The organism is Pseudomonas sp. SWRI92, from assembly GCF_014268685.1.
GTDB lineage: Bacteria > Pseudomonadota > Gammaproteobacteria > Pseudomonadales > Pseudomonadaceae > Aquipseudomonas > Aquipseudomonas marvdashtae.
Genome location: NZ_JABWQY010000021.1, coordinates 1 through 57,671, shown reverse-complemented (window position 1 = coordinate 57,671; position 57,671 = coordinate 1). Strand labels below are relative to the sequence as shown.

47 protein-coding genes and 1 tRNA gene (1 of these 48 running past the window's edge) are annotated in these 57,671 nt (G+C 60.7%); 33 read left to right on the top strand and 15 right to left on the bottom strand.

Annotation, left to right across the window (positions count from 1 at the left end; translation table 11 throughout):
* The 10 genes from surA to HU762_RS24095 all read left to right on the top strand — a co-directional run.
* Window positions 1–749: the 3' portion of a peptidylprolyl isomerase SurA gene (gene surA, locus HU762_RS24140; RefSeq protein WP_186614319.1), read on the top strand. It extends 568 nt beyond the left edge of the window; 749 of the gene's 1,317 nt are visible here — the last part of the coding sequence; its start codon lies off the left edge, out of view; the stop codon is at window positions 747–749.
* Complete coding sequence (pdxA, locus tag HU762_RS24135) at window positions 746–1,735, top strand: 4-hydroxythreonine-4-phosphate dehydrogenase PdxA (protein ID WP_186641170.1); 990 nt, start codon at window positions 746–748, stop codon at window positions 1,733–1,735. The genes surA and pdxA overlap by 4 nt, the downstream gene beginning before the upstream one ends.
* Window positions 1,732–2,550, top strand: a complete 819-nt coding sequence (gene rsmA, locus HU762_RS24130; RefSeq protein ID WP_186641169.1) for a 16S rRNA (adenine(1518)-N(6)/adenine(1519)-N(6))-dimethyltransferase RsmA — start codon at window positions 1,732–1,734, stop codon at window positions 2,548–2,550. The genes pdxA and rsmA overlap by 4 nt, the downstream gene beginning before the upstream one ends.
* A 108-nt stretch (window positions 2,551–2,658) precedes the next feature.
* The gene (apaG, locus tag HU762_RS24125; protein WP_186641168.1) at window positions 2,659–3,039 is read left to right on the top strand and encodes a Co2+/Mg2+ efflux protein ApaG; all 381 of its coding nucleotides are present in this window, start codon (window positions 2,659–2,661) and stop codon (window positions 3,037–3,039) included.
* Window positions 3,039–3,914 (top strand): symmetrical bis(5'-nucleosyl)-tetraphosphatase, encoded by an 876-nt coding sequence (locus HU762_RS24120; protein ID WP_186641166.1) that lies wholly within the window; start codon window positions 3,039–3,041, stop codon window positions 3,912–3,914. The genes apaG and HU762_RS24120 overlap by 1 nt, the downstream gene beginning before the upstream one ends.
* A 34-nt stretch (window positions 3,915–3,948) precedes the next feature.
* Window positions 3,949–4,278 (top strand): thiosulfate sulfurtransferase GlpE, encoded by a 330-nt coding sequence (glpE, locus tag HU762_RS24115; RefSeq protein ID WP_186641164.1) that lies wholly within the window; start codon window positions 3,949–3,951, stop codon window positions 4,276–4,278.
* A 299-nt stretch (window positions 4,279–4,577) separates the two neighbouring features.
* Window positions 4,578–6,500: a PrkA family serine protein kinase gene (locus HU762_RS24110; RefSeq protein WP_186641162.1), complete on the top strand. Its 1,923-nt coding sequence runs from the start codon at window positions 4,578–4,580 to the stop codon at window positions 6,498–6,500.
* Window positions 6,501–6,614: 114 nt separating this feature from the next.
* Window positions 6,615–7,886, top strand: coding sequence for a YeaH/YhbH family protein (locus tag HU762_RS24105; protein ID WP_186614303.1), 1,272 nt, complete (start codon window positions 6,615–6,617; stop codon window positions 7,884–7,886).
* Window positions 7,883–9,448, top strand: coding sequence for a SpoVR family protein (locus HU762_RS24100; protein ID WP_186641160.1), 1,566 nt, complete (start codon window positions 7,883–7,885; stop codon window positions 9,446–9,448). The genes HU762_RS24105 and HU762_RS24100 overlap by 4 nt, the downstream gene beginning before the upstream one ends.
* 65 nt (window positions 9,449–9,513) lie before the next feature.
* The gene (locus HU762_RS24095; protein WP_186641158.1) at window positions 9,514–10,740 is read left to right on the top strand and encodes a multifunctional CCA addition/repair protein; all 1,227 of its coding nucleotides are present in this window, start codon (window positions 9,514–9,516) and stop codon (window positions 10,738–10,740) included.
* A gap of 42 nt (window positions 10,741–10,782) precedes the next feature.
* Here HU762_RS24095 and folK read toward each other — a convergent pair whose 3' ends face one another.
* Both folK and folB read right to left on the bottom strand, forming a co-directional pair.
* Window positions 10,783–11,301, bottom strand: coding sequence for a 2-amino-4-hydroxy-6-hydroxymethyldihydropteridine diphosphokinase (gene folK, locus HU762_RS24090; RefSeq protein ID WP_186641157.1), 519 nt, complete (start codon window positions 11,299–11,301; stop codon window positions 10,783–10,785).
* Window positions 11,292–11,645: a dihydroneopterin aldolase gene (folB, locus tag HU762_RS24085; protein ID WP_186614295.1), complete on the bottom strand. Its 354-nt coding sequence runs from the start codon at window positions 11,643–11,645 to the stop codon at window positions 11,292–11,294. Before folB ends, folK begins: the two co-directional genes overlap by 10 nt.
* 74 nt (window positions 11,646–11,719) lie before the next feature.
* Between folB and plsY the strand changes: the two genes are divergently transcribed.
* Complete coding sequence (gene plsY / locus HU762_RS24080) at window positions 11,720–12,289, top strand: glycerol-3-phosphate 1-O-acyltransferase PlsY (protein WP_186614293.1); 570 nt, start codon at window positions 11,720–11,722, stop codon at window positions 12,287–12,289.
* Between the two features lie 8 nt (window positions 12,290–12,297).
* On the opposite strand, the gene tsaD is transcribed toward plsY, so the two are convergent.
* On the bottom strand, window positions 12,298–13,323 hold the full coding sequence (tsaD, locus tag HU762_RS24075; protein ID WP_186641155.1) for a tRNA (adenosine(37)-N6)-threonylcarbamoyltransferase complex transferase subunit TsaD: 1,026 nt from the start codon (window positions 13,321–13,323) through the stop codon (window positions 12,298–12,300).
* 199 nt (window positions 13,324–13,522) lie between these two features.
* On the opposite strand from tsaD, the gene rpsU reads away from it, so the two are divergent.
* The 16 genes from rpsU (at window position 13,523) to HU762_RS23995 (ending at window position 35,467) form a co-directional block, all read left to right on the top strand.
* Window positions 13,523–13,738 (top strand): 30S ribosomal protein S21, encoded by a 216-nt coding sequence (rpsU, locus tag HU762_RS24070; protein ID WP_002551877.1) that lies wholly within the window; start codon window positions 13,523–13,525, stop codon window positions 13,736–13,738.
* A 479-nt stretch (window positions 13,739–14,217) separates the two neighbouring features.
* Window positions 14,218–16,176, top strand: a complete 1,959-nt coding sequence (gene dnaG, locus HU762_RS24065) for a DNA primase (RefSeq protein ID WP_186641153.1) — start codon at window positions 14,218–14,220, stop codon at window positions 16,174–16,176.
* Window positions 16,177–16,243: 67 nt separating this feature from the next.
* Complete coding sequence (gene rpoD, locus HU762_RS24060; protein WP_186641151.1) at window positions 16,244–18,091, top strand: RNA polymerase sigma factor RpoD; 1,848 nt, start codon at window positions 16,244–16,246, stop codon at window positions 18,089–18,091.
* A 124-nt stretch (window positions 18,092–18,215) separates the two neighbouring features.
* Entirely contained in the window at window positions 18,216–21,959 is a 3,744-nt protein-coding gene (locus HU762_RS24055) for an EAL domain-containing protein (RefSeq protein ID WP_186641149.1), read from the top strand.
* 15 nt (window positions 21,960–21,974) lie between these two features.
* Window positions 21,975–22,051: transfer RNA gene (locus tag HU762_RS24050), tRNA-Ile, on the top strand.
* 257 nt (window positions 22,052–22,308) lie between these two features.
* Window positions 22,309–24,609, top strand: coding sequence for a hypothetical protein (locus HU762_RS24045; RefSeq protein WP_238340434.1), 2,301 nt, complete (start codon window positions 22,309–22,311; stop codon window positions 24,607–24,609).
* Between the two features lie 35 nt (window positions 24,610–24,644).
* A complete protein-coding gene (locus tag HU762_RS24040) occupies window positions 24,645–25,106 on the top strand; it encodes an Lrp/AsnC family transcriptional regulator (protein WP_186614284.1) in 462 nt (153 codons plus the stop codon).
* A gap of 176 nt (window positions 25,107–25,282) precedes the next feature.
* Entirely contained in the window at window positions 25,283–26,965 is a 1,683-nt protein-coding gene (locus HU762_RS24035) for an NAD(P)/FAD-dependent oxidoreductase (protein WP_186641147.1), read from the top strand.
* Window positions 26,966–26,977: 12 nt separating this feature from the next.
* Window positions 26,978–27,772, top strand: a complete 795-nt coding sequence (locus HU762_RS24030) for a carbon-nitrogen hydrolase family protein (RefSeq protein ID WP_186614280.1) — start codon at window positions 26,978–26,980, stop codon at window positions 27,770–27,772.
* A gap of 48 nt (window positions 27,773–27,820) precedes the next feature.
* Window positions 27,821–30,262 carry a pyrroloquinoline quinone biosynthesis protein PqqF gene (pqqF, locus tag HU762_RS24025; protein WP_186641145.1) on the top strand — a complete coding sequence of 814 codons (2,442 nt, stop codon included), beginning with the start codon at window positions 27,821–27,823 and terminating at the stop codon, window positions 30,260–30,262.
* Between the two features lie 170 nt (window positions 30,263–30,432).
* Complete coding sequence (pqqA, locus tag HU762_RS24020) at window positions 30,433–30,507, top strand: pyrroloquinoline quinone precursor peptide PqqA (protein ID WP_003177660.1); 75 nt, start codon at window positions 30,433–30,435, stop codon at window positions 30,505–30,507.
* Window positions 30,508–30,586: 79 nt separating this feature from the next.
* A complete protein-coding gene (pqqB, locus tag HU762_RS24015; protein ID WP_186641144.1) occupies window positions 30,587–31,498 on the top strand; it encodes a pyrroloquinoline quinone biosynthesis protein PqqB in 912 nt (303 codons plus the stop codon).
* An 11-nt stretch (window positions 31,499–31,509) separates the two neighbouring features.
* Complete coding sequence (pqqC, locus tag HU762_RS24010; protein ID WP_186641142.1) at window positions 31,510–32,262, top strand: pyrroloquinoline-quinone synthase PqqC; 753 nt, start codon at window positions 31,510–31,512, stop codon at window positions 32,260–32,262.
* Complete coding sequence (pqqD, locus tag HU762_RS24005) at window positions 32,259–32,534, top strand: pyrroloquinoline quinone biosynthesis peptide chaperone PqqD (protein WP_186641140.1); 276 nt, start codon at window positions 32,259–32,261, stop codon at window positions 32,532–32,534. Before pqqC ends, pqqD begins: the two co-directional genes overlap by 4 nt.
* A gap of 1 nt (window position 32,535) precedes the next feature.
* Window positions 32,536–33,675, top strand: a complete 1,140-nt coding sequence (pqqE, locus tag HU762_RS24000) for a pyrroloquinoline quinone biosynthesis protein PqqE (RefSeq protein ID WP_186641215.1) — start codon at window positions 32,536–32,538, stop codon at window positions 33,673–33,675.
* Window positions 33,641–35,467: a S9 family peptidase gene (locus HU762_RS23995; RefSeq protein WP_186641138.1), complete on the top strand. Its 1,827-nt coding sequence runs from the start codon at window positions 33,641–33,643 to the stop codon at window positions 35,465–35,467. Before pqqE ends, HU762_RS23995 begins: the two co-directional genes overlap by 35 nt.
* 111 nt (window positions 35,468–35,578) lie before the next feature.
* Here HU762_RS23995 and HU762_RS23990 read toward each other — a convergent pair whose 3' ends face one another.
* From HU762_RS23990 to bioB, 11 genes are all read right to left on the bottom strand, one after another.
* Window positions 35,579–35,737 carry a YqaE/Pmp3 family membrane protein gene (locus HU762_RS23990; protein ID WP_186614268.1) on the bottom strand — a complete coding sequence of 53 codons (159 nt, stop codon included), beginning with the start codon at window positions 35,735–35,737 and terminating at the stop codon, window positions 35,579–35,581.
* A gap of 338 nt (window positions 35,738–36,075) precedes the next feature.
* Window positions 36,076–37,854 carry an acyl-CoA dehydrogenase C-terminal domain-containing protein gene (locus HU762_RS23985; protein ID WP_186641136.1) on the bottom strand — a complete coding sequence of 593 codons (1,779 nt, stop codon included), beginning with the start codon at window positions 37,852–37,854 and terminating at the stop codon, window positions 36,076–36,078.
* A 189-nt stretch (window positions 37,855–38,043) separates the two neighbouring features.
* Window positions 38,044–39,840 (bottom strand): acyl-CoA dehydrogenase C-terminal domain-containing protein, encoded by a 1,797-nt coding sequence (locus HU762_RS23980; RefSeq protein WP_186641134.1) that lies wholly within the window; start codon window positions 39,838–39,840, stop codon window positions 38,044–38,046.
* 91 nt (window positions 39,841–39,931) lie between these two features.
* Window positions 39,932–41,221, bottom strand: coding sequence for a GGDEF domain-containing protein (locus tag HU762_RS23975; RefSeq protein WP_186641132.1), 1,290 nt, complete (start codon window positions 41,219–41,221; stop codon window positions 39,932–39,934).
* Between the two features lie 255 nt (window positions 41,222–41,476).
* A complete protein-coding gene (locus tag HU762_RS23970) occupies window positions 41,477–43,282 on the bottom strand; it encodes a phenylacyl-CoA dehydrogenase (RefSeq protein WP_186612834.1) in 1,806 nt (601 codons plus the stop codon).
* 274 nt (window positions 43,283–43,556) lie between these two features.
* Complete coding sequence (locus HU762_RS23965; RefSeq protein WP_186641130.1) at window positions 43,557–43,853, bottom strand: pyrroloquinoline quinone biosynthesis protein PqqE; 297 nt, start codon at window positions 43,851–43,853, stop codon at window positions 43,557–43,559.
* Window positions 43,854–43,971: 118 nt separating this feature from the next.
* A complete protein-coding gene (gene bioD, locus HU762_RS23960; RefSeq protein ID WP_186612837.1) occupies window positions 43,972–44,652 on the bottom strand; it encodes a dethiobiotin synthase in 681 nt (226 codons plus the stop codon).
* On the bottom strand, window positions 44,649–45,461 hold the full coding sequence (bioC, locus tag HU762_RS23955; protein ID WP_186641128.1) for a malonyl-ACP O-methyltransferase BioC: 813 nt from the start codon (window positions 45,459–45,461) through the stop codon (window positions 44,649–44,651). Before bioC ends, bioD begins: the two co-directional genes overlap by 4 nt.
* A complete protein-coding gene (locus HU762_RS23950) occupies window positions 45,454–46,185 on the bottom strand; it encodes an alpha/beta fold hydrolase (RefSeq protein WP_186641126.1) in 732 nt (243 codons plus the stop codon). Before HU762_RS23950 ends, bioC begins: the two co-directional genes overlap by 8 nt.
* A complete protein-coding gene (bioF, locus tag HU762_RS23945) occupies window positions 46,178–47,356 on the bottom strand; it encodes an 8-amino-7-oxononanoate synthase (RefSeq protein WP_186641124.1) in 1,179 nt (392 codons plus the stop codon). The genes HU762_RS23950 and bioF overlap by 8 nt, the downstream gene beginning before the upstream one ends.
* An 81-nt stretch (window positions 47,357–47,437) precedes the next feature.
* On the bottom strand, window positions 47,438–48,493 hold the full coding sequence (gene bioB, locus HU762_RS23940; protein WP_186612847.1) for a biotin synthase BioB: 1,056 nt from the start codon (window positions 48,491–48,493) through the stop codon (window positions 47,438–47,440).
* A gap of 90 nt (window positions 48,494–48,583) precedes the next feature.
* On the opposite strand from bioB, the gene HU762_RS23935 reads away from it, so the two are divergent.
* The 5 genes from HU762_RS23935 (at window position 48,584) to rarD (ending at window position 54,193) form a co-directional block, all read left to right on the top strand.
* A complete protein-coding gene (locus HU762_RS23935) occupies window positions 48,584–49,324 on the top strand; it encodes a ComF family protein (RefSeq protein ID WP_186641122.1) in 741 nt (246 codons plus the stop codon).
* A 57-nt stretch (window positions 49,325–49,381) separates the two neighbouring features.
* The gene (locus HU762_RS23930) at window positions 49,382–50,146 is read left to right on the top strand and encodes a TOBE domain-containing protein (RefSeq protein ID WP_186641121.1); all 765 of its coding nucleotides are present in this window, start codon (window positions 49,382–49,384) and stop codon (window positions 50,144–50,146) included.
* Between the two features lie 67 nt (window positions 50,147–50,213).
* Window positions 50,214–52,115, top strand: coding sequence for a PhoX family phosphatase (locus HU762_RS23925; RefSeq protein WP_186641120.1), 1,902 nt, complete (start codon window positions 50,214–50,216; stop codon window positions 52,113–52,115).
* Window positions 52,116–52,243: 128 nt separating this feature from the next.
* The gene (locus tag HU762_RS23920) at window positions 52,244–53,218 is read left to right on the top strand and encodes a serine/threonine protein kinase (RefSeq protein ID WP_186641119.1); all 975 of its coding nucleotides are present in this window, start codon (window positions 52,244–52,246) and stop codon (window positions 53,216–53,218) included.
* 87 nt (window positions 53,219–53,305) lie between these two features.
* A complete protein-coding gene (gene rarD, locus HU762_RS23915) occupies window positions 53,306–54,193 on the top strand; it encodes an EamA family transporter RarD (RefSeq protein WP_186641118.1) in 888 nt (295 codons plus the stop codon).
* A 217-nt stretch (window positions 54,194–54,410) separates the two neighbouring features.
* Here rarD and HU762_RS23910 read toward each other — a convergent pair whose 3' ends face one another.
* Window positions 54,411–54,929, bottom strand: a complete 519-nt coding sequence (locus HU762_RS23910; RefSeq protein ID WP_186641117.1) for an ACT domain-containing protein — start codon at window positions 54,927–54,929, stop codon at window positions 54,411–54,413.
* Window positions 54,930–55,367: 438 nt separating this feature from the next.
* Here HU762_RS23910 and HU762_RS23905 point away from each other — a divergent pair, with 438 nt between their 5' ends.
* Window positions 55,368–57,545, top strand: coding sequence for a malate synthase G (locus HU762_RS23905; protein WP_186641116.1), 2,178 nt, complete (start codon window positions 55,368–55,370; stop codon window positions 57,543–57,545).
* Window positions 57,546–57,671 lie beyond the last annotated feature (126 nt).

The window sequence follows — 57,671 nt, the reverse complement described above, 5'->3', positions numbered from 1 at the left end:
AAAGCGCCAACTCCGAAGCAATTCAGAGTGCTTACCGCCAGGCGATGGACGTTTACCAGCAGCTCAAGCAAGGCGCTGACTTTGGCCAGATGGCGGTAGCCCGCTCGGCCAGTGAGAACGCCTTGGAAGGCGGCGACATGGGCTGGCGCAAGGCCGCCCAGTTGCCACCTCCGTTTGACCGTGAGCTCAGCACCATGGCCGTGGGCGACATTACCCAGCCGGCCCGCACCCCTGGCGGTTTCATCATTCTGAAACTGTTGGAAAAACGCGGTGGCGGTACCCAGGTGCGTGACGAAGTGCATGTTCGCCATATCCTGATCAAACCCAGCGAAATCCGCAGCGAAGCCGAGACCCAACGTCTGGCTGAAAAGCTGTACGAGCGCATCACCTCGGGCGAAGACTTCGCGGAACTGGCGAAGAGTTTCTCGGAAGATCCCGGATCAGCCCTGAACGGCGGCGACCTGAACTGGGTCGACCCGAACGCGCTGGTTCCCGAGTTCCGCCAGGTCATGGCCGAGACACCGCAGGGCCAGCTGTCCAAGCCGTTCAAGAGCCCTTATGGCTGGCACGTACTGGAAGTCCTTGGCCGCCGCGCCACCGACAGCACCACCCAGGCACGTGAGCAGCAGGCGATGACGGTATTGCGTAACCGCAAGTACGACGAAGAGCTGCAAACCTGGCTGCGTCAGATTCGCGACGAAGCCTACGTTGAGATCAAACTCCCTGGTGCAGACCAGGCAGCGCAGTGAAACCCAAGCGTTTCGCGCTGACCCCCGGCGAGCCTGCCGGCATCGGTCCCGACCTGTGCCTGCTGCTCGCCTCGCAAGCCCAGCCGCACCCCCTGATCGCCATCACCAGCCGCGACCTGCTCCTTGAGCGGGCCGCGCAGCTGGGCGTGGCCATAAACCTTTTATCGGTGGCGCCAGACGCCTGGCCGGATGCCCCGGCGCCTGCCGGCAGCTTATATGTCTGGGATACGCCCTTGGGCGCCCCGGTCACCGCCGGACAACTGGACATTGCCAACGCGGCGTTCGTCCTCGAAACCCTGACCCGCGCCGGCCAAGGCTGCCTGGATGGGGCATTCGCCGGCATGATCACCGCGCCGGTGCACAAAGGGGTAATCAATGAGTCGGGCATCCACTTCTCCGGGCACACGGAGTTCCTGGCCGACCTGACCCACACCTCGCAAGTCGTGATGATGCTTGCCACCCGAGGCCTTCGCGTGGCCCTGGTCACCACTCACCTGCCCCTTCGGGACATCGCCGATGCAATCACGCCGCAACGCCTGGAAAGGGTCACGCGGATATTGCACGCCGACCTCAAGGAAAAATTCGGCATCGCCCGGCCTCGCATCCTGGTGTGCGGACTGAACCCCCATGCCGGCGAAGGCGGACACCTGGGCCGTGAAGAAATCGACATCATCGAACCTACATTGGAGCGCTTGCGCAGCGAGGGCATGGACCTGCGTGGCCCGCTGCCTGCCGACACTCTGTTTACTCCCAAATACCTGGAGCACTGCGACGCAGTGCTGGCGATGTACCACGACCAGGGCCTGCCCGTGCTGAAGTACAAAGGCTTCGGCGCAGCGGTCAACGTGACCCTGGGCCTGCCGATCATCCGCACATCCGTAGATCACGGCACAGCCCTGGACTTGGCCGGCAGCGGCAAGATCGACATCGGCAGCCTGCAAGTCGCGCTGGAAACCGCCTACCAGATGGCCGAGACCCATTTATGACCGAGCAATACCAACACCGCGCACGCAAGCGCTTCGGCCAGAACTTCCTGCATGACGCGGGTGTGATCGACCGGATCCTGCGCTCCATCAATGCCAAGCCCGATGATCGTTTGCTCGAGATCGGGCCGGGCCAAGGCGCACTGACCGAAGGCTTGCTCGACAGCGGCGCGCAACTGGACGTGGTTGAACTGGACAAGGACCTGGTCCCGATCCTCAACCAGCAATTCGCCGGCAAGAGCAATTTCAACCTGCATCAGGGCGACGCGCTGAAGTTTGACTTCAACAGCCTGAATGCAGCGCCGGGCAGCCTTCGAGTCGTCGGCAACCTGCCGTACAACATCTCTACACCGCTGATTTTCCACCTGCTGAACAATGCCGGCCTGATTCGCGACATGCACTTCATGCTGCAAAAAGAAGTGGTCGAGCGACTCGCCGCCGGTCCTGGCGGGGGCGATTGGGGTCGTTTGTCGATCATGGTCCAGTACCATTGCCGGGTCGATCATCTGTTCAACGTAGGCCCCGGCGCGTTCAACCCACCGCCGAAAGTCGACTCCGCCATCGTCCGCCTGGTGCCCCATGCAGTCCTGCCGCACCCAGCCAAGGACCATCGCCTGCTGGAGCGCGTTGTGCGCGAAGCCTTCAATCAGCGTCGCAAGACCTTGCGCAACACCTTGAAGCTGTTGCTCAGCAGCGCCGAGATCGAAGCCTCCGGCGTCGACGGCAGCTTGCGCCCCGAGCAACTGGACCTGGCGGCGTTCGTACGCCTGGCCGACACGCTCAGTGAACAGGTGGCGCCCAAGGCCGACGCCAGCTGACGAGCCAAGACGCTATCGGGCAGTACGCCGGTCTGGTCTACTACCCGATACTTGGCCTAGACTGATCTCTTCAGTTACGCCCGCGTCCCGCTTCTAAGGCCTTTTTGCATGTCCGATCCTCGTTATAAGGTCGACGTCAGCGTCGCCACCCGCTTTCTGGCAGAACAGTCGCAACCCGAGCACAACCGTTTCGCCTTCGCCTACACCATCACCGTGTGCAACAACGGCTCGTTACCGGCCAGATTGCTCTCGCGCCATTGGGTCATTACCGACGGCGACGGCCATGTCGAGGAGGTCCGTGGCGACGGCGTGGTTGGCCAGCAGCCGCTGATCGACGCGGGCCAGAGCCACAGCTACAGCAGCGGCACCGTGATGACTACCCAGGTCGGTACGATGCAGGGCACCTACCAGATGCTGGCCGAAGACGGTAAACGCTTCGATGCCATCATCAAGCCCTTTCGCCTGGCGGTGCCCGGAGCCTTGCACTGATGGCGACGTATGCGGTCGGTGACCTGCAAGGCTGCCTCGACCCGCTCAAGTGCTTGCTCGAACGGGTCGCGTTCGATCCCCAAAAAGACACGCTCTGGCTGGTGGGCGACTTGGTCAATCGGGGCCCGCAGTCGCTCGAAACCCTTCGTTTCCTCTATGGCATCCGTCAGTCGCTGGTGTGCGTGCTGGGCAATCATGACCTGCACCTGCTGGCCGTCTGGCGGAATATCGAGCGCTTGAAAAAGTCCGACACATTGAGCGAAATCCTCGATGCCCCGGACTGCATCGAGTTGCTCGAATGGTTGCGCCAGCAAAAGCTCATGCACTATGACGAGGCGCGCAATCTGGCGCTGGTCCATGCCGGCATCCCGCCCCAGTGGTCACTGCGCAAGGCATTGAAATGCGCCAGCGAGGTCGAGCAGGCGTTGCGTGACGACAACCTGTTCGGCCCATATCTGGACGGCATGTACGGCAATGAGCCAGTCAAGTGGGACAATGATCTTACCGGCGCGGCGCGCCTTCGTGTCATCACCAATTACTTCACCCGCATGCGCTTCTGCACCCGCGACGGAAAGCTTGATCTCAAGGGCAAGGAAGGCATCGAAACCGCCCCGCCCGGCTACGCGCCGTGGTTCAAGCACAAGGAACGCAAGACCCGGAACCTGAAGATTATCTTTGGACATTGGGCTGCGCTTGAGGGTCAAAGCGACGAGCCTGGCGTCTTCGCCCTCGATACCGGCTGCGTCTGGGGCAGCGCGATGACGCTGATGAATGTCGACAGCGGCGAGTTGCTGCGCTGCGATTGCGCCGAAGACGGCCACGCCAAACCTCAACAACCGACCATTGCATCATTGCCGGCCGGCACCGCCGTTTGATCGGCGCCGCGCTTCAGGCCACAGGAGTTTTTTCATGACCGAATTCAAACGCATTCCTCCCGAGCAGGCCCAAGCCCTGCGTGAGCAAGGCGCAATCGTCGTCGACGTACGCGACCCACAGACCTATGCCGCAAACCATATCCCGGGGTCGAAACACCTGGACAACCATTCCATCGCCGATTTCATCCGTGCCGCCGACCTGGATGCCCCTACCGTTGTAGTCTGCTACCACGGCAACTCCAGCCAGAGCGCAGCGGGTTACCTGGTCAGCCAGGGCTTCAGCGATGTCTACAGCCTGGACGGCGGTTTTGAGCTGTGGCGCGCGACTTATCCTGGCGAAACAGCGCAAGGCACCGACGAATAATTTTTTATGCCGGCCAAGCCCGCATGAACCGTGGGCTTGGGCGATGGCAGACGAACGGTCTGCCACAACTAATTACGTATTCAACCTTTACCTCTCCGATTCCGAACTATCCTTAGCCTCAGGCCATCCAAAACAGGGGAGAGCCGGTACACCGGCGCGCGGGTCATCGGGAGTCAGCTTTCAGGAGCGTACATTCTTGAAAGCATTCTGGGGGGTAAACGGCAGCTGGGTTCCCAGCGGCTGTCCAGCATCGACTGATTGATCCGACACCGGCTCCACGTATCGAGCGAGGTGACGTCATGAGTATTTTTAGCCACTTCCAGCAACGTTTCGAGTCCACGCGGCAGGAGGAGTGCTCGCTGCAGGAATACCTCGAACTCTGCAAGCAGGACCGCAGTGCCTACGCATCGGCCGCGGAGCGTTTGTTGCTGGCCATCGGAGAACCGGAACTGCTGGATACCTCGGCCAACTCGAGGCTCTCGCGGATCTTTTCCAACAAAGTGATCCGCCGCTACCCGGCCTTTGCTGACTTCCACGGGATGGAAGAATGCATCGAACAGATCGTGTCCTATTTCCGCCATGCCGCCCAAGGCCTGGAGGAGAAGAAACAAATCCTCTACCTGCTCGGCCCCGTGGGCGGCGGCAAATCGTCCCTGGCCGAAAAACTCAAGCAACTGATCGAGAAGGTGCCCTTCTACGCCATCAAGGGCTCGCCAGTCTTTGAATCCCCACTGGGGCTGTTCAACGCCACCGAGGACGGCGAGATTCTCGAAGAAGACTTCGGCATTCCTCGCCGCTACCTCAATACCATCATGTCGCCATGGGCCACCAAGCGCCTGGCCGAATTCGGCGGTGACATCAGCCAGTTCCGCGTGGTCAAGCTCTATCCGTCGATCCTCAATCAGATCGCGGTGGCCAAGACCGAACCCGGGGATGAAAACAACCAGGACATTTCGGCCCTGGTGGGTAAAGTCGATATTCGCAAGCTCGAGGAATTCCCGCAGAACGACGCCGACGCCTATAGCTATTCCGGCGCGCTGTGCAGGGCCAACCAGGGCCTGATGGAATTCGTCGAAATGTTCAAGGCGCCTATCAAGGTGCTGCACCCACTGCTCACCGCCACACAGGAAGGCAACTACAACAGTACCGAGGGCCTGGGGGCTATCCCGTTCACCGGCATCCTGCTGGCTCACTCCAACGAGTCGGAATGGCACACCTTCCGCAACAACAAGAACAACGAGGCCTTCATCGATCGGATCTACATCGTCAAGGTGCCGTACTGCCTGCGGGTTTCCGATGAGGTGAAGATCTACGACAAGCTGCTGTTCAACAGCTCGCTGTCCAAGGCCCATTGCGCGCCCGACACGCTGAAAATGCTTGCCCAGTTCACCGTATTGTCGCGCCTCAAGGAGCCGGAAAACTCCAACATCTATTCGAAAATGCGGGTGTACGACGGCGAGAACCTCAAGGACACCGATCCAAAGGCCAAGTCGATCCAGGAGTACCGCGACAACGCCGGGGTGGACGAAGGGATGAATGGCCTGTCGACGCGTTTTGCGTTCAAGATCCTGTCCAAGGTCTTCAACTTCGATCCCCATGAAATCGCCGCCAACCCGGTCCACCTGTTGTACGTGCTCGAACAGCAGATCGAGCAGGAACAGTTCCAGGCGGAAACCCGCGAGCGCTACCTGCGTTTCCTCAAGGAGTACCTGGCGCCCCGCTACATCGAGTTCATCGGCAAGGAAATCCAGACTGCCTACCTGGAGTCCTACAGCGAATACGGTCAGAACATTTTCGACCGTTATGTGCTGTACGCGGACTTCTGGATCCAGGACCAGGAATACCGCGATCCGGAAACCGGCGAGATCCTCAACCGCGTGGCCCTCAACGAGGAGCTGGAAAAAATCGAGAAACCGGCCGGCATCAGCAATCCGAAAGATTTCCGCAACGAGATCGTCAACTTCGTGCTGCGTGCCCGGGCCAACAACAACGGCAAGAACCCGACGTGGCTCAGCTACGAGAAATTGCGGGTGGTCATCGAGAAGAAAATGTTCTCCAACACCGAAGACCTGCTGCCTGTAATCAGTTTCAATGCCAAGGCCAGCAAGGAGGACCAGCAAAAACACAACGACTTCGTTACACGCATGGTCGAACGTGGCTACACCGACAAACAGGTACGGCTGCTCTCCGAGTGGTACCTGCGGGTCCGCAAATCGCAATAAGCAGCGGCAAGCTTCTCGCCACAAGCTGCAAGGGAACAGCGCCTGAGCCGTGGGCTCGACGGTGCTTCGCTTGCAGCTTGGAGCTTACGACTTGAAGCTCCCCCGGAGGGGCCTATGAGCTATGTGATCGACCGACGCCTGAATGGCAAGAACAAGAGCACGGTAAACCGCCAGCGGTTTCTGCGGCGCTACCGTGACCACATCAAGAAAGCCGTCGAAGAGGCGGTCAGCCGGCGCTCCATCACGGACATGGAACACGGCGAACAAATCAGCATTCCCGGTCGCGACATCGACGAGCCGGTGCTTCACCATGGTCGCGGTGGCAAGCAGACTGTCGTGCATCCTGGAAACAAGGAATTCACCAGTGGCGAGCACATCCCTCGGCCACCCGGTGGAGGCGGTGGCAAGGGGCCCGGCAAGGCCGGCAACTCTGGCGAAGGCATGGACGAGTTCGTGTTCCAGATCACCCAGGAGGAATTCCTAGAGTTCATGTTCGAGGACCTGGAACTGCCGAACCTGGTCAAGCGCAACCTGACCGGCACCGACACCTTCAAGACGGTGCGTGCCGGTATCAGCAACGAAGGCAATCCATCGCGTATCAATATAATCCGCACCCTTCGCTCGGCCCATGCCCGACGCATCGCGCTGTCGGGCAGCAGCCGGGCAAAACTGCGCGAGGCCAAGGAAGAATTGGCTCGCCTTAAAAGAGAAGAACCTGACAACTTCGGCGACATTCAGAACCTGGAAGCGGAAATCGAGAAACTCAGCGCCCGCATCCATCGCGTACCGTTCCTCGATACCTTCGACCTCAAATACAACCTGCTGGTAAAGCAACCGAATCCCAGCTCCAAGGCGGTAATGTTCTGCCTGATGGACGTGTCCGGTTCCATGACCCAGGCCACCAAGGACATCGCCAAGCGGTTCTTCATCTTGTTGTACCTGTTCCTGAAACGGAACTACGACAAGATCGACGTGGTGTTCATCCGCCATCACACCAGCGCCCGGGAAGTCGACGAAGAAGAATTTTTCTATTCCAGGGAAACCGGCGGCACCATCGTTTCCAGCGCCTTGAAGCTGATGCAGGAAATCATGGCTGAACGCTACCCGGCCAACGAGTGGAACATCTACGCGGCCCAGGCGTCCGACGGTGACAACTGGAACGATGACTCGCCCATCTGCCGGGACATTCTCATCAACCAGATCATGCCGTTCGTCCAGTACTACACCTACGTGGAAATTACCCCACGCGAACATCAGGCCCTTTGGTACGAATACGAACGCATCGCCGAAGCTTTTTCCGATACGTTTGCCCAGCAGCAACTGGTCTCGGCCGGGGATATCTACCCGGTCTTCCGTGAACTCTTCCAGCGCAGGTTAGTGACATGACCGCCAAAAAAGAGCAGAAGCGCCAGCCTATTTCCACCGGCTCCGAGTGGACATTCGAGCTGATCCAGGCCTACGACCGCGAAATCAGCCGTATCGCGGACCGCTATGCATTGGACACCTACCCAAACCAGATCGAAGTGATCACCGCCGAGCAAATGATGGACGCCTATGCATCCGTCGGGATGCCGCTGGGTTACCACCACTGGTCCTACGGCAAACATTTTCTCAGCACGGAGAAATCCTACAGTCGCGGCCAGATGGGGCTGGCCTACGAAATCGTGATCAATTCCGACCCTTGCATCGCGTACCTGATGGAGGAAAACACCATCTGCATGCAGGCGCTGGTAGTGGCTCACGCGTGCTATGGCCACAACAGCTTCTTCAAGGGCAACTACCTGTTCCGCACCTGGACCGATGCCAGCTCGATCATCGATTACCTGGTGTTCGCCAAGCAGTACATCATGCAATGCGAAGAGCGCCACGGGATCGATGCGGTGGAAGACCTGCTGGATTCCTGCCATGCCCTGATGAATTACGGGGTGGACCGCTACAAGCGGCCATATCCGATTTCCGCCGAGGAAGAACGCCGCCGCCAGAAGGACCGCGAGGAGCATCTGCAAAAGCAGATCAATGATCTGTGGCGGACCATTCCCAAAGGCGCCGACAAGTACAGCGAGAAAGACAACGCACGCTTCCCGGCCGAGCCCCAGGAAAACATCCTGTATTTCATTGAAAAACACGCGCCGCTGCTGGAGCCCTGGCAGCGGGAAATCGTGCGAATCGTGCGCAAGATCGCCCAGTATTTCTATCCGCAACGCCAAACCCAGGTCATGAACGAGGGATGGGCGACGTTCTGGCACTACACATTGATGAACGACCTCTACGACGAGGGCCTGGTCACTGATGGTTTCATGATGGAGTTCCTCACGTCCCATACCAGCGTAGTGTTCCAGCCAGGCTTTGACAGTCCGTATTACAGCGGTATCAATCCTTACGCGCTGGGCTTTGCCATGTACCGCGATATCCGACGCATGTGCGAAAACCCAACCGACGAGGATCGCCACTGGTTCCCGGAAATCGCCGGCTCGGATTGGTTGTCTACCATCAAGTTCGCCATGAGCAGCTTCAAGGACGAGAGTTTCATCCTGCAGTATCTTTCACCCAAGGTAATCCGGGACCTCAAGCTGTTCAGCATCCTGGACGATGACCAGAAGGACGACCTGCTGGTGCCCGCCATCCATGATGAGGGCGGTTATCGCACCATCCGAGAGACCTTGGCGGCGCAATACAACCTGGGCAACCGCGAGCCCAACGTGCAGATCTATAGCATCGACCGTCGCGGGGATCGGTCCCTCACGCTGCGTCATCAGCAGCACGACCGTAAACCCTTGGGTGAATCGACTGACGAGGTACTCAAGCACCTGCATCGTCTTTGGGGATTCGACATTCATCTGGAAACCTTGCAGGGCGATCAAGTGATGAAAACCCACCATGTCCCCCCACGAAACGAACAAGCCGAAGGAGACTATGGGCGCCTGGACTTGGCCGTTATTCATCTTTGAACTGCGCTTTCGCCTCCGAACGGCCGACGTAAAGGTTTATCCTGTCGGCTCAATGGAGGTTTTTTATGCAGATCTACAAAGTCGGCGGCGCTGTTCGCGATCGCCTGCTGGGCATTCCCGTCACCGATATCGACCGGGTCGTGGTGGGCGCCACCGCCGAGGAAATGCTTGCCAGGGGGTTTCGCCCTGTAGGGGCTGATTTCCCGGTATTCCTCGACCCGAAGACTGGCGACGAATATGCCCTCGCCCGCACGGAGCGCAAGAGCGGCAGGGGTTACGGTGGCTTCGTGTTCCATGCCAGCCCCGAAGTGACGCTTGAAGAAGACCTGATCCGCAGGGACCTGACGATCAACGCGATGGCCGAAGACGATCAGGGCAATCTCACCGATCCCTACCACGGCCAACGCGACCTCGAAGCACGCCTACTGCGCCACGTTTCCCCCGCGTTCGCAGAGGATCCCCTCCGAGTGTTGCGCGTTGCCCGCTTCGCTGCGCGTTATGCCCCGCTGGGTTTCAAGGTAGCGGACGAGACACTTGAACTGATGCGTCAGCTCAGTGATTCCGGCGAACTGGAGGCGTTGACAGCAGAACGTAGCTGGAAAGAAATTTCCCGCGCGCTGATGGAAAATCAACCACAAGTGTTCATTCAGGTCTTGCGCGACTGCAACGCTCTCAGCATCTTGATGCCCGAGGTCGACGCACTGTTCGGCGTGCCACAACCCGAAGCTCACCATCCGGAAATCGATACCGGCGCTCACACGCTGAGCGTGCTGGAACAATCAGCCTTGCATCAACAGCCGCTGACGGTGCGCTGGGCTTGCCTGCTGCACGACCTGGGCAAAGGCTTGACTCCGGAGCATGAATGGCCACGCCACATTGCTCATGAGCACAAGGGCCTGAAGTTGATCAAAGCCGTCAACGAGCGCTTCAAGGCGCCTCGCGACTGTCAGGAACTGGCATTGCTGGTGGGCCAATATCACACCCATGGCCATCGCGCGCTAGAGCTGAAGGCGTCTACGCTGCTTGAGCTGCTGCAAAGTTTTGATGTGTACCGCCGGCCTCAGCGCTTCGAGGAGTTCATTGCGGCTTGCGAGATGGATGCTCGTGGGCGCAAAGGCTTGGAGGATCGAAGTTACCCACAAGCGGATTATTTGCGAGGTGCAGCATCGGCGGCTCGAGGCGTGGCAGTGCAGCCACTGCTGGAGAAAGGCTTCAAGGGGCCGCAGTTGGGCGAGGCGATCAAGCGGGAGCGCCTGAGGGCGTTGAAGGTCTACAAGGAAGCAGCGAGCTGACGGGGTTTTCGGGTCAGCTCGCTCGCGATGACAGCCGGCGCCTCACAGCAGATGCCCTGGCGTAAGCTGTTGGCCTCGCCATTCGAAAGCCACCGGTGCAAGCACTTGGTCAATCTGCGATTCATCCCACAGGGTGGCAAAGCTTTTCCCTACGCCAGGATGAATCCGATCCGGTGCGATCAACGACAAAGGCCATAGGACAAAAGCGTTCTTGAGAATTTCGGCGCGAGGCAGAATCAGCCCATCGAAGTTGCCAACCTGTTCACCGTACAGCAACACGTCGATATCCAGCGGCAGGCCCTTGCGGTCCGGCGCGTAGCGACCATTGTCGGCCTCGATGAACTTGAGACGACGGTCCAGCTCCATCAGCGGCAGATCCGTGAAGGCCGAGACGACAAAATTAAAGAACGGCCCGCTCTTGATACCCACGGGCTGGCTCTCGAATACAGCCGAACAGCGCATATCCACCAGAAAACCGGCCAGCGCTTCAAGTCCCGCGCACAAATGGGTTTCGCGCTCGATGTTGCTGCCGAGCCCGAGAAAAACCTGTGTCAGCGACATCCGCGCTCGATCTCCACGCCAACGCCGCTGGCGGCCGGTACGGCGCCTGGCTTGGTCACTTTCAGGCGCAGCCAGGTGATCTTGAACTCTTCCATGAGCGCCTGGGCCAGTCGTTCGGCAAAAGTCTCGACCAATTGGAACTGCGCTTGCTCGGCAAACGCCTGGATGCGCGAGGACACGCTGGCATAGTCGAGCGCCAGGGTCAGGTCGTCGCCTGCGGCAGCCGGGCGGTTGTCCCAGGCGAAGCTCAGGTCAAGCCGCAAACACTGTCGGATGCCTCGCTCCCAGTCGTAGGCACCGATAACGGTGTCGACTTCCAGGCCTTCGATAAACACTCTGTCCAAGCACTTTTCTCCGCAGCACGACAAGGGCGCATTGCCCCGTTAGAATCAGGGCGTCCTCGCCCGGAATGGTTAGCATGTTTTGGTTACTGGCGATCCTCGCCTACCTGCTCGGCTCACTGTCCTTCGCCATTTTGCTCAGCCGCCTGACCGGTCGTCCGGATCCGCGAATGAGTGGCTCAGGCAATGCCGGCGCCACCAACATGCTGCGCCTGGCCGGACGTAAACTCGCCGTCCTGACCCTGCTGGGCGATCTCTGCAAAGGCTTGTTCCCGGTACTGGTCGCCAGTCTTGCAGGACTCTCGTTGCAGCAGCAGGCTTGGGTCGGCGTCTGCGCGGTCATTGGCCATCTGTTTCCACTGTACTTTCGCTTTCGCGGCGGCAAGGGTGTCGCCACCGCTGCCGGCATGCTGCTGGGCCTGTATCCCCCCGCCGCACTGCTTGCCGTTCTCACCTGGCTGCTGACCTTCTATCTGACCCGTACCAGCTCCCTGGCCGCGCTGATCGCAACGCCGTTGACCCTGCCGCTGCTGGCTTGGCAGGAACCGGCGGCCTTGCTGCCGATGACGGCGCTGGTTGCGCTGATCGTCTGGCGTCACCGGAGCAATCTACGCGACCTGTTCGCCGGGCGCGAACGGCATTTCTAAACGGTGCCTCACAGCGGTGACAACTGCTCCATGGGCCAACGTGCCTGCACACTGATCGCCAAGCTTTCATGTTGGCCCGCCTGCAGCCGCTGGCAACCGGCAAAGGCGATCATCGCGCCGTTATCCGTGCAGAACTCCGGCCGGGCGTAGTAAACGTCGCCCTTCATGTCACCGAGCATTTTTTCCAGGGATATCCGCAAAGCCTTGTTCGCACTGACGCCGCCGGCAATCACCAGGCGCTTCAGCCCGGCCTGTTTCAAGGCGCGCTTGCACTTGATGGTCAAAGTCTCTACCACGGCCTGCTGGAACGCCAGGGAGATGTCGCAACGGGCTTGTTGACTGTCGTCCCCGGCGTTGACGCACTGCTGCCATGTATTGAGCGCAAAGGTTTTCAGGCCGCTGAAGCTGAGGTCCAGGCCAGGTCGATCACACATCGGACGGGGAAATACGAAACGTCCTTCTAGCCCTTGGGTTGCCAGCCGTGCGATCTCCGGTCCACCAGGATAATTGAGGCCCATCATCTTCGCAGTCTTGTCGAAAGCTTCACCGGCGGCATCGTCGAGCGATTCGCCCATGAGCGCGTATTGGCCAATTCCATCCACGCGGACCAGCTGCGTATGACCGCCTGATACCAACAAAGCGACGAACGGAAACTCCGGCGGTTGAGGCTCCAGCATCGGCGCCAGCAAATGACCTTCCATGTGATGTACACCCAGCGCCGGAATGCCCCAGGCAAACGCCAGCGCCTGGGCGCAGGACGCGCCAACCAGCAGCGCACCGACCAGGCCGGGGCCGGCGGTATAGGCGATGGCGTCGATCTCCGTCGGCACGCAGTCCGCCTCGGCCAAGACCTGGCGGATCAAGGGCAGCATGCGCTTGACGTGGTCGCGGGAGGCAAGCTCAGGCACCACGCCACCGTAGGCTCGATGCAAGTCGATCTGGCTGAACAGCGCATCGGCCAGCAGGCCGCGCTCACTGTCGTACAGTGCGACGCCGGTTTCGTCGCAGGAAGTTTCTAATCCCAGTACTAGCATGGGTTTGCGCCTTGTAGAGGCTGAATTCGAAGGCGCGCATAATAGTCGCCGCGTTGTGCCCCGACCAGCGGTTTTCGATCAGAGGCTTTGCATTCCGAGCGATGAGGGGTTAACATCCGCAACCCTTAAAAACCGACGTCTTCAAGTGCTCTTTTGCCGCGAGGATGTTGACCCCGGTAATGAATGAAGGTAGCTCTGGATGCCAGCCGTCAAAGTAAAAGAGAACGAACCCTTCGACGTAGCTCTGCGTCGTTTCAAGCGCTCCTGCGAAAAAGCCGGTGTTCTGGCTGAAGTTCGTAGCCGCGAATTCTACGAGAAGCCGACTTCTGAGCGTAAGCGCAAAGCAGCAGCCGCTGTTAAGCGTCACGCCAAGAAAGTTCAGCGCGAGCAGCGCCGCGCCGTACGTCTGTACTAATACACAGACGTCCGTAGCAAGCTTCTGCCTAGCCCGGCCCTCAAGCCGGGCTTATGGCATTTGCGCAAACCGCTTGATGCTTTATCGTCAAAGCCGCAGACGCGACCTAGACAACCCGCTTCACCGCGTCAGACCTGGCTCTTTTGCCAGCGGTGCACGTCTTTTCTGACGAGCCTTCCAAGGCTACTGACGAGCACACCCTGATTCCTCTAACGACGATCAGCCCAAGGCACCTGCTTGCGTGCCCGCTTGATGAGCTATCCGAGGCCAGACCGGCCGTTACCGGACTCAGCGCAACACATTCACATGGTCGAATACTGATAGCCATTAACGTCAGTGGATAATCGGCAGATACACTTCCCGACAGCAATGATGCAGACGACCCGGTCGAGCCAACACTTTACCGTGCCTCAGACCCAGGAACCGATGACGCCCTGCTGATTTCGGACCCTATTTCGCGCAGTGATGATGAGAACGCCATGGCCGGGCTAATTCCCCAGAGCTTTATTGACGACCTCCTGAACCGCACCGACATCGTCGACGTGGTCAGTTCTCGCGTGCAAATGAAGAAAGCAGGCAAGAACTACACAGCCTGCTGCCCGTTTCACAAAGAAAAAACCCCGTCCTTCAGCGTCAGCCCGGACAAACAGTTCTATTACTGCTTTGGCTGCGGCGCTGGCGGCAACGCCCTCGGCTTCATCATGGACCACGACAACCTGGACTTTCCCCAGGCCGTCGAAGAACTGGCCAAAGCCGCCGGCATGGAGATTCCCCGCGAGGAAAGCGGTCGACAGCACAAGCCGCGCCAACCCACCGATTCACCGCTCTACCCGCTGCTGACGGCAGCAGCCGATTTTTACCGTCAGGCACTCAAGAGCCATCCGGCCCGCAAGGCAGCAGTGGATTACCTCAAGGGCCGCGGCCTGACCGGCGAGATCGCCCGGGACTTCGGCCTCGGCTTCGCCCCGCCCGGCTGGGACAATCTCTACAAGCATTTAAGCAGCGACACCTTGCAACAGCGCGCCATGATCGACGCCGGCCTGCTGATTGAAAACGCCGAGACCGGCAAGCGCTACGACCGCTTCCGTGACCGAGTGATGTTCCCGATCCGCGATTCACGTGGACGAATCATCGCCTTTGGTGGCCGGGTGCTGGGCGACGACAAGCCCAAGTACCTGAACTCCCCGGAAACCCCGGTTTTTCATAAAGGCCAAGAACTCTACGGCCTCTATGAGGCTCGCAAGAACAACCGCAACCTCGACGAGATCATCGTCGTCGAGGGCTACATGGACGTCATCGCCCTGGCGCAGCAAGGCTTGCGCAACGCTGTGGCGACCCTCGGCACGGCTACCAGCGAAGAGCACATGAAGCGCCTGTTTCGGGTCGTGCCCAGCGTGCTGTTCTGCTTCGACGGCGACCAGGCCGGCCGCAATGCCGCCTGGCGCGCACTGGAAGCGACGCTACCTTGCCTGCAGGACGGACGACGCGCGCGCTTCTTGTTCCTGCCCGAGGGCGAAGACCCGGACACCCTGGTGCGTTCCGAAGGCACCGATGCGTTCCGGGCGCGAATCAACCAACATGCGCAACCGCTGGCCGATTACTTTTTCCAGCAGTTGACCGAGGAAGCCGACCCACGCTCGCTAGAAGGCAAGGCCCACATGGCCACCCTGGCGACGCCGCTGATCGACAAAGTCCCCGGCGCCAATCTTCGAACGCTGATGCGTCAGCGGCTGACCGAAATCACCGGTCTCAACAGCGAAGCGATGAATCAGCTGGTCCACAACGCCCCCCAAGAGGCGCCGCCTGCCTACGATCCGGGCGTCGATTACGACGCGATGCCAGACTTCGCCGACTATCATCAACCTCAGCAGGACTACGCACCTGCACAGGAATGGACACCCAAGAAACCCGGCAGCGGCGGCAAGAAATGGGACAAGAAACCCTGGGACAAGAACGGCAAGCGGGGCGATCGCGACCAGCCACGTGCCCCGCGCGTGCCGGCCGCCGTCGAACCACCAACACTGGCCGCCCTGCGCACTTTGCTCCACCACCCGCAACTGGCTGAAAAAGTCGAGGACGCCGGGCACTTCGCCGCCGAGGACCACAGCAACACACAATTGCTGATCGCACTCCTTGAAGCTGTGCAGAAGAACCCCAAGCTAAACTCATTCCAGTTGATCGCACGGTGGCATGGCACCGAGCAGGGGCGCCTGTTGAAGGCGCTGGCCGAGAAGGAATGGCTGATAGACGGAGAGAACCTTGAACAACAGTTTTTCGACACCATTACTAGCTTGTCCGCCCGCCAACGCGAGCGAAACCTGGAACAACTTCTGCGCAAGGCTCGGCAAAGCGAGCTGACCAGCGAAGAGAAAAATCAATTGCGTGATTTACTCAGCCGCAATGTTTGCGCATCAAACCCGACCTCAACTGGCGCGTGAGGTCACAGCTCAGGTATAATCCTCGGCTTGTTTTTTGCCCGCCAAGACCTTCAGTGGATAGGGTGTTATGTCCGGAAAAGCGCAACAGCAGTCTCGTATCAAAGAGTTGATCCTATTGGGTCGTGAGCAGGGCTACCTGACTTACGCGGAGGTCAACGACCACCTGCCGGAAGATATTTCAGATCCGGAACAGGTGGAAGACATCATCCGCATGATCAATGACATGGGGATCAACGTATTCGAGGTTGCTCCAGATAAGGATGCCCTTATGCTGGCCGACGCCGATACCGACGAGGCGGCCGCTGAAGAAGCGGCCGCAGCGTTGGCAGCGGTCGAGACCGACATTGGTCGCACCACGGACCCCGTGCGCATGTACATGCGCGAAATGGGTACGGTAGAGCTCCTCACGCGTGAAGGCGAAATCGAAATCGCCAAGCGTATTGAAGAAGGCATCCGTGAAGTGATGGGCGCAATCGCGCACTTCCCTGGCACGGTCGACCATATTCTCTCCGAGTACACCCGCGTCACCACCGAAGGTGGGCGCCTGTCCGACGTTCTGAGCGGCTATATCGACCCGGACGACGGCATCGCGCCGCCTGCCGCCGAGGTTCCGCCACCGGTCGACCCGAAAGCCGTCAAGGCCGACGACGAGACCGATGACGACGACGCCGAAGCCAGCGACGACGAAGAAGAAGCCGAAAGCGGTCCGGATCCGGTCATCGCTGCGCAGCGTTTCGGCGCTGTGTCCGACCAGATGGAAATCACCCGCAAGGCGCTGAAAAAGCATGGCCGCTCCAACAAGCAGGCGATCGCCGAGCTGTTGGCGTTGGCCGAGCTGTTCATGCCGATCAAGCTGGTGCCCAAGCAGTTCGAAGGCCTGGTCGAGCGCGTTCGCAGTGCCTTGGATCGCTTGCGTCAGCAAGAGCGCGCGATCATGCAGCTTTGCGTTCGTGATGCCCGTATGCCGCGTGCCGACTTCCTGCGCCAGTTCCCAGGCCATGAAGTCGACGAAAGCTGGACCGACGCACTGGCCAAAGGCAAGAGCAAATACGCCGAAGCCATTGCTCGCCTGCAGCCGGACATCATCCGTTGCCAGCAGAAGTTGAGCGCGCTGGAGGCCGAGACCGGCCTGAGCATCGCCGAGATCAAGGACATCAACCGTCGCATGTCGATCGGCGAAGCCAAGGCCCGCCGCGCGAAGAAAGAGATGGTCGAAGCGAACCTGCGTCTGGTGATCTCCATCGCCAAGAAGTACACCAACCGCGGCCTGCAATTCCTCGACCTGATCCAGGAAGGCAACATCGGCCTGATGAAAGCGGTGGACAAGTTCGAATACCGTCGCGGCTACAAGTTCTCGACCTATGCCACCTGGTGGATCCGTCAGGCGATCACTCGCTCGATCGCCGACCAGGCCCGCACCATCCGTATCCCGGTGCACATGATCGAGACGATCAACAAGCTCAACCGCATTTCCCGGCAGATGTTGCAGGAAATGGGTCGCGAACCGACCCCGGAAGAGCTGGGCGAACGCATGGAAATGCCTGAGGACAAGATCCGCAAGGTATTGAAGATCGCCAAAGAGCCGATCTCCATGGAAACCCCGATTGGTGATGACGAAGACTCCCATCTGGGTGACTTCATCGAAGACTCCACCATGCAATCGCCGATCGATGTCGCCACCGTTGAGAGCCTCAAGGAAGCGACTCGCGAGGTACTCTCCGGCCTCACAGCACGTGAAGCCAAGGTACTGCGCATGCGCTTCGGCATCGACATGAATACCGACCACACCCTTGAGGAAGTCGGTAAGCAGTTCGACGTGACGCGTGAGCGGATTCGTCAGATCGAAGCCAAGGCGTTGCGCAAACTGCGCCACCCGACGCGAAGTGAACACTTGCGTTCGTTCCTCGACGAGTGACCATCAAACCCCCGGCCCTGCCGGGGGTTTTGTTATGTGCAGATAAAACGTCCTTCGCTGCCACCCCCTCCCTATTGCCCGTCTACACTCGAAACATCCTCCCCAAGCCATGACGAGACCGTAGATGCCCAGACTGACGGCCGTGCTTTTGCTGTCACTGATGACCTGGACCGCAACGGCCGGCGCGTTGACGCTCACCGATGAAGAGCACCGCTGGCTCAGGGACCACCCCGACCTACGCCTGGGCGTTGATGCTTCGTGGCCGCCGTTCGAGTTTCGTGATGACCAGGGCCGCTACCAAGGCTTGGCTGCCGATTACGTCGACATCATTCGCGAGCGGCTGGCAGTTACCCTCACGCCCATCGAACCTGTCAGTTGGACCGTGGTGCTGGAACAGGTCGCCCAGGGCAAGATCGACCTTCTGCCGGGCATCATGTCCACCCCCGAACGCCAGAACTACCTGGCCTTCACGCGCCCTTACCTTGATTTTCCGATTGTCATCCTTGCCCATCACGGCGGCGCCCAACCGCGCAGACTGGAAGATCTTTACGGGTTGAAAATCGCCGTGGTGGAAAACTATGCGCCCCACGAACTGTTGCGTAACCATCATCCCGACCTGAACCTCGTCGCGCTGCCCAACGTCAGCTCGGCCTTGCAGGCGTTGGCGACCGACGAAGTGGATGCCGTGGTGGGCGACTTGGCATCCAGTGTCTGGAGCCTGCGCCAGCTCAAGCTCGACGGGCTCTACGTTAGCGGGGAAACGCCTTATCGTTATCAGCTGGCGATGGCCGTCCCGCAGGAAAACAAGATACTGGCGGGCATCCTGGACAAGGTCATGGCGGATATGACGCCGGTCGAAATCGCTGAGATCCAGGAAAAATGGATCGGCAACGTCCGCGATTATCGGCGGTTCTGGTCGGACCTGCTGGTCTACGGCCTACCAGGACTACTGCTCCTGGTCGGTATTCTGGCCGTGGTGATTCGCATCAATCGCCGCCTTAGCTCGGAAATAGCCCGACGCGTCGATCTCGAACAAGAGCTGCGCAGCAGCGAATACCATTATCGCGGATTGGTCGAGAGCCTTTCGGCTATTGCCTGGGAAGCCAGGGTCAGCGACTTTACCTACAGCTATGTGTCGCCCCATGCCGAAGAACTGCTTGGCTATCCCCTCGCCCATTGGCTCATTCCGGGCTTCTGGCGCAACATCATTCACCCGGCCGATCTTATCCGCGCCCAGACTTATTGCGATCACGAAGTGCTCGCCGGTCGCGACCATTGCATCGATTACCGGGTGATCACGGCGGACGGTCGCTGCTTGTGGGTACGGGACATCGTCAGCCTGATCGAGCATGGCCACGAGCCGTTGATGCGCGGATTGATGATCGACATCAGTGAAGCCAAGCACACCGAAGAAGCGCTGCGCCTTTCCGAGCAAAAGTTCGCCTCGGTGTTTCGCCAATGCCCGGACATCCTGGTGATTGCACGATTGCATGACGGCTGCCTGCTGGAAGTCAACAAAGCCTTTGAAGAACAGATCGGCCTGAGTGCGGCACAAGTCGTGGGCAAAAACGCCACCGACCTGGACATCTGGGGCATACAGGGCGTTGGCCCTGATCTGTTGCTACGCCTGCAGGCCGGGAGCATTCGCAATCTTGAAATGCCCTTCCGGCGCAATAATGGCCAAGTCTTTACCGGACTGATTTCCGCCGAACCCTTCGATCTCGACACGACGCCCGCCCTGGTCGTGGTCGTGCGAGACATCAGCCAGCTCAAGGAAACCCAGCAGCAGCTGCAAACCTCGGAAGAGAAGTTCGCCAAGGCTTTCCATGCTTCGCCCGATGGCCTGTTGCTGTCCCGCCAGAGCGACGGGCTGCTGATTGAAGTCAACGAAGGCTTCAGTCGCATTACCGGCTTCAACAGCGCATTGTCGGTCGACCGTTCCACTCTCGACCTGGGCATCTGGGTCAATCTCAACGAACGCAAACAGATGCTCGACCTGCTGCAGCGAGACGGCTTCGTAAGGGATTTCAGTTGCCATATCCGTCGCAACGACGGGCAGATCCGGCTCTGCGAAGTGTCCAGCCGCCCCCTGCCCATCGGCAACGAAGACTGCATGCTGACCATCGCCCGGGATATCACCGAACGCCACTTCATGCAGGAAAAACTGCAACAGGCCGCCACGGTGTTCGAGAGCACCGCCGAGGGCGTACTGATCACCGATACGCAACAGCACATCAGCGCGGTGAACCGAGCCTTTACCGAAATCACCGGCTATAGCGAAACCGAAGCCCTGGGCCATACGCCTCGTTTGCTGGCGTCCGGCCTGCATGACAGCGCGTTTTACGCCGCGATGTGGCACCAGCTGACGGCGGAGGGCCACTGGCAGGGAGAAATCTCCAACCGACGCAAGAACGGCGAGCTATATCCCAGTTGGCTGACCATCAGCGCCGTGCGCAACCATGAACAGCAAATCACCCACTTCGTCGCGGTTTTTGCCGACATCTCCAGCCTCAAACACGCCCAGGCGCGGCTCGATTACCAAGCGCATCACGACCCGCTTACCGGCCTGCCGAATCGCACCCTGTTCGAAAGCCGTTTGCTGACGGCTCTGAATAACCAGCAGGAGAACGGCGGCCAGGGCGCGGTATTGTTCCTCGACTTGGATCGTTTCAAGCACATCAACGACAGCCTCGGACACCCGGTCGGCGACCTGCTGCTCAAGGGCATTGCCGTGCGCCTGCGCGAGCAGCTACGGGATATCGACACCGTGGCGCGCCTGGGTGGCGATGAATTCATCATCCTTCTGCCCGGCCTGCAACAGCCCAGCGATGCCGAGCATATCGCCCAGAAACTCCTCAGCTGTTTTGGCGCGCCGTTCCAGGCCGGCGAGCATGAGTTCTTCATCAGCGCCAGCATTGGCACCAGCCTGTATCCGCAGGACGGCTGCGACGTCGCCACGCTGGTCAAGAATGCCGACGCGGCGATGTACCGATCCAAAGCCAAGGGCCGCAACCGGGTGGAAAGCTACACCCGCGACCTCACCGCCCAAGCCAGTGAGCGCGTGGCGTTGGAACACGAACTGCGACGGGCGATAGAACGCAACGAATTGTCATTGTCTTTCCAGCCGAAAATCAGCCTCATCGATAACCGGCTGGTGGGGGCCGAAGCGCTTATTCGCTGGACGCATCCAACATTTGGCGACGTACCGCCTGAGCATTTCATTCCCCTGGCCGAAGAAAACGGCATGATCCTGCAGATCGGCGACTGGGTGCTCGAAACCGCCTGCCGGCAACTCCATGAGTGGAACAGCAGCCACGATAGCCTCGGCCCGCTGTCCGTGAATTTGGCGGGAGTCCAACTGCGCCAACCCAATCTGCTGGGTCGCATCGAGCAGCTATTGCGAGAAAACCATCTTGAGCCTGGCTTATTGCAACTGGAGATTACCGAAAACTTCATCATGAGCCAGGCCGAAGAAGCCCTGGCGGTGCTGCACCAACTGAAAAAACTTGGCGTACAACTGGCCATCGACGACTTCGGCACGGGGTATTCCTCCCTCAGCTACCTCAAGCGCCTGCCGCTGGACATCCTCAAGATCGACCAGTCATTCGTCCGCGGCCTGCCCGATGACCCGCACGATGCGGCCATCGTGCGGGCAATTATCGCCCTGGGCCGGAGCATGCAATTCACCATCATCGCCGAAGGCGTCGAAACCTTGGCCCAACAGCAATTCCTCGCAGAGGAAGGCTGCGAGCAGATCCAGGGCTACATCGTCAGCCTGCCCCTGTGTGCCGAAGAATTCGCCGCCACGTTTCTGCATGTGACCGTATCGGATTTTTCGGATAGCACAGCCGAGAAACCGTCGCTATAATCCGCGGCCTACTGAGGGCCTATAGCTCAGTTGGTTAGAGCAGAGGACTCATAATCCTTTGGTCCACGGTTCGAGTCCGTGTGGGCCCACCATTTTGAAAGCCGCGCATTGCGCGGCTTTTGTCGTTCCAAGGCGTGGAAAATCCAGGCCACGCCATCGTCTTTTTTGCTTCCCCTCACTTACAATCGAAAATTCCCACCCCATCGAGACGCCCATCATCGCCAGCCCCAGCCTTTCCCGACTGTTCCTCGAGCTGTTCTGGCAAATCAGCATTCTGGTTGTCCCAGCCTTTTTCGTCACAATCCTGCCGCCCCCGCTGGCTTTACTGGCGGTGGTGTTCCTCGGATTGATGATGGGACTCGCCGCGCGACTGGGTTTTTCAGCGATGGGAAGAGGCGTTGCCCGGCTGACAGTCGGGGCAGTGTTTGGCCTGGGTTTCAGCCTGGGCCGGGCGTTGCCTGAGTGGTGGGGGATTTTAGTGGCGATTGTCGGCATCGTTGTCGGGCTCGCGTGCGTCAGTAGCTGGGAGGGGCGCCTCGGATTGGCGCCGGCGTCGACGCCCAAGAATGGCCCGAGTGCCTGGGGTGGAAACGAGCCGCAGCTGACGCCCGAGGGCGAGCCGATCCGGGTGTTCAACCACGGCGAAATCGCCATGGGCGGCCCTGTCTGTTGCGACTATCTGTTTCCCGATGGCGTGCTCTTGCAAGGGCTCGGGGCTTCGGCGGTGTTTTCCAATGACGGTCGTTACTTTGCAGCGCCCGTGCCGTCCCGGCAGGAATGGGGGCTGGTGGTCCTCGACCGCCAGCAACGCAAGGTATACCGCTGTGCCGACAGCGAGTTCTGGGAACTGGACGCCATGGACCTCGACCAGTTGAGTGGCCGCCATAGCCCACTGGTGGACAACAGCGTCCGTCAGGCCCGGCTGGATGAGCTGCTACAAACCGCCGAAGTCACCGACCTGATTGCCGTCGCGGACCTTTGGCTGGAGCCTGGCTGGCATCCAGACAATGTTGCGCACAGCTTCGCGCGACCGTCTGCCGATGGACGTCAATGCCTGGAGGGCCGCCTGTTATTGCCCTCGACTTTTCGCGACCTGGATCAACCGCTGGAGCCGTTGTATTCGCCGCGCTATGCCGTCAGCGTCAATGGGCAATCGTCCGGGCTGGCGATGGCCGCCGATGCGCCGTTGGTATGGGGCACCGATCACCGAACCTTGGCGTGCCTGGCCCGCGAGCAGGCCAACGATGCGGATGGCGACCAGTACTGGCTATGGCAACTGGACAGCGGCTGGCGCGCCCTGCCCTCACCTTGGGTAAGCGCCGCCGCCGAACCTTCTTTCTACTGGCATGACGTGTTGAGCCTCGATGCAAGCCATGTGCGTATCGGCGCGTACCTCGACTATCCGCGCCCGGGTTCCGGCCGGTATGGCTACCGCCTGGACAGTATCCACAGCGATACCGAGACCCAGACCGGTCATGACGCCCAAGGTCGGGTGCAGGTCGGCGAATTCAAACTGACCCGCATGGCCATTGTGATGCCGTTGGACAGCCAGGGGCGGCGAGGCGACTCGTCCATCGAGACGCAAACTTTGCGGGACGGAGTAAGGGCTCGCCTGACCTGGCTTTGCGACAATCGCGAAGGGCTGGGAGGTTATCGCTGCCAGATCGGAGAATGGACCTTGCCGGGGAGCTGGTTCCTGGATCACCGGGTCTCTGATTGCGGGCGCTATTTGGCGCTGCTGCCTTTTGAAGACTCGTCGAAGATCGCCACCCATGGCGTGGTCGCGGACGTGCAGGGTCAACGTCTACTGCAGGGACCAGCGATGTGGGTGGAGCGAATACTCGATTTTCGTGATGGTAGGTTGAGTCTGGCCGTGATCGCAGGCCGTCTTGATAACGATGTGGAAACCACCCCATTGCAACGCTTCAGCGTCGCCGCGCCGGCGGTCGGCAACGACTCGTCTTTCTTTCGCCCTGACGAGCGAACCCGGCTTTATTACGACACGATGCAGTTGCAGCCGAAAGATTCCCAATTGAGTGTCGTCGCCCCGTGGCGACTGGTCGATCGCCCGCAAGCGGCCACCGCCGACGGCGACTTCATTCAGCCCGCTCCAAATCATCAAGATGCCGCCTGGCTGTTTGGCAGCGAGACGGAATACGCCGACAGTTGGGTGCGTGCCGGTACGCCCCGTCTTGGAGGGCATTTGCTGACGGCGTCAGGTTGCGCGCTGGTTGACCTGGCGCCTTCGATGATCTGGTCGGAGGATGGCCGTTATCTGGCCCTGACCCGCATGGCAACCGACGTGACAGAACAGTGTGGAAGCTACCGGGGTTGGCAACTGCTGCTGCTTGATGTTCAGGACCGCACGTTGCGGGTTCATCCGCAATGGCTGGGCAATCGCCCCTTGTTCGAGGGCTTCGATGAAAGTCAGCTGCGAATACGCTGTTTCGAGCGGGAATGGGAAGCGCAAGACGCTGAAGACCCTGGCTCGGTGCAGGCTTTCTCACTGGACGTTTTGCTGCAAGCGCCCATTGAGCCGCTGGTCTGCCAGGACGGTTTCTGGCTCAACGCTTCGCAAACGCAGCGGGCAGCCGCCTGGCAAGCGCTGGCTTTACCTGCCATTGGCTATTTCGAGCGCCAGAGCCTGTAACATGCCCGACTTTGATGCTTGCGCCGGAGCCGACCGTGACTGACACCCGCCCCCCCGTCCTCGACGAAATCGATCGCCAGTTGATCGCGGCGCTGCAAATCAATGCTCGCGAAAGCGTCGCCATGCTCGCCCGACAATTGGGCATTGCCCGAACGACGGTGACGTCACGGCTGGCGCGGCTGGAAAAAACCAAGGTGATCACCGGGTATGGCGTGCGCCTGGGGCAACGAGTGATCGATGGCGGCTTGCAGGCTTACGTTGGAATCAAGGTTCAACCGCGCTCCGGCAAGGAAGTGCTGCGACGCCTGAGCGCCATGGCTCAAGTCCAGCAGTTGTGTGCGGTCAGCGGCGAATTCGATTACGTGGCCTGGCTGCGCACGGACTCGCCGGAGCAACTGGATCAGTTGCTCGACCAGATCGGCGGCGTGGACGGGGTTGATAAGACCACCACATCGATCATTCTCAGCAGCAAGATTGATCGGGGCCAGCCGGTCTGAAGCCTGCCACCAGGATATTCGTCGTAAACGATCACCGCGGCGTCATATTGACGTAAACCCGTCAAAAACGACGACACATTGCGTCTTATTAACGTGTTTCACCCTCTCTAGAATGGCTGGCATCTTTCCTATACTCAGACGCTCACGCCGCGTCGAGTCGCCCATCAAGGTCAGCCATGAACAAGAACAATCGCCACCCCGCAGACGGCAAGAAGCCCATCACCATTTTTGGACCGGATTTTCCGTTCGCCTTTGACGATTGGATCGAACACCCGGCCGGCCTCGGCGTTATTCCCGAGCACAACCACGGGGCCGAAGTGGCGGTTGTCGGGGCCGGCATCGCTGGCCTGGTGGCGGCTTATGAGTTGATGAAGATGGGCCTCAAGCCTGTGGTCTATGAGGCCTCGAAGCTGGGCGGGCGCCTGCGTTCCCAAGCCTTCAACGGCGCCGACGGCATCGTTGCCGAGCTGGGTGGCATGCGTTTCCCTGTGTCGTCCACGGCGTTTTACCACTACGTCGACAAGCTGGGCCTGGAGACAAAGCCCTTCCCCAACCCGCTGACCTCGGCCTCGGGCAGCACCGTAATCGATTTGGAAGGCCAGACCTATTACGCCGAGAGCATGGCTGACCTACCCGCGCTGTTCCAGGAAGTCGCCGACGCCTGGGCCGATGCACTGGAGGCCGGCTCGCGCTTCGGCGAGATCCAGCAAGCGATCCGCGACCGCGACGTGCCGCGTCTCAAGGAACTGTGGAACACCCTTGTGCCGCTTTGGGATGACCGCACGTTCTACGACTTCGTCGCCACCTCCAAGGCGTTCGCCAAGCTTTCATTCCAACATCGCGAAGTGTTCGGCCAGGTCGGTTTCGGCACCGGCGGCTGGGACTCGGACTTCCCCAACTCGATGCTCGAAATCTTCCGCGTGGTGATGACCAACTGCGACGACCATCAGCATCTGGTGGTTGGCGGGGTGGAGCAAGTACCGCACGGGATCTGGAAACACGTGCCGGAGCGCTGCGCGCATTGGCCGCAAGGCACCAGCCTGAACTCGTTGCACCTGGGCGCGCCTCGTAGCGGCGTGAAACGTATCGCACGCGCCGACAACGGTCGGTTCAGCGTGACTGACGTCTGGGGCGACACGCGTGAATATGCCGCCGTGCTGGTGACCTGCCAGACTTGGCTGTTGACCACCCAGATCGAGTGCGAGGAAGCGCTGTTCTCGCAAAAAATGTGGATGGCCCTGGACCGCACCCGCTACATGCAGGCGTCAAAGACCTTCGTGATGGTCGACCGACCATTCTGGAAGGACAAGAATCCGGAAACCGGCCGTGACCTGATGAGCATGACCCTCACCGACCGCCTGACCCGTGGCACCTACCTGTTCGATAACGGCGACGACAAGCCAGGGGTCATTTGCCTGTCCTACTCCTGGATGAGCGATGCAATGAAGATGCTCCCGTATCCCGTGGAGAAACGCGTGAAGCTGGCCCTCGATGCCCTCAAGAAAATCTATCCGAAGGTGGACATCGCGGCGCGGATCATTGGCGATCCCATTACCGTGTCCTGGGAAGCCGATCCGTATTTCCTTGGCGCATTCAAGGGCGCCCTGCCCGGCCACTACCGTTACAACCAGCGCATGTACGCGCATTTCATGCAAGACGACATGCCGGCCGAACAAAAAGGGATCTTTATCGCCGGCGACGACGTCTCATGGACACCCGCCTGGGTCGAAGGCGCGGTGCAGACCTCGCTCAATGCCGTGTGGGGAATCATGAAACATTTTGGCGGTGAAACTCACCCCGAGAACCCGGGCCCGGGTGATGTGTTCGACGAAATCGGCCCCATCGCCCTGCCCGAATAAAAGGAGTTTTCGATGCGCGTAGCCCTTTACCAATGTCCACCACTGCCGATGGACCCGGCCGGCAACCTGCAGCGCCTGCACCAGGTCGCGCTGGAAGCCAGGGGCGCCGATGTATTGGTGCTGCCGGAAATGTTCCTGACCGGCTACAACATTGGCGTCGATGCGGTGAATGTTCTGGCGGAGGTCTACAACGGCGAATGGGCGCAGCAGATTGGTCGAATCGCCAAGGCGGCCGGCCTGGCGATTCTTTATGGCTACCCAGAACGCAGCGCAGACGGGCAGATTTACAACGCCGTCCAACTGATCGATGCCCACGGCGAACGCCTGGCCAACTATCGCAAGAGCCACCTGTTCGGCGACCTGGATCATACGATGTTCAGCGCTGGCGACGCGGCGCTGCCAATCGTGGAGCTCAACGGCTGGAAGCTCGGTTTCCTGATCTGCTATGACCTGGAATTCCCGGAAAATGCCCGGCGCCTGGCCTTGGCCGGCGCCGAGTTGATCCTGGTGCCGACCGCCAACATGCAGCCCTACGACTTCATCGCCGACGTCACCGTGCGTGCGCGGGCTATCGAGAATCAATGCTTCGTGGCCTACGCCAATTACTGCGGCCATGAAGGCGAATTGCGCTATTGCGGCCAAAGCAGCATCGCCGCACCGGACGGCAGCCGCCCTGCCCTGGCGGGGCTGGACGAGGCCCTGATCGTGGGTGAGCTGGATCGCCAACTGATGGAAGACTCCCGTGCCGCCTACAGCTATCTGCACGACCGTCAACCAACGCTTTACGGCGACTTGCATAAACACTGACCCGAACGAATCCGCTAGCATGAGCAGATCTTTTTCCTGGAAGTGCTCATGCTGGCCGCCGATTCCCTTCATCCTCACACTGAAACCCTGGCCAACGGTCTACAGGTGACTTTGCGTCATGTCTGCGGCCTCAAACGCTGCGCAGCGGTGTTGCGCGTGGCGGCCGGCAGCCACGATGCGCCTGAGGCCTGGCCGGGACTGGCGCACTTTCTCGAGCATCTTTTCTTCCTGGGGACAGAGCGCTTTCCCACAGGGCAGAACCTGATGGCCTACGTTCAGGGCCACGGCGGACAAATCAACGCCCGTACCAGCGAACGCACCACCGATTTTTTTCTTGAATTACCGGCCGCCGCTATCGCCGGCGGACTGGAGCGACTGTCGGACATGCTCCGTCATCCGCGCCTGGACCAAGACAGTCAGTTGCGCGAGCGAGAAGTACTGCACGCCGAATTCATTGCCTGGTCCCAAGACACAGCAGCCCAGCGACAAGTTGCCCTGCAGGACGGATTGTCGGCCGCTCACCCGCTGCGAGGTTTTCATGCCGGCAATCGCGACAGCCTGGCGGTGTCAAAGCCTGAATTTCAAACGGCACTGCACGGTTTCTATCAGCGCTTCTATCAGGGCGGGCAAATGACCTTGAGCCTGGTCGGCCCGCAAAGTATCGAGGCCTTGGGTACGCTGGCCGCCACGTTTGCTGAAAGCGTGCCTGCGGGTAAAAAGGTGGACAGGCAGTTGCCGCCGCCACTCATGGAGACCTCCGAGTCCAGTTATCAACGTGCTCGTGCGGGCGGGCGGGACATGCTGTTCGCCTTCGAACAACTACCGGCCGCCTCGCCGCAAGCCCTGGATTTCTTGTGCAACTGGCTGAACACCCATAAACCGGGCAGCTTGTTGGCGCTGTTGCGCCAGCGCAGCCTGACCGACAGCCTCAAGGCCACGCCGCTGTACGAATTTGCCGGCCAGGCGCTGCTGCACATCGAACTCAAGCTCGGCAACGGCCAGGTACCTACCGAGATCCAGCCTTTGTTACGCGACTGGCTGGGGTTCTTTGCCGCCCACGACGATTGGGCGCCGTTGCGCAAGGAATTCAACGCACGGCTGCAACGTCGTCAAGAGACGGCAACAGCCCTGCAACTGGCTCGCGGGGACAGCGAAGGACGCGACGGGACTCTATCGGAAGACGACTTGATGCGGCTCCGGGCAATCCTCACGCAATTGCACCCGGTGGATAACGTCGCCGGGCCATGGCAATTGCCACCGCCCAACCCTTTCCTGCAAACAGCCAGCGAGCCGCCCCGCGCCGGCTTGATACGCGGCCAGACCAGCGCCCACCGTGGCTTGCGGACGTTTGCACAGGACCGCAGCCGAGGCCGGCGGGAACGCTCGCCCATGCAGTTCAGCCAGGCGCTGGCGGATGACATCCGCGAAAGTGCGGTGTATTTGCGCTGGCGATTGGCGACTCAGGCGCCGCTCGATCTCCAGTCCAGGCTCGATCAGCATCTGGCGGACTTGCGCGAAGACGCCCGGCAGGCCGGCGTGGACCTTGTCTTTGAACCTTGCGGCAATCAATGGCTGCTGAAAATGGTTGGCTTGCAGGCGCCGATGCCGCTAGTGCTCGAACACCTCCTGACGAAGCTTGGACAACCGCTGCCCCCCGCCCAGCCCGACAGCGACACGCCCTTGATACCGATTCGACACCTGTTGAAGGCGTTGCCGAATCATTGTCAGCCACACGCTCAAGACCCGGCGTTGCCACGGCCCGACAGCGAACAAGGTATCTGGACAAGCGCCCATTGGGACGGCCTGGCCATCGGACTCTCGGCCGCTACCCAGACCGCCATGGGCCCTGCGCTGGCCCGGGTTCCAGGCATCGCCAGTGAGGACGACCCGCCAGCCTTGGCGCAATCCCACGGCTGCGTCTGGAACAGGCTTGAGACCCAGGGCGACGAACACGCCGTTTTGCTGTTTTGTCCCACACCGACCCAAGACTTGTCTGACGAGGCCGCGTGGCGGTTGCTTGCCCAGCTCTGCCAGACGCCGTTTTACCAGCGCCTGCGAGTTGAGTTGCAATTGGGCTATGCCGTGTTCAGTGGCTTGAAGCAGATCAACGGCCAGACAGGCCTGTTGTTCGGTGCCCAATCCCCCAGCGCCTCGGCAGCGCAGTTGATTGCTCACATGGAGCAGTTCCTGGGCGAGTTGCCGGCGCTGATCGAACAGATCGATGATTCAAGCCTGGCCAGCCAGCAGCAAGCGCTGGCCCGCCAACTTGATAGCGCCGTGCTGCCCTGTGCACAAGCGGCGGAATTGCTCTGGCAAGGCAAACTGACCGGACGTTCTTCGGACTATTTGCAGCTGCTGGCCGATGCCATCGTGCAGACGGAGCGCGAGCCATTGATAAACGCGGCCCGCCGCTTGATCAACGCACAGGGAGGGCGTTACTGCCTCAGCAACGAGCCGTCTCCGGGAACCCCATGGCAAACGGCGCAGTGATCATTGCAGCCAGTGCAACGAGCTTTCTCAAAGAATCGCGGCGAACGAATTTGTCAGATTTAGTAACATAGGTGTTTAGGCATCTGAACATCTTCTGTCGGAGATGGACTATATGTATAGGTCCCAATAGTCCTAACTAACCCAAGCACCCCAACCAAAGGAGTATTCCCATGTCCTGGTCCAAACCCGCATATATCGATCTGCGTATCGGCTTCGAAGTCACCATGTACTTCGCCAGCCGTTAATGACAGCAGGCGATCAGTACGCAACACAACGCCTCGGTCATCCGGGGCGTTTTTATTTCGGTTTGCAGATGGAGCGGCCATGTTCGTCCAGATTCTAGGTTCCGCCGCCGGCGGCGGTTTCCCCCAGTGGAACTGCAACTGCGCCAATTGCGCAGGCTTTCGCAACGGCAGCCTGCGGGCCCAGGCGCGCACCCAGTCGTCCATCGCGATTTCCGATGACGGTGTGAGTTGGGTGCTGTGCAACGCCTCCCCGGACATCCGCGCCCAGCTCCAGGGCTTCGCCCCGATGCAACCTGGCCGGGCCCTGCGCGACACTGGCATTGGCGCGATCATCCTGATGGACAGCCAGATTGACCACACCACCGGCCTGCTCAGCCTGCGCGAGGGCTGCCCGCATCAGGTCTGGTGCACCGACATGGTCCATGAAGACCTGAGCACCGGCTTTCCGTTGTTCAATATGCTGACTCACTGGAATGGCGGGCTGAGCTGGAACCGCATCGAACTGGACCAGGGCTTCACCGTCCCGGCCTGCCCGAACCTGCGTTTCACCCCGCTGCCGCTGCGCAGCGCCGCACCGCCCTATTCTCCGCACCGCTTCGACCCGCATCCGGGCGACAACATCGGACTGATCGTCGAAGACCTGCGCACAGGCGGCAAGCTGTTCTATGCCCCGGGCTTGGGCAAGGTCGACGAGGGGTTGTTGGATATCATGGCCAGCAGCGACTGCCTGTTGGTGGACGGCACGATGTGGGACGACGATGAAATGCAGCGCCGTGGTGTCGGTACCCGCACTGGCCGGGAAATGGGTCACCTGGCACAAAATGGCCCGGGCGGCATGCTCGAAGTGCTGGAGCATCTGCCGAAGCAGCGCAAGGTGCTGATCCACATCAACAACACCAACCCGATCCTCGATGAAGACTCCCCCGAGCGGGCCGAGTTGGTGCGACGCGATGTCGAAGTCGCTTACGACGGTATGAGCATCGAACTGTAGGAGCGCCCGGAATGACTGACACACCATTGACCACTGCAGAGTTTGAAGCAGCCCTGCGTGCCAAGGGCGCTTATTACCACATCCATCACCCCTATCACGTGGCGATGTATGAAGGCCGCGCCACTCGCGAACAGATCCAGGGCTGGGTCGCGAACCGCTTTTACTATCAGGTAAACATTCCGCTCAAGGACGCCGCGATCCTGGCCAACTGCCCGGATCGGGAAATCCGCCGCGAGTGGATCCAGCGCCTGCTCGACCATGACGGCGCGCCCGGCGAAGACGGTGGTATCGAAGCCTGGCTGCGGCTGGGCCAAGCGGTGGGCCTGGACCCCGATCAACTGCGCTCCCAGGAATTGGTGTTGCCGGGCGTGCGCTTTGCGGTGGACGCCTACGTCAACTTCGCCCGCCGCGCCTCTTGGCAGGAAGCCGCCAGCAGTTCCTTGACCGAGCTATTCGCCCCACAGATCCATCAGTCGCGCCTGGACAGCTGGCCGCAGCATTACCCCTGGATCGACCCGACCGGCTACGAGTATTTCCGCACCCGCCTGGGCCAGGCCCGACGCGACGTCGAGCATGGCTTGGCCATCACCTTGCAGCACTACACTACTCGTGCGGGTCAGGAGCGCATGTTGGAGATTCTCCAGTTCAAACTGGACATCCTCTGGAGCATGCTTGACGCGATGAGCATGGCCTACGAATTGGATCGCCCGCCCTATCACAGCGTGACCGGGCAGCGCGTCTGGCACAAAGGGATCACGTTATGAGCTTCGACCGCAGCAAAATCCCGAAATGGCGCCTGGGCTACCGTTTCCAGTACGAACCGGCCCAGCAAGGCCACGTGTTGCTCTATCCTGAAGGCATGATCAAGCTCAATGACAGCGCGGCGCTGATTGGCGGCTTGATCGACGGTGAACGGGATGTCGCGGCGATCATCGGCGAGTTGGCGAAGCAGTTTCCCGACGTGCCGGAACTCGGTGACGACATCGAGCAATTCATGGAGGTCGCCCGTGCAGAGCACTGGATCGAACTTGCCTGACATCACCGGCCTGCCGCCCAAGCCCGACGTCGGCCTCCCGCTATGGTTGCTGGCCGAGCTGACCTATCGTTGCCCGTTGCAATGCCCGTACTGCTCCAACCCGCTGGACTTTGCCGAGCAAGGCAAGGAGCTCAGCACCGAGCAGTGGTTCAAGGTGTTTCGCGAAGCCCGGGAAATGGGCGCCGCGCAGTTAGGCTTTTCCGGGGGCGAGCCGCTGGTGCGCCAGGACTTGGCCGAGCTGATCGGCGAGGCGCGCAGACTGGGTTTCTACACTAACCTGATCACCTCCGGCATCGGTTTGACCGAACAGAAAATCAGCGACTTCAAGAAGGCTGGCCTGGACCATATCCAAATCAGCTTCCAGGCCAGCGACGAGCAGGTGAACAACCTCCTGGCCGGCTCGAAGAAAGCCTTCGCGCAGAAACTGGAAATGGCTCGGGCGGTGAAAGCCCACGGCTACCCGATGGTGCTGAATTTCGTCACCCATCGGCACAACATCGACAAGATCGACCGCATCATCGAGCTGTGCATTGCCCTGGAAGCCGACTTCGTCGAACTCGCCACCTGCCAGTTCTATGGGTGGGCGCACCTCAACCGCGTTGGCCTGCTGCCTACTCGTGAACAATTGGTGCGGGCCGAACGCATCACCAACGAATACCGCGCCAAGCTGGAAGCCGAGGGCAATCCGTGCAAGTTGATCTTCGTAACCCCGGACTATTACGAAGAACGTCCCAAGGCCTGCATGAACGGCTGGGGCAGTATTTTCCTGACCGTCACGCCGGACGGCACGGCATTGCCATGCCACGGCGCCCGGCAGATGCCGGTGCAGTTTCCCAATGTGCGCGACCACAGCATGCAGCACATCTGGTACGACTCGTTCGGCTTCAACCGTTTCCGCGGTTATGACTGGATGCCCGAACCGTGCCGCTCCTGCGATGAAAAGGAGAAGGACTTCGGTGGCTGTCGCTGCCAGGCGTTCATGCTCACCGGCGACGCCAGCAATGCTGATCCGGTGTGCAGCAAATCCGCGCACCACGGCATGATTCTCCAGGCTCGCGAAGACGCCGAGCACGCCACTCAAACCATCGAGCAACTGGCCTTTCGCAATGAACGAAATTCGCGCCTCATCGTTAAAGGCTGAGCCCTTCAGCGCCGCCCAAGCCGTCGCGGCGGGCGTCGACTTCGCCGAACTGCAACGGGGGCCGCAGGGCCTGTTCTGGAATGAATACCGTCCCGAAGACGGCGCTTGCCGGATCTGGCAGTGGCAAGACGCCAAGGCCCGCTGCCTGACCCCGGACGGCTTCAGCGCACGCAGTCGGGTCTACGAATACGGCGGTGGATCATTCTGCCTGAGCGATGACGGCGTGCTGTTTGTCAACGAGGCGGACCAACAGGTGTACCACCAGGCGCTGGCGGGAGGGCCTCCGTTGGCTCTGACCCAGGGCGATTGTCGATATGGGGATTTGCGCTTCGCCGCCGGGCAGGTGCTGGCGGTGGAAGAACAGGCCAATCAGCATCGGTTGGTCTCGATCGGGCTGGTGGACCACCAGCGGCGCGTGCTGGCAGCCGGTGCTGATTTCTATGCCTCGCCGACGCAGAGCCCCGATGGCCAGCGACTCGCCTGGATCGAGTGGAGTCGCCCACACCAGCCCTGGACGGTCACGCGGCTGATGCTTGCCGAGCGCAACGCCACAGGTTGGAAAGAGCCGCGTTGTGTGGCTGGCGACAAGGACGAAGAGTCGATTCAACAACCGCGCTTCGATGCCTCCAGTCGCCTCTATTGCCTGACCGACCGCGGCGGGTACTGGCAGCCCTGGGTTGAACGTGCCGGCGTTCTCGAGCCGCTGCCCGCCGTCGACGCCGATCACGGCCCCGCACCTTGGCAGTTAGGCGGTTATACCTGGTTGCCGGTAGATGAAACCACTTACCTGGCAAGCTGGACCGAAGCTGGCTTCGGGCGGCTGGGCCTGCGCAGCGGCAGCGTGCTCGAAGATCTCACCGGCAGTTACAGCCGCTTCCGCAGCCTGGCGCTCGATGAGCAATTCGTTTATGCCGTTGCCGCCTCACCGGTCGGCCCATCGGCAATCATCGCCATCGAACGGCAAAGCCGTGAAGCGGTGGTATTGGCGGGCGGCATCGCGCCATTGCCCACCGAGCAGATCAGTCGCCCTCAGACCCTGCGCTACCCTTCTGCCTCAAGTGAAGCCCACGGATTCTTTTATCCGGCCATGAACGCCGAGGAGAAACCGCCCCTGGTGGTGTTTATCCACGGCGGACCGACTTCAGCGTGCTACCCGATGTTCGATCCGCGCATCCAGTACTGGACCCAGCGCGGCTTTGCCGTCGCCGACCTCAATTACCGCGGCAGCAGCGGCTACGGTCGCGCCTATCGGCAAGCATTGCATCTGAACTGGGGCGTGGCGGACGTCGAGGATGCCTGCGCGGTCGTTGCGTACTTGAACGAGCAAGGCCTGATCGATGGCCGTTGCGCGTTCATTCGCGGTGGCAGCGCCGGTGGGTATACGACGCTGTGCGCCCTTGCGTTCCGTGATGTATTCCGTGCCGGCGCCAGTCTCTATGGCGTCAGTGACCCCATCGCCCTGGCCCAGGCCACCCATAAATTCGAGGGAGACTATCTGGACTGGTTGATCGGCGACCCGCAACAGGACGTCGAACGCTACCGGGCCCGGACTCCGCTGCTGCACGTTGATAGCATTCGCGCCCCGGTGATCTTTTTCCAAGGCGAATTGGACGCCGTGGTCGTGCCACGGCAGACCCGGGACATGGTCAAGGCATTGGAGGACAACGGTGTCGCGGTCGAGGCGCACTATTACGCCGATGAGCGTCACGGCTTTCGCAAGGCCGCGAACCAGGCGCATGCGCTGGAGCAGGAGTGGTTGTTTTATCGCAAGGTGATGGACATCCGGATCTAGACCGGCGATCACTTGTGGCGAGAGAGCTTGCTCCTGCTGGGCGCGAAGCGGCCCTGAGTTTTTTGCGGGAGCAAGCTCCTCGCCACAGTAGATATCAGTTCAGCAGAGAACTCAGCGCTTGGCGATGATGTACACCGCATGCACGATGCCGGGGATATACCCCAACAAGGTCAGCAGAATATTCAGCCAGAATGCCCCGCCAAACCCGACTTGCAGGAAGACACCCAGCGGTGGCAGCAGAATGGCGATGATGATCCGAACGAAATCCATGGAGAGCTCCTGATAGACGATGGCCACATTGCCATAGCCCATGGACACCTGACCGCTCGTCAGGGTTCAGTGAGAGTCGACACAGAGACGGCCCGAATGGGCCTTTGGACAAGACAAAAAACGCGAATAAAAGAAAACCCCGCCGAAGCGGGGTTTTGCAGACTGTTTCCCTGACATCCATTTCACTCCGCCTTCCTGGCAGAATCCTACGTGTCCGTGTTGTTACTTGCGCGTCCTGCGCTACGTCCATGGAAGCTAGATTAGCTCTGGATCCAATCAGCCGATAGAGGGAAATCGCCAGCACGTCATGTAAGCATTTGCTTACATGACGTCACATTTCAGAACTGACTGGGCTCCAGCAGGAACAACGACTCGCTGCCGGCCTTCACCGAGGCGCTCAGGGAGTGAATACGCGGGAGCAAGCGGGCGAAGTAGAATCGCGCCGTGCCCAGTTTGCTCGCGTAGAAGTCATCCTGGCCTTCCTTGCCCATGGCTGCTCTTGCCATCAAGGCCCACATGTAGGCATAGGCGGTGTAACCGAAGGCTTGCAGGTATTCCACCGAAGCCGCGCCAATCTCATTAGGGTTGTTTTTCGCCCGGTCCAGCAACCACTCGGTCAATTCGTCCAGCGTGCCGACGGCATCGTTCAATGGCTGGGTAAACTCCGCCAGGTCGCTGCTCGCAGTAGCGGTGAAGTGACGGATTTCATCGGCGAACAATCTGTAGAACGCCCCGCCGGTGCCGACGATCTTGCGCCCGACCAGATCCAGCGCCTGGATACCGTTGGTGCCTTCGTAGATCTGGGTGATGCGAACATCGCGCACCAGTTGTTCCTGGCCCCATTCGCGAATGTAGCCGTGACCGCCGAAAATCTGCTGGCCATGGACCGTGGTTTCCAGCCCGAGGTCGGTCAGGAAGGCCTTTGCCACTGGCGTCAGCAGGGCGACCAGGTCTTCGGCGCGTTTGCGGGTGGCCGGGTCTTCGCTGAACTTGGCGGTGTCCAGTTGCATCGCCACGTAGGTGGAGAATGCGCGACCGCCTTCGTTCGAGGCTTTCATGGTGAGCAACATGCGGCGCACGTCCGGGTGGACGATGATCGGATCGGCAACCTTGTCCTTGTTCTGCGCGCCGGCAGGCGAACGGCTTTGCAGGCGATCACGGGCGTATTCGATGGCGTTCTGATACGAGCGTTCGCCGGTGGCCAGGCCTTGTATGCCGACGCCCAGGCGTTCGTAGTTCATCATGGTGAACATGGCCGCGAGGCCTTTGTTCGGTTCCCCGACCAGATAACCCACCGCGTCATCGAAGTTCATCACGCAGGTGGCCGACGCCTGGATGCCCATCTTATGTTCGATCGAACCACAGTTGCCCGCATTACGCGCGCCCAGGCTGCCATCGGCATTGACCATGAACTTGGGCACCAGGAACAGCGAAATGCCTTTTGGGCCCGCCGGTGCGTCGGGGAGTTTCGCCAGCACCAAGTGAATGATGTTTTCGGTCAGGTCGTGTTCGCCGCCGGTGATGAAAATCTTCGTGCCGCTGACTTTGTACGAACCATCGGCCTGAGGCTCAGCCTTGGTGCGAATGATGCCCAGGTCCGTGCCGGCATGCGGTTCGGTCAGGCACATGGAGCCTGCCCAGATACCGGCGTACATGTTCGGCAGGTAAGCCGCCTTCAATTCGTCGCTGGCATGGGCGTTGATCGACAGGCAGGCCCCGGCTGTCAGCATCGGATACAGGCCGAAGGAGAGGCTGGCGGAGTTGACCATTTCCTCGACCTGGGCCGACACAGCCTTGGGCATTCCCATGCCGCCGTACGCCGGATCACCACCGACACCGACCCAACCGCCTTCAGCGTAAGTCTTATAAGCCTGTGGGAAACCTGCTGGCGTGGTGACGGCACCGTCGGTCCAATGGCAACCCTCTTCGTCAGCCGCGCGGCTGAGAGGCGCGACGCTCTTGCTGGTGACCTTGCCGGCTTCTTCAAGGATCGCTTCGACAGTTTCAGCGTCTACGGTTTCGGCCAACGCCGGCAGTTGAGCCCAGAGTTTCGAGACCTCGAACACTTCATTGAGGACGAAGCGCATATCGCGCAGGGGCGCTTTGTAGTCAGCCATGGCAAACCTCGCAGGATCTAAACAATTGGTTCGTAGGAAAGCAGTTAACGCAATGGGCTTGAGTGTACCCCAACAACTTTTGAGACACATAGAGTCAAGCAGTGACTATTTTGTTATTTTTGGTCACCTCCATGAGGGACCGCTCCACAGCCCTGCGGGGCAAGCTCCATTACCAAAATGCGTCCTCCGTCAAAGCGCAAATAGCTCCGCCGGCAACTTCATCAGGCAATCACTTCCCGCCTCGACGGCGGCACGATGAGCGGCTGTCCGCGGTAGCAATCGTTTGAAATAAAACTCACAAGTCGCCAGTTTTGCCCGGCAAAAATCCGCGTCGCCCTGGGCACTGTCGAGTTGCGACTGAGCCACCAAAGCCATGCGCAGCCACAGGTAGGCCAGGATGATGTAACCGCTGTACATCAGGTAATCCACCGAGGCGGCCCCCACCTCATCCGGGTTTTTCATGGCAGCCATACCGACCTGGGTGGTCAGTTCGCCCCATTGCCGGTTGAGTCCGTCGAGTTGAGCAAGGTAATCGTTGAGCTGCGGGTGCCCGGCATTAACGGTGCAAAAGGTGTGGACGATTTTGGTGAAGCCGCGCAGCAACTTGCCTTGGCTGCCCAAGACCTTGCGCCCCAGCAGGTCCAAGGCCTGGATGCCATTGGTGCCTTCATAGATCGGCGCGATGCGGCAGTCACGCACCAGTTGCTCCATGCCCCATTCGCGAATGAAGCCGTGGCCGCCGAAGACCTGCATACCGTGGTTGGTCACCTCCAGGCCGGTGTCGGTCATGAAGGCTTTGCAGATCGGCGTCAGGAAGGCCAGCAGGTCTTCGGCTTCCTGGCGGGCGGTTTCGTTGCTACTCAAGTGCGCGGTGTCGAGCAACTGCGCGGTGAAATACGTCAGCGCCCGGTTGCCTTCATTGAAAGCCTTCATGGTGAGCAGCATCCGGCGCACGTCGGGATGAACGATGATCGGATCGGCAACTTTTTCCGGCGCCTTGGGACCGGTCAGCGAGCGCATCTGCAAACGATCATTGGCGTACTTGATCGCGCCTTGGAAACTTGCTTCGCCGAGACACAGGCCCTGCATGCCGGTGCCAAGGCGGGCATGATTCATCATGGTGAACATGCAGTTGAGGCCTTTGTTCGGCTCGCCGATCAGGAAACCCTTGGCCCCATCGAAGTTCAACACGCAGGTGGCCGATGCCTTGATGCCCATCTTATGTTCGATCGATCCGCAGGAAACATCATTGCGCTCGCCGGCCTCGCCCGTGGCGTCGGGGAGGAACTTGGGCACGATGAACAGCGAAATGCCCTTGGTTCCGGCGGGGGCGTCCGGCAACTTGGCGAGCACCAGGTGAATGATGTTGTCGCTCATGTCGTGCTCGCCGGCGGAAATGAAGATCTTGCTGCCGGAGATCGCGTAGCTGCCGTCGGCCTGGGGCACGGCGCGGGTCTTGATGATGCCCAAGTCGGTGCCGCAGTGGGCCTCGGTCAGGCACATGGTACCGGTCCACTGGCCGGCGGTGAGTTTGCTCAGGTAGGTCTGTTTCTGCTGTTCGGTGCCGTGGGCGTGGATGGCCGACATGGCGCCGTGAGTCAGGCCCGGATACATGCCCCAGGACGTGTTGCTGGAGCCGATCATTTCGCTGATGACCAGACCCAGGGAACAGGGCAAGCCCTGGCCGCCATAAGCCGGGTCCGCCGCCAGACCGTGCCAGCCGCCTTCTACGTATTGTGCGAAAGCCTGCTTGAAACCTGTAGGCGTCGTCACCACGCCATTGTCGAAATGGCAGCCTTCTTCGTCACCTGGACGATTGAGTGGCGCCAGCACGTTTTCACAGAACCGGGCACCTTCCTCCAAGATCGCGCTGACCATGTCCGGGCTGGCATCGCTGGCGCCCAGTTCGGCATAACGACCATGGAAATCGAAGACGTGATCGATCAGAAAGCGCATGTCGCGCAGGGGAGCTTTGTACTCGGGCATGGTGATTTTCTCCGGTAGCAGATCGTTTCAACCTACTGCCGGCGATCAAGGCCCACAATCACAGTCCAGACGCTGAATGCGCCGTCATCACTCAACCCGCGGCGGCCTCCATGCGCACCGCGCCGCGCCGGTTCTGCCCGAAGGCAATCACACAGTTACGCCCCGCGCCTTTGGCGTTATAGAGCGCCTGATCCGCCGACTTGAGCACCTCTTCGGGGGTGCGCTGGTCGATGCGCTCGGCCACGCCGATGCTGACCGTCACCGAGACGCTGGAGGCGCCAGTACCGGCGCGACGCTGGCGACCTTGTTGATCGTCCTGGGGACGATTGTCGGGATTGCGCAGCTGAATGGCATACGTCTCGATGGACTGGCGGATGACTTCCAGATGGGGCATGCATTCATCGATGGTCTTGCCTGCGAACACCAAGGCAAATTCCTCACCGCCGTAGCGATATGCCCTACCGCCACCGCCGATCTTCGACAATTTGCTGGCGACCAGGCGCAGCACCTGATCACCCACGTCATGGCCGTGGGTGTCGTTGAATTTCTTGAAGTGGTCCACGTCGCTCATCGCCAGCACGTAGTTGCGGCCCAGCCGCTGCATGCGTTCATTCAATGCCCGACGGCCCGGGAGGCCGGTCAACTCATCGCGGAAGGCCATTTGATAGGCCTCATGGGCAACCGCTGCAGCGATCATCAGCATCACTTGGCTGCACATGATGTTCAGGGTGAACGGCAAGATGAATGTCTTTGGCAGCATCCAGAACAGCCCCAGCAATCCCACCAGTTGCGCCGCGTGCAAGGGACGCGGGTTGCGCCAGTATTGCCAGGCCAGCAGCGCGAACGCAGCGGCGAACACCGGGTAAGACAGCTGGATCAGGCTCATCCAGGCGCCGTGCAACGCCGGCCAGCGGATCTCCGAGAGCCACAGCAGCAAGGCTTGGGGAAAACTTTGCTCCAAGGCCAAGGCCACGCCACCAAATGCCAGTAGCACCGCAAAACGCGCCACCATATCCTGGAACAAGTGAGTGCGCTCCTGCCACGCCGCGAACAGCCCGAATAACAGCGGTAGCAACAGGCAGACAAGATGGAACACCACAGCTGCGTCTTCGCGCACCTTGCCGTTATCGCGGTAGAAATCGGTCTGGGTGTCCAGCAGGAAATAAGCGATGTACACCGTCGCCATCAGAAACAGTTCACGCTGGCGTCGGTAAACCGCGCAGTACGCACCTCCCAATAGCAGCACCAACGTGGGAAGGACGTTGAACAGGGAAGTGAAGAAAACGTTGAGGTCCTTGACGTAGGCAGCCGCCAGCCCCGCAAGCAATAGCACAGTCGACGGCAGGAAATGGCTGAAACGCATCGCAGAAAAACGCGGCAAGGGTAAAGCTCCGACCCGGCTGATCAAAGATGGCATTGTGCCTGCAACTGGAGCATTAAGGCACGCGGGATGTGACAGATGTCACACTGCCATCGCTGTAACGGCAGAGCGGGAGGTTTTCTTAGGGTTCAGTTGGATGAATATTGTTTCAGGATCACAGCAACCCCTGTGGCGACGGTCTTGATTGGGGCAACAGACACAAAAAAGCCGCTGCTTGCGAAGAAGCAGCGGCTTTTGTGAAGAACCGCGTAAGGCTTAGTAGCCCAGCGCGAAATCCTCTTCTTTCATGTCCATCAGGTTATTGGCGCCCGACAGCATGGTAGCAACGTGGGTGCGGGTGCGCGGCAGGATGCGCTGGAAGTAGAAGCGCGCGGTCTGCAACTTGGCGGTATAGAAGGCTTCTTCGGTGGTGCCGGCAGCGAGTTTTTCCGCCGCCAGGCGCGCCATGTCGGCCCAGAAATAGGCCAGGCAGGCGTAACCGGAATACATCAGGTAGTCCACCGAGGCAGCCCCGACTTCTTCGCGATCCTTCATGGCGGCCATACCGACTTTCATGGTCAGCTCGCCCCATTCCTTGTTCAAGGCAGCCAACGGCTCGACGAATTCCTTGACGGCTTCGTTGCCTTCGTTGCCCTGGCAGAACTTGTGGACGATCTTGGTGAAGCCCTTGAGTGCTTCGCCTTGGGTCATCAGCACTTTACGGCCCAGCAGGTCGAGGGCCTGGATGCCGGTGGTGCCTTCGTACAGCATCGAGATACGGCTGTCGCGTACGTTCTGCTCCATCCCCCACTCGGCGATAAAGCCGTGGCCGCCATAAATTTGCACGCCGTGGTTCGCCGCTTCGAAGCCGACTTCAGTCATGAACGCCTTGGCGATCGGCGTCATGAACGCCAGCAGCGCGTCGGCCTTCTTCTTCTCTTCTTCGTCCACGCCGTATTTGACGATGTCGACCTGCTTGGCGGTGAAGTACACCATCGCCCGGTTACCTTCGGCGAAGGCCTTCATGGTCAGCAGCATGCGACGCACGTCAGGGTGCACGATGATCGGGTCCGCGGCCTTGTCCGGCGCTTTCGGGCCAGTCAGGGAGCGCATTTGCAGGCGGTCACGAGCGTATTTCAGGCCGCCCTGGAAGCCGATTTCAGCGTGGGCCAGGCCTTGCAGCGCGGTGCCCAGGCGTGCGGTGTTCATAAAGGTGAACATGCAGTTCAGGCCTTTGTTCGCCGGGCCGATCAGGTAACCGGTGGCCGCGTCGAAGTTCATCACGCAGGTGGCGTTGCCGTGGATGCCCATCTTGTGTTCCAGCGAGCCGCAGCTCACGGCGTTGCGCTGACCGATGGAACCGTCAGCGTTCGGCAGGAATTTAGGAACGATGAACAGCGAAATCCCCTTGGTGCCAGCCGGAGCATCCGGCAGGCGTGCCAGAACGATATGGACAATGTTGTCGGCCATGTCGTGTTCACCGGCCGAGATAAAGATCTTGGTGCCGCTGACTTTGTAGGAACCGTCGGCCTGAGGCTCGGCCTTGGTGCGCAACATGCCCAGGTCGGTGCCGCAGTGGGGTTCGGTCAGGCACATGGTGCCGGTCCATTCGCCGGACACCAGCTTGGTCAGGTAAGCCTCTTGCTGCTCAGGCGTACCGTGCTCGGAAATAGTGTTCATCGCGCCATGGGACAGGCCCGGGTACATGCCCCACGACCAGTTGGCTTCGCCGACCATTTCGCTGACCGCCAGGCCCAGGGATTCCGGCAGGCCTTGGCCGCCATGCTCGACGTCGTGGGCCAGGCTTGGCCAGCCACCTTCGACGAACTGCTTGTAGGCTTCCTTGAAACCGGTCGGGGTTTTCACGCCGGACTCGCTCCAGGTGCAACCTTCGAGGTCACCCACGCGGTTCAGCGGAGCCAGTACCTGCTCACAAAACTTGGCGCCTTCTTCGAGAATGGCGTCAACCATGTCCGGAGTTGCGTCCTGGCAAGCCGGAAGGCTCTGATAATGCGCTTCGTAGCCGAGCAGTTCGTCACGAACGAAGCGAATATCACGCAAGGGGGCCTTGTAGTCAGGCATAGCGATAAACCTCTGCTGATGTAACCGGGGATGAGCGACCGCGTGGATTTGTTGTAGCGGTCAAACAGTTGTTTGAAACATACGTTTACGCCCAAAGCTTGTCAAGCGTCGATCTTTTGCCGTTCGTCATCGTCTCGCCGCAACGGCAGGCGACAGAATCCTTCGCCAGGAAGCAGGCCCGGAACACGCAGGGAAAGATTAGTTGAGCGAGAAGGGCTTAGAGACGAAAACGCCGCGAATAATCGCGGCGCTTTGGCAAAGCAGGGAGAACGGATCAGGCAAAGGTATCAATCAACGTTCCGAGCATTTCGTCGGAAGCCTTCGCAACGTTCACACCCAATTGCACTTGGAACTTGCCCTGGGCCAGATCGACCATGTTGCTGGACAGGTCCGATTGCTGGCTGCGATCCACCGACCGCAAGCGATCAACCTGGACCTCGGACGATTGACTGGTGACCGAGCGTTCAATCGTATTGTGGGCAATCTGGCCAGACGCCAGATCGACGCGGTTCTGTCCTGTCTGAATCGTGCTCAGACCGGCATAGAACGCGGTGTTTCCTGAGATTTCCATGGCAGGACTCGTCTTCTTGAAGGGTCGACATCGGCATTGAAACAGATGCACCGGTAAAAGGCCCGACAAAAACACTAATGGCACAGTGCCTCGTCATAGGCAAAACCTTGGCTCGTCTTTAGTCCAGCAGATCCAGTTGCAGGTGTTCGGCCACAGCTTGGGCCGTCACGCTCTGGATGCGCGCCACTCTACCCAGGCACGGCGCCGGAAGTCGTTCGGCCAGGGTCGCCAGGTTCTCTTCCAGGCGCGAGGTGGCCGGGTCGATGATGTTGGCCACCCAACCAGCCAGCTGCAAGCCATCACGGGCAATCGCCTCGGCGGTCAACAACGCATGGCTGATGCAACCCAGGCGCACGCCCACCACCAGGATCACCGGCAGGCCCAGCGCTATCGCCAGGTCCGAGAGATTGTCCTGGCCGGCCAGCGGCACACGCCAACCACCCGCGCCTTCGATCAAGGTGAAATCGGCGTCCAACGCCAGCACTTCGCGCATCGGGCCGAGCAGCGACTGCACCGTCAACGCCACGCCGGCTTCACGGGCGGCCAGGTGCGGCGCGATCGCCGGCTCCAATGCCACCGGGTTGACCTGTGCATAAGTCAGCGGCACCGAACACTCGGCCAGCAACGCCAACGCGTCAGCGTTGCGCAGGCCCTTGGGCGTTACTTCGCAGCCAGAGGCCACGGGTTTGCCCGCGGCCGTGCTCATGCCGGCCTGCCGGGCAGCGTGCAGCAGGCCCGCCGCAACGGTGGTCTTGCCGACGTCGGTGTCGGTGCCGGTGATGAAATAAGCCTGGCTCATAGCGGTTTCTCCAACACTGCGTAGACCACTTGGTAAGTCGCTGGCAAACCCTGGGCCTGACGGAACTGTTCATAGGCTTCAACGAGCGCCAGGATCCTCGCCCTGCCCGTCAGCCCACCTGGGCGGCCAGGGTTCAGATTATGCGCACCCAAAGCTTTCAATTCGTGGGTCAGGCCGCGCACGTGCGGGTAATGCAGCACATGAGGCTGATTTTCAAGACTGACGACCTTCATTCCGCTGGTCGCGCACAGCTGTTGATAAGTCTCGAATGGACGGAAACGGTTGACGTGCACCAGGCCATCCACCTGCCGCCAGCTGTCGCGCAGCTCGTACAGCGTGCCGACACACAGACTTGTGAAAGCGAACATTCCGCCCGGTTTCAGGACGCGATGGGCCTCACTCAACACCGAGGCAAAATCGGCGCACCATTGCACCGCAAGGCTGGAGAAAACCAGCTCGCAGCTCGCCGATTGCAAAGGCAGGCGCTCAGCGTCGCCAGCGACGAAATGCGCCGCGCCGCCTTGGGGGCGGGCATGGTTGAGCATGCCCTCGGCGATATCCAGCGCCAGGCCGGTCGCCTCGCCAAAGCGCGCGCCCAGCGCCCGAGTGAAATAACCCGTGCCGCACCCAAGGTCCATCCAGCGACCTGGCTTGAATGACGGCGGCAAACGCCCGAGCAATTGCTGACCCACATCGCGCTGCAATTGCGCGACGCTGTCATAGCTGGCCGCCGCCCGGGAAAACGAGGCCGCTACCTGGCGTTTATCGGGCAAGGCGCCGGGTAATCTCACAACAGCCAAATCAGTCATCACCGGACTCATGCAAAAAAGCCTGGATCGCCCCCGCCACGCCGTGGGGATCATCCAGAAGGAATCCGTGACCGGCCTGTTCAATCAGGCCGATTTCGACATCCGGCAGTAACGCCAGCAGATCACCGGCCGCTTCGGCCGGCACCAAGGCGTCGAGCCCGGCAAAGAGATGCAATTGCGGACCGCGAAAGCCCTGCAACGCAGCACGAGTGTCGAGTTGCGCCAGCAGTTCGAGCCCGGCCATCAAGCCATCGGGCGACGTGGTCGGTGCACCGGCGAGCAACAATCGCGACAACCCGCGCGGGTCGCTGCACCCTTGGGCACACAGCAAGCTGAAGCGCTTGAGCGTCTGGCGCGGGTCGGCGGCACATCCGGCAAGAAATCCATCAAAGGTCTCGCCGGCCATCGCGCTCGGCCATTGTTCGTGGGCCACGAAAGAAACATTGCTCGCCAGGGTCAACAGGCCGCAGCAGCGCTCGCCCCGGCGCGCCGCCAGCTCCGATGCCAGCATACCGCCCAGGGACCAGCCGCCCAGCCAGGCATCCTGGGGCAAGGTGGCATCCAGCTCATCGAGCCATTCATCGAGGTCGCTCGATGCCAGTGCAGGCAAGGGCTCGATTTCCACCTGCAAGTGCTCGTCGAGCCCTCGTAGCGCCGCCGCAAGAGGTTCGAGCGGCGAAATGCCCAGCCCCCAGCCGGGCAACAAAATCAGTCGATCACGCATCACTTGGCTCCGGTCCCAGCCGGGCAACACACTCGGCCAGTGCCTGTAACAATAGTTGCACCTGGGCTTCGCTGTGGGCAGCGGTCAGCGTTACCCTTAAACGGGCGCTGCCGGCCGGCACGGTCGGTGGGCGGATCGCCGTGACCATCAGCCCCCGCTCTCGCAGCATTTTCGACAAGCGCATAGCCCGCCCCGCGTCACCGATCAGAATGGGCTGGATCGGCGTGAAGCTGTCCATCAATTGCAGGCCGATCTGCTCGGCGCCCAGGCGGAACTGGCGGATCAGCACCTGCAAGTGCTCGCGCCGCCAATGTTCGCTGCGCAGCAATTCAAGACTCTTGAGGGTGGCGCAGGCCAATGCCGGCGGCTGGCTGGTGGTGTAGATATAAGGTCGTGCGAACTGGATCAGGCTTTCGATCAATTCCTCGCTACCGGCTACAAAGGCACCAGCGGTGCCGAACGCCTTGCCCAGCGTGCCGACCAGCACCGGCACGTCGTCCTGGCTCAAGCCGAAATGTTCGACGACACCGCCGCCGGTGGCGCCTAGCGTGCCGAAACCGTGCGCATCATCGACCATCAGCCACGCCCCTTTGGCCCTGGCTTCGCGGGCCAGGGCCGGCAGATCGGCGATGTCGCCGTCCATGCTGAACACGCCATCGGTGACTACCAGCGTATTGCCGACGGCTTTTTCCAGACGGTTAGCCAGGCTTTGGGCGTCGTTGTGCAGATAACGGTTGAAACGGGCACCGGACAACAGCCCGGCGTCAAGCAACGAAGCGTGGTTAAGACGATCTTCCAGCACCGTATCGCCCTGCCCGACCAATGCAGTAACGGCGCCAAGATTGGCCATGTATCCGGTGGTGAATAATAGCGCCCGCGCCCGCCCGGTCAAGTCGGCCAAGGCCTCCTCCAGGGCGTGATGCGGTCCGCTGTGGCCAACCACCAGATGCGAGGCGCCACCGCCCACGCCCCAACGAGACGCCCCGGCGCGCCAGGCCTCGATGACCTGAGGATGATTGGCCAGGCCGAGGTAATCGTTATTGCAGAACGCCAGCAACGATTGGCCGTCCACCACCACTTCCGGCCCCTGGGGACTTTCGAGCAGCGGGCGCTGGCGATAAAGATTTTCGGCACGACGGGCAGCCAGGCGTGCGGCGAGATCGAAGGGCATGCAGGCCTCGGGTGAACCGTTATTCAAAGGCTGGACAGATCCCGGTGGCAGCAGCTTGCTCCCACTGGGTTATGCATCCACTCAAACCGCTGCGTTGTAGAACTGCTCGCTGCTCTTCTGCTCCACCAGCGCCTGTTCAATGGCCGCCTGGTGCACTTCGTCGGCATGCTCTTCGCGGGCTTCGGGCTGGATGCCCAGCCGTGCGAACAACTGCATGTCCTTGTCCGCCTGCGGGTTGGCGGTGGTCAGCAACTTGTCACCGTAGAAAATCGAGTTGGCGCCAGCAAAAAACGCCAGGGCCTGCATCTGCTCGTTCATCGCCTCACGACCGGCGGACAAGCGCACATGGGATTTGGGCATCAGGATTCGCGCCACGGCCAGCATGCGGATGAAATCGAATGGGTCGATGTCCTCGGCATTCTCAAGCGGCGTGCCGGCGACTTTCACCAGCATGTTGATCGGCACCGACTCCGGATGCTCCGGCAGGTTCGCCAGCTGGATCAGCAGATTGGCGCGGTCATCCAGGGACTCGCCCATGCCCAGGATCCCGCCGGAGCAGATCTTCATTCCCGAGTCACGCACGTAGGCCAGGGTCTGCAGACGCTCGCTGTAGGTACGGGTGGTGATGATACTGCTGTAGAACTCAGGCGAGGTGTCGAGGTTGTGGTTGTAGTAGTCCAGGCCGGCCTGGGCCAGCGCTTCGGTCTGCTCCTGGTCGAGACGACCGAGGGTCATGCAGGTTTCCAGCCCCATGGCTTTCACGCCTTTGACCATCTCCAGCACGTAAGGCATGTCCTTGGCGGAGGGGTGCTTCCAAGCGGCGCCCATGCAGAACCGGGTCGAACCGATGGCCTTGGCGCGCGCGGCCTCCTCGAGGACCTTCTGCACCTCCAGCAGCTTCTCTTTTTCCAGCCCGGTGTTGTAGTGGCCGGACTGCGGACAATATTTGCAATCTTCCGGGCAAGCACCCGTCTTGATCGACAGCAGCGTGGAAACCTGGACGCGGTTGGCGTCGAAGTGCGCGCGGTGCACGGTCTGCGCCTGGAACAGCAGGTCGTTGAACGGCTGGACGAAGAGTGCTTTGACTTCGGCCAAAGACCAGTCATGACGCAGGTTGGCAGTGGTGCTGGCGCTCATGGGCATTTCCTTGATTATGCTTGGCTGGCGCCTGGGACATGGAATACCCACAGGCGCGACACGGATGTTCGGCATATTTAAGGAAGAGCCATGCGCTGTCAACCACGATACAAAGGACCGGTTTACATCTGGTTAAAAAACAAACAATCCTGCCTACTGTGTGGCGAGAGCACCGATACGCCACAGCCTATCTGCACCCCTTGCGAAAGCGAGCTGCCCTGGCTCGGCGGCCAATGCAGCGTATGTGCCCTTCCGCTGCCCACGACCGGGCTGCGTTGCGGACAATGCGCCACACGCGCCCCGGCCTACGAGCGAGTCCTGGCACCATGGGCCTATGATTTTCCGGTGGACAGCCTGATCACCCGCTTCAAGCATCAGGCGAAGTGGCCGCTGGGCCGATTGCTCGGCGAATTGCTCGCGCAATCCCTGCAGCACCATTTCGACGAAGGCCTGGAGCGCCCCGATGCGCTGGTGCCGGTGCCGCTGGCGACTCGACGTTTGCGCCAGCGGGGGTTCAATCAGGCGACGCTGCTGGCCCGTTGGCTAAGCGGGCCGCTGCAGATCCCTTGCGAAGAGAACCTGCTGCGGCGCATTCAGGACACGCCCGCGCAACAGGCCCTGGACGCCCGGGCCAGGCGTCGCAATCTGCGCCAGGCCTTCGCGTTGATGCCCGACGCGTTATTCAAGAATCGGCACCTGGCGCTGGTGGACGATGTACTCACCACCGGCGCCACGGCTGAGACGTTGGCGCGCCTGCTGCTCGAGGCCGGTGCCGCTCGGGTCGATGTCTACTGCCTGGCGCGAACACCGAAACCCGGCGACCCGACTTGACGCGCGGCGGCCGAGGAGCCAACGTCGACGCATCGCCCCCTGCGCACAGTTTCCGTCATGTCATTGCCCACGCTCCTGACCCAGCACATCGTCCGCCGACCACAACGCATCGCCCTGTTGCAGCACATCGCCGAACAGGGCTCGATCACCCGGGCCGCGAAAAGCGCCGGGCTGAGCTACAAGGCAGCATGGGATGCGATCGATGAGCTGAACAACCTCGCGGATCAGCCGTTGGTCGAGCGTAGCGTCGGTGGCAAGGGCGGCGGCGGCGCGAAATTGTCCGAAGAGGGCCGGCGCGTGCTGCGCCTTTACCAGCGCCTGCAAGCGTTGCAGGCGCAGTTGCTGGAAGCCAGCGAAGATGCCAGCGACCTGGGTCTGCTCAGCCGTCTGATGTTGCGCACCAGCGCCCGCAACCAACTGCACGGCAAGGTCGTACGCATCGAGGCCCAGGGGCACAACGACCGGATACGCCTGGAACTGGCGCGAGGGTTGGTCATCGAAGCGCAGATCACCCGTGACAGTACGCTGCGCCTGGAGTTGGAGATCGGCGCCGAAGTGGTTGCATTGATCAAGGCCGGCTGGCTGGAGCTTTATCCCGCCGATCAGCCAGGCCGTCCGCAGATCAACAGTTTGCCTGGCGTAATCGAACACATCGCCGCCGCCGAAGACGGCCCCAGCGAAGTGCGCATCGGCCTCCCCAACGGACAGACGCTATGCGCCCTGGCCGCCCCGCTCCAGTTAAGCGAGCGAAACCTGGCTGCCGGTTCCCCGGTCCAGGTGCGGTTTTCGCCGTCAAACGTGCTGCTGGGCACACCGCTTTAGCGCACTGAAACAAAAGTTTCATGTGCTCGCTTTAAGGTGACTGCCAAAACCAGCAGGGAGCCTCCCGATGAGCCTATTAGAAGAAAACCAATCCACCGACCTGGAAAAGATCGTCGGCATGAGCCGTCGTCGCTTCATCGGCGCCGGCGCCCTGTGCGGCGCGGCGATGTTCCTGGGCGGCAACCTGCTGAGTCGCAGCGTCATGGCCGCCGCCGTGAGCGAAGGCAACAAAAGCCTGCTGGGCTTCGACAGCATTGCTGCCGCAACCACCGACACCATCACGCTGCCGTCAGGCTACAAGGCCTCGGTGCTGATCAGCTGGGGCCAGCCGCTGCAAAAAAATGCGCCGGCATTCGACCCAAGCGGCAACGGCACCGCCCGCGCCCAGGAAATGCAATTTGGCGACAACAACGACGGCATGAGCCTCTTTCCATTTCCCGGCGACAACAACCGGGCGCTGATGGCGATCAACAACGAATACACCAACTACCGCTACCTTTTCCCCCACGGCGGCCAGCCGCAGTCGGCCGAAGAGGTCCACAAGGCCCAGGCCAGCGAAGGCGTGTCGGTGATCGAGATCCAGCGTCGTCGAGGCCAGTGGCAGTTCGTCCAGGACTCGCGCTACAACCGCAGGATCCACGGCAACACGCCGATTCGCCTGGGCGGCCCGGCCGCCGGCCACGACCTGCTGAAAACCAGCGCCGACAAGAGCGGCAAGAACGCGCTGGGGACTTTCCAGAACTGCGCAAACGGCATGACGCCATGGGGCACTTACCTGACCTGTGAAGAAAACTTCACCGATTGCTTCGGCAGCAGCAACGCCGAGCTGAAATTCGACGACGCGCAAAAACGCTATGGTGCCACCCTCACCAGCCGCGAAATCAACTGGCACCTGCACGACCCACGCTTCGACCTGGCGAAGAACCCCAACGAACTCAATCGCCATGGCTGGGTAGTGGAAATCGATCCGTTCGATCCAAAGTCCACCCCGGTGAAACGCACCGCCCTGGGCCGCTTCAAGCACGAAAACGCTGCCCTGGCGCAGACTCACGACGGTCGTGCCGTGGTGTACATGGGCGATGACGAGCGTGGCGAATTCATCTACAAATTCATCAGCCGCCAGCGCATCGACCATGGCAACGCCAAGGCCAACCGCGACCTGCTGGACCACGGCACCTTGTACGTGGCGCGCTTCGATGCCGGCGACGGCAATCCAGACCATCCGAAAGGCAAGGGCCAGTGGATCGAACTGACCCACGGCAAGAATGGCCTCGACGCCGGCAAAGGTTTCCCCGATCAGGCGCACGTGCTGATCCATGCACGCTTGGCCGCCAGTGCCGTCGGCGCGACCCGCATGGACCGTCCGGAGTGGATCGTGGTCAGCCCGAAAGACGGCCAGGTCTATTGCACCCTGACCAACAACGCCAAGCGCGGCGAAGACGGCCAACCGGTGGACGGGCCGAACCCTCGGGCCAAGAACGTCTACGGACAGATCCTGCGCTGGCGCACCGAGCGCGACGATCATGCGTCCAATACTTTTGACTGGGATCTGTTCGTGGTCGCCGGCAACCCGACGGTACACGCCGGCACGCCCAAAGCCGGCTCGTCCAACGTCAACGCCCAGAACATGTTCAACAGCCCCGACGGCCTGGGCTTCGACAAGGCCGGACGGCTCTGGATTCAGACCGACGGCGATTCCAGCAACGCTGGGGACTTCGCTGGCATGGGCAACAACCAGATGCTCTGCGCTGACCCGGACAGCGGCGAAATCCGCCGCTTCATGGTCGGGCCCGTGGGTTGCGAAGTGACCGGCATCAGTTTCGCGCCGGACTACAAGACGATGTTCATCGGGATCCAGCACCCTGGTGAAAACGGTGGTTCGACATTCCCCGAGCACTTGCCTGATGGCAAGCCGCGGTCTTCGGTGATGGTCATTACCCGGGAGGATGGCGGAGTCATCGGCGCCTGACACATTGTGGCGAGGGAGCTTGCTGCCTCGCCACAATGACCGATTGAACGCCCACCGATCAATCGGGACTGCTTTACGCTAAGATGCTGGGTCGGACGCGGCAGCCCTGCCGCTGCGCAGGAGTCAGCATGTCCCATCCGTTTGAAACCCTCACGCCCGACCTCGTCCTCGATGCCGTCGAGAGCATTGGCTTCCTCAGCGACGCCCGCGTGCTGGCCCTCAACAGCTACGAAAACCGCGTGTACCAGGTCGGCATCGAAGACGCCGAGCCATTGATCGCCAAGTTCTATCGCCCGCAGCGCTGGACCAACGAAGCGATCCTGGAAGAACACCGATTCACTTTCGAGCTGGCCGACTGCGAAGTGCCGGTGGTGGCGCCGCTGATCCACAACGGCGAAAGCCTGCACGAACACGCAGGGTTTCGTTTCACCCTGTTTCCCCGTCGCGGCGGCCGTGCGCCGGAGCCGGGCAATCTCGACCAGCTCTATCGCCTGGGCCAACTGCTCGGCCGTCTGCATGCGATTGGGGCGACCCGTCCGTTCGAGCATCGCGAAGCCCTGGGGGTGAAAAACTTCGGTCATGACTCGCTGGAGACGGTGCTGCAAAGCGGTTTCGTACCCCGTAGCCTGCTGCCGGCCTACGAGTCAGTGGCCAGGGATCTGCTCAAGCGTGTCGAAGATGTCTACGCCGCCACGCCCCACCAGAACATCCGCATGCACGGCGACTGCCACCCGGGCAACATGATGTGTCGCGACGAGGTGTTCCACATCGTCGACCTGGACGACTGCCGTATGGGCCCGGCGGTACAGGACCTGTGGATGATGCTCGCCGGGGACCGTCAGGAATGCCTGGGGCAGCTGTCGGAACTGATGGACGGCTATCGGGAGTTCCACGACTTCGACCCGCGCGAACTGGCCCTGATCGAACCCCTGCGCGCCCTGCGCCTGATGCACTACAGCGCCTGGCTGGCGCGCCGCTGGGACGATCCGGCGTTTCCCCGCAGCTTCCCTTGGTTCGGCAGCGAGCGTTATTGGGGCGATCAGGTGCTGGCCCTGCGCGAACAACTGGCGGCGCTCAACGAAGAGCCGCTGAAATTGTTCTGACGTCCATCGTTCGAAAAGGTCAGCAGCGTTACCGGAAAAATCTTCTTACAATCATGCTTTTGTTAGCTGCCTAAGCAAGGACTCTGCATGCAAGCCGCCAACCCGCGTCGCGGGTATATCCTGGGCCTGAGCGCCTACATTATCTGGGGCCTGTTCCCGATTTACTTCAAAGCCATCGCCAGCGTGCCCTCGGTGGAAATCATTATCCATCGAGTGCTCTGGTCCGCCCTGTTCGGCGCGGCCTTGTTGATGGTCTGGAAACACCCGGGCTGGTGGCGTGAACTGCGCGACAATCCGCGTCGCCTGGCGATCCTCGCCCTGAGCGGCACGCTGATTGCGGCCAACTGGCTGACCTATGTCTGGGCGGTGAACAACGGGCGGATGCTCGAAGCCAGCCTGGGCTATTACATCAATCCGCTGGTCAACGTGCTGCTGGGCATGCTGATCCTCGGCGAGCGCTTGCGGCGCATGCAATGGGTGGCGGTCGGGTTGGCAGCGCTCGGCGTAGCGCAGCAGGTCTGGCAGGTGGGCAGCCTACCGTGGGTGTCGCTGATGCTGGCGTTGACCTTTGGCTTCTACGGGTTGATCCGCAAGCAGGCGCCGGTGAAGGCACTGCCTGGGCTGGTGGTGGAAACCTGGATGCTCGTACCGATTGCTGTCGCCTGGCTGTTGCTCAATCCAGCAGCCACCAGCGCCCAAGCGGCGTTCTGGACGACGTCCGAAGCCTGGTGGCTGGTGGCGGCCGGCCCGGTGACGCTCATACCATTGGTATGCTTCAACGCCGCAGCACGGCACTTGCCCTACACCACGCTGGGCTTCTTGCAGTACATCGCGCCGACGCTCGTGCTGCTGCTCGCGGTGCTGTTTTTCGATGAACATTTGTCCTCCAGCACCCTGGTTGCGTTCCTGTTCATCTGGGCCGGCCTGGCGGTGTACAGCGTGGATGCAGTGGTGAGCATGCGCCGGCGCAACTGATCATAAATTGCACAAACTCCTACAGGCCACGTCTGGCGTGGCCTGCGCTTATCTTTCCCAAGGTTATCCACAACCTGATCCCCGCCGTTTGTGCACAAGCCCTTGAAAATTGGCGATTTTTTAACCATTGCTCGCTGAGGCCCGGCGGGCCTGGGCTGGCGGCGGGTCTCTACAGGTTATCCACAGGCAGGCGCAACGTTTCCTTGGATAACCAGCGTCAGCTTTCGTCGCTCAGTTTCAGTTCGACCATCAGTTCATCGGCCAGCGTTTCCAAGCGTTCCTGCAACGTATCCAGCGACAAGGTCAAAGGCACGCCAAGAATCGCCTCGGCATGAAACAGCAATTCGCTGCTCATCGGTGCGGGTCGAACATGGGTCACCAGTCGCTCGACGTTGACGCCCTGCTCGCTCAGCAGGCGGGTGATGTCGCGCACGATGCCGGGACGGTCGTTGCCCACCAGCTCCATGGCGATGGGTTTCCAGGTGCAGGACTCTTCTATCGCATTTTCAGCGATCAACACCCGAATGCCGTGGGCCGATAGCCCCTGCAAGGCTTCGATCAGTTCTTCATGAGACTCGGCCGGAGCGCTGAGGCGCAGGATCCCGGCGAACTGGCCGGCCAGGTGCGACATGCGGCTTTCCAGCCAGTTACCGCCATGCTCGGCAATACATTGGGCGATACGCTCGACCTGCCCGGGCTTGTCCGGTGCAAAAACAGTGATGACAAGATGGTCCATGGCACAGCCTCTGTGGGGTGGATGAGACAGTATAGGCAACGCTGCGGATCAGGCCGGCAAGGCCTTGCGGCAGACAATGTGTACAGTTCAAAAGATTTATCTGGAACAATCCGACTGTTTTTTGAGAACATCCGGTGCCGCGCCGTGACTGTACTGCTTTAGTCGGTCGCGGAACGACGCAATTAGTCTAATTTTCACAACCGCAATTGATCATGTAGTATTCCGCAGCGCGCACTACATAACCGCGATACACCGGTTGCACCGATGTCTGCTTAAGGCCATTCGCATCCCTGAAAAGCCCCGTCAGCAAGGCTTGCACACCCAGCCGCCAGCGATGGCATGTACTGGTTCCGGGGTTTGTGGTTTAAATGTCCCGAGGCTTCATTATCAAAATCGAAGAGCTGAAAAGCGAAATAGCTGAGCAGAGTGAGGCAAGCAATGACTGAACACGTTCAAGTCGGTGGCCTGCAGGTCGCCAAAGTCCTGTTCGACTTCGTGAATAACGAAGCCATTCCCGGAACCGGCCTCACCGCCGATGCGTTCTGGGCCGGCGCCGACAAGGTCATTCATGACCTGGCCCCGAAGAACAAAGCCCTACTCGCCAAACGAGACGATTTCCAGGCACAGATCGATGCCTGGCACCAGGCTCGTGCCGACCAGGCCCACGACGCCGTGGCTTACAAAGCCTTCCTGCAAGACATTGGTTATCTGTTGCCAGAAGCGGCGGATTTCCAGGCCACGACGCAAAACGTCGACGATGAAATCGCGCGCATGGCCGGTCCGCAACTGGTCGTGCCGGTGATGAATGCCCGCTTCGCCCTCAACGCCTCGAACGCCCGCTGGGGTTCGCTGTATGACGCGCTGTACGGCACCGACGCCATCAGCGAAGCCGACGGCGCGGAAAAAGGCAAAGGCTACAACAAGGTCCGAGGCGACAAGGTCATCGCCTTCGCCCGCGCCTTTCTCGACGAAGCCGCGCCGCTGGCGGCTGGCTCCCATGTCGACTCCACCGGCTACAAGATCGTCGACGGCAAACTGGTCGTCGCGCTCAAGGGCGGCAGCAACAGCGGCCTACGCGATGACGCCCAACTGATCGGTTTCCAAGGCGAGACTTCAGCCCCCACCGCAGTGTTGCTGAAGCACAACGGCCTGCACTTCGAAATCCAGATCGATGCCAGCACCCCAGTCGGCCAAACCGACGCCGCCGGCGTGAAGGACATCCTGATGGAGGCCGCGCTGACCACCATCATGGACTGTGAAGACTCGGTCGCCGCCGTCGACGCAGATGACAAGGTCGTGATCTACCGCAACTGGCTCGGCCTGATGAAGGGCGACCTCTCGGAAGAAGTCGCCAAGGGCGGCCAGACGTTCACCCGGACCATGAACCCCGACCGCGTCTACACCGCCGTCGACGGCTCGGGCGTGACCCTGCATGGCCGCTCGCTGCTGTTCGTACGTAACGTTGGCCACCTGATGACCATCGACGCCATCCTGGACAAGGGCGGTAACGAAGTGCCGGAAGGCATCCTCGACGGCTTGATCACCAGTCTTGCGGCGATCCACAGCCTCAACGGCAACACCTCGCGCCGCAACAGCCGCACCGGTTCGGTGTACATCGTCAAGCCGAAGATGCACGGGCCGGAAGAAGCGGCGTTCACCAACGAGCTGTTCGGTCGCGTCGAAGACGTGCTGAACCTGCCCCGCAATACCCTGAAAGTCGGGATCATGGACGAAGAGCGCCGGACCACGATCAATCTCAAGGCCTGCATCAAGGCGGCGAGTGAGCGCGTAGTCTTCATCAACACCGGCTTCCTGGACCGCACCGGCGACGAAATCCACACCTCCATGGAAGCCGGCCCGATGGTGCGCAAAGCCGACATGAAAGCCGAGAAGTGGATCGGCGCCTATGAAAACTGGAACGTCGATATCGGCTTGAGCACCGGCCTGCAAGGTCGCGCGCAAATCGGCAAGGGCATGTGGGCCATGCCCGACCTGATGGCTGCCATGCTTGAACAGAAAATTGCTCATCCTATGGCTGGCGCCAACACCGCGTGGGTTCCGTCACCCACCGCCGCCGCATTGCACGCGCTGCATTACCACAAGGTCGACGTGTTCGCCCGCCAGGCCGAACTGGCCAAACGCGCCCGCGCGTCGGTGGATGACATCCTGACCATTCCCCTGGCAGTCAGCCCGAACTGGACGCCCGAGCAGATCAAGCACGAACTGGACAATAATGCCCAGGGCATCCTTGGCTACGTGGTGCGCTGGATCGACCAAGGCGTCGGCTGCTCGAAAGTGCCGGACATCAACGACATCGGCCTGATGGAGGACCGCGCGACGTTGCGTATTTCCAGCCAGCACATTGCCAACTGGCTGCGCCACGGCATTGTCACCCAGGACCAGGTGATGGAAAGCCTCAAGCGCATGGCGACCGTCGTGGACCGCCAGAACGCCAACGACCCGCTGTACCGCCCGCTGGCGCCAGACTTCGACAGCAACATCGCCTTCCAGGCGGCGGTCGAACTGGTGGTCGAAGGCACCCGGCAGCCAAACGGCTACACCGAGCCAGTGCTTCACCGTCGGCGTCGTGAGTTCAAGGCAGCCAATGGGCTGTGATTGAGCGGTAAACGCGATCGAGTAGGAGGCGGATTTACATCCGCCGTCCTCTCACACCACCGTACGTACGGTTCCGTATACGGCGGTTCAGGTTATACGGATAAACCGTTAATCGTATCCAGTATC

Excerpts from the sequence above, each read along its gene's own strand:
- rsmA (WP_186641169.1), top strand. The coding sequence starts at position 1,732 with ATGACCGAGCAATACCAACACCGCGCACGCAAGCGCTTCGGCCAGAAC.
- apaG (WP_186641168.1), top strand. The coding sequence starts at position 2,659 with ATGTCCGATCCTCGTTATAAGGTCGACGTCAGCGTCGCCACCCGCTTT.
- HU762_RS24120 (WP_186641166.1), top strand. The coding sequence starts at position 3,039 with ATGGCGACGTATGCGGTCGGTGACCTGCAAGGCTGCCTCGACCCGCTC.
- glpE (WP_186641164.1), top strand. The coding sequence starts at position 3,949 with ATGACCGAATTCAAACGCATTCCTCCCGAGCAGGCCCAAGCCCTGCGT.
- HU762_RS24110 (WP_186641162.1), top strand. The coding sequence starts at position 4,578 with ATGAGTATTTTTAGCCACTTCCAGCAACGTTTCGAGTCCACGCGGCAG.
- HU762_RS24105 (WP_186614303.1), top strand. The coding sequence starts at position 6,615 with ATGAGCTATGTGATCGACCGACGCCTGAATGGCAAGAACAAGAGCACG.
- HU762_RS24100 (WP_186641160.1), top strand. The coding sequence starts at position 7,883 with ATGACCGCCAAAAAAGAGCAGAAGCGCCAGCCTATTTCCACCGGCTCC.
- HU762_RS24095 (WP_186641158.1), top strand. The coding sequence starts at position 9,514 with ATGCAGATCTACAAAGTCGGCGGCGCTGTTCGCGATCGCCTGCTGGGC.
- folK (WP_186641157.1), bottom strand. The coding sequence starts at position 11,301 with ATGTCGCTGACACAGGTTTTTCTCGGGCTCGGCAGCAACATCGAGCGC.
- plsY (WP_186614293.1), top strand. The coding sequence starts at position 11,720 with ATGTTTTGGTTACTGGCGATCCTCGCCTACCTGCTCGGCTCACTGTCC.
- tsaD (WP_186641155.1), bottom strand. The coding sequence starts at position 13,323 with ATGCTAGTACTGGGATTAGAAACTTCCTGCGACGAAACCGGCGTCGCA.
- rpsU (WP_002551877.1), top strand. The coding sequence starts at position 13,523 with ATGCCAGCCGTCAAAGTAAAAGAGAACGAACCCTTCGACGTAGCTCTG.
- dnaG (WP_186641153.1), top strand. The coding sequence starts at position 14,218 with ATGGCCGGGCTAATTCCCCAGAGCTTTATTGACGACCTCCTGAACCGC.
- rpoD (WP_186641151.1), top strand. The coding sequence starts at position 16,244 with ATGTCCGGAAAAGCGCAACAGCAGTCTCGTATCAAAGAGTTGATCCTA.
- HU762_RS24055 (WP_186641149.1), top strand. The coding sequence starts at position 18,216 with ATGCCCAGACTGACGGCCGTGCTTTTGCTGTCACTGATGACCTGGACC.
- HU762_RS24045 (WP_238340434.1), top strand. The coding sequence starts at position 22,309 with ATGATGGGACTCGCCGCGCGACTGGGTTTTTCAGCGATGGGAAGAGGC.
- HU762_RS24035 (WP_186641147.1), top strand. The coding sequence starts at position 25,283 with ATGAACAAGAACAATCGCCACCCCGCAGACGGCAAGAAGCCCATCACC.
- HU762_RS24030 (WP_186614280.1), top strand. The coding sequence starts at position 26,978 with ATGCGCGTAGCCCTTTACCAATGTCCACCACTGCCGATGGACCCGGCC.
- pqqF (WP_186641145.1), top strand. The coding sequence starts at position 27,821 with ATGCTGGCCGCCGATTCCCTTCATCCTCACACTGAAACCCTGGCCAAC.
- pqqB (WP_186641144.1), top strand. The coding sequence starts at position 30,587 with ATGTTCGTCCAGATTCTAGGTTCCGCCGCCGGCGGCGGTTTCCCCCAG.
- pqqC (WP_186641142.1), top strand. The coding sequence starts at position 31,510 with ATGACTGACACACCATTGACCACTGCAGAGTTTGAAGCAGCCCTGCGT.
- pqqD (WP_186641140.1), top strand. The coding sequence starts at position 32,259 with ATGAGCTTCGACCGCAGCAAAATCCCGAAATGGCGCCTGGGCTACCGT.
- HU762_RS23995 (WP_186641138.1), top strand. The coding sequence starts at position 33,641 with ATGAACGAAATTCGCGCCTCATCGTTAAAGGCTGAGCCCTTCAGCGCC.
- HU762_RS23990 (WP_186614268.1), bottom strand. The coding sequence starts at position 35,737 with ATGGATTTCGTTCGGATCATCATCGCCATTCTGCTGCCACCGCTGGGT.
- HU762_RS23985 (WP_186641136.1), bottom strand. The coding sequence starts at position 37,854 with ATGGCTGACTACAAAGCGCCCCTGCGCGATATGCGCTTCGTCCTCAAT.
- HU762_RS23980 (WP_186641134.1), bottom strand. The coding sequence starts at position 39,840 with ATGCCCGAGTACAAAGCTCCCCTGCGCGACATGCGCTTTCTGATCGAT.
- HU762_RS23970 (WP_186612834.1), bottom strand. The coding sequence starts at position 43,282 with ATGCCTGACTACAAGGCCCCCTTGCGTGATATTCGCTTCGTTCGTGAC.
- HU762_RS23965 (WP_186641130.1), bottom strand. The coding sequence starts at position 43,853 with ATGGAAATCTCAGGAAACACCGCGTTCTATGCCGGTCTGAGCACGATT.
- bioD (WP_186612837.1), bottom strand. The coding sequence starts at position 44,652 with ATGAGCCAGGCTTATTTCATCACCGGCACCGACACCGACGTCGGCAAG.
- bioC (WP_186641128.1), bottom strand. The coding sequence starts at position 45,461 with ATGACTGATTTGGCTGTTGTGAGATTACCCGGCGCCTTGCCCGATAAA.
- HU762_RS23950 (WP_186641126.1), bottom strand. The coding sequence starts at position 46,185 with ATGCGTGATCGACTGATTTTGTTGCCCGGCTGGGGGCTGGGCATTTCG.
- bioF (WP_186641124.1), bottom strand. The coding sequence starts at position 47,356 with ATGCCCTTCGATCTCGCCGCACGCCTGGCTGCCCGTCGTGCCGAAAAT.
- bioB (WP_186612847.1), bottom strand. The coding sequence starts at position 48,493 with ATGAGCGCCAGCACCACTGCCAACCTGCGTCATGACTGGTCTTTGGCC.
- HU762_RS23935 (WP_186641122.1), top strand. The coding sequence starts at position 48,584 with ATGCGCTGTCAACCACGATACAAAGGACCGGTTTACATCTGGTTAAAA.
- HU762_RS23930 (WP_186641121.1), top strand. The coding sequence starts at position 49,382 with ATGTCATTGCCCACGCTCCTGACCCAGCACATCGTCCGCCGACCACAA.
- HU762_RS23925 (WP_186641120.1), top strand. The coding sequence starts at position 50,214 with ATGAGCCTATTAGAAGAAAACCAATCCACCGACCTGGAAAAGATCGTC.
- HU762_RS23920 (WP_186641119.1), top strand. The coding sequence starts at position 52,244 with ATGTCCCATCCGTTTGAAACCCTCACGCCCGACCTCGTCCTCGATGCC.
- rarD (WP_186641118.1), top strand. The coding sequence starts at position 53,306 with ATGCAAGCCGCCAACCCGCGTCGCGGGTATATCCTGGGCCTGAGCGCC.
- HU762_RS23910 (WP_186641117.1), bottom strand. The coding sequence starts at position 54,929 with ATGGACCATCTTGTCATCACTGTTTTTGCACCGGACAAGCCCGGGCAG.
- HU762_RS23905 (WP_186641116.1), top strand. The coding sequence starts at position 55,368 with ATGACTGAACACGTTCAAGTCGGTGGCCTGCAGGTCGCCAAAGTCCTG.